This window comes from Xanthomonas vasicola pv. musacearum NCPPB 4379 (assembly GCF_000277895.2).
In the GTDB taxonomy this organism is placed as follows: Bacteria; Pseudomonadota; Gammaproteobacteria; order Xanthomonadales; family Xanthomonadaceae; genus Xanthomonas; species Xanthomonas vasicola.
Map to the genome: position 1 here is coordinate 2,764,525 of NZ_CP034655.1, position 57,671 is coordinate 2,822,195.

Annotated in this window: 36 protein-coding genes, 1 tRNA gene and 3 pseudogenes (2 of these 40 only partly in view); 13 read left to right on the plus strand and 27 right to left on the minus strand. The window is 64.0% G+C overall.

The window, feature by feature from the left end:
- The 6 genes from KWO_RS12880 to KWO_RS12915 form a co-directional block, all read right to left on the minus strand.
- Nucleotides 1–1,940, minus strand: partial view of a TonB-dependent receptor domain-containing protein gene (locus tag KWO_RS12880; protein ID WP_010378142.1) — the 5' portion only. The gene continues 955 nt to the left of window position 1, outside the view; the window shows 1,940 of its 2,895 coding nt (coding positions 1–1,940); the start codon lies at nucleotides 1,938–1,940; its stop codon lies off the left edge, out of view.
- Nucleotides 1,941–2,417: 477 nt separating this feature from the next.
- Complete coding sequence (locus KWO_RS12895) at nucleotides 2,418–4,763, minus strand: S9 family peptidase (protein WP_017112183.1); 2,346 nt, start codon at nucleotides 4,761–4,763, stop codon at nucleotides 2,418–2,420.
- Between the two features lie 315 nt (nucleotides 4,764–5,078).
- Complete coding sequence (locus KWO_RS12900) at nucleotides 5,079–6,665, minus strand: family 43 glycosylhydrolase (protein ID WP_017113850.1); 1,587 nt, start codon at nucleotides 6,663–6,665, stop codon at nucleotides 5,079–5,081.
- Nucleotides 6,662–11,020, minus strand: coding sequence for an Ig-like domain-containing protein (locus KWO_RS12905; RefSeq protein WP_010378156.1), 4,359 nt, complete (start codon nucleotides 11,018–11,020; stop codon nucleotides 6,662–6,664). Before KWO_RS12905 ends, KWO_RS12900 begins: the two co-directional genes overlap by 4 nt.
- A gap of 237 nt (nucleotides 11,021–11,257) precedes the next feature.
- Nucleotides 11,258–14,074 carry a TonB-dependent receptor domain-containing protein gene (locus KWO_RS12910; RefSeq protein ID WP_026113231.1) on the minus strand — a complete coding sequence of 939 codons (2,817 nt, stop codon included), beginning with the start codon at nucleotides 14,072–14,074 and terminating at the stop codon, nucleotides 11,258–11,260.
- Between the two features lie 507 nt (nucleotides 14,075–14,581).
- A complete protein-coding gene (locus KWO_RS12915; RefSeq protein WP_010378161.1) occupies nucleotides 14,582–16,939 on the minus strand; it encodes a glucosidase family protein in 2,358 nt (785 codons plus the stop codon).
- 456 nt (nucleotides 16,940–17,395) lie between these two features.
- On the opposite strand from KWO_RS12915, the gene KWO_RS12920 reads away from it, so the two are divergent.
- Both KWO_RS12920 and KWO_RS12925 read left to right on the plus strand, forming a co-directional pair.
- Nucleotides 17,396–18,967 carry a S53 family peptidase gene (locus KWO_RS12920; RefSeq protein WP_017112187.1) on the plus strand — a complete coding sequence of 524 codons (1,572 nt, stop codon included), beginning with the start codon at nucleotides 17,396–17,398 and terminating at the stop codon, nucleotides 18,965–18,967.
- Nucleotides 18,968–19,099: 132 nt separating this feature from the next.
- A pseudogene (locus KWO_RS12925) lies at nucleotides 19,100–19,522 on the plus strand (DUF5694 domain-containing protein); the annotation flags it as partial.
- A gap of 519 nt (nucleotides 19,523–20,041) precedes the next feature.
- Here the strand turns inward: KWO_RS12925 and KWO_RS12935 are convergent.
- The 13 genes and pseudogenes from KWO_RS12935 to KWO_RS12995 all read right to left on the minus strand — a co-directional run bounded on the left by KWO_RS12935 (nucleotide 20,042) and on the right by KWO_RS12995 (nucleotide 37,532).
- Nucleotides 20,042–20,338 (minus strand): flagellar basal body rod protein FlgC, encoded by a 297-nt coding sequence (locus tag KWO_RS12935; protein ID WP_010378174.1) that lies wholly within the window; start codon nucleotides 20,336–20,338, stop codon nucleotides 20,042–20,044.
- Nucleotides 20,339–20,430: 92 nt separating this feature from the next.
- A complete protein-coding gene (locus KWO_RS12940) occupies nucleotides 20,431–22,068 on the minus strand; it encodes a DUF5597 domain-containing protein (protein ID WP_026113370.1) in 1,638 nt (545 codons plus the stop codon).
- Nucleotides 22,068–24,407, minus strand: coding sequence for a S9 family peptidase (locus tag KWO_RS12945; protein WP_026113232.1), 2,340 nt, complete (start codon nucleotides 24,405–24,407; stop codon nucleotides 22,068–22,070). Before KWO_RS12945 ends, KWO_RS12940 begins: the two co-directional genes overlap by 1 nt.
- On the minus strand, nucleotides 24,397–25,983 hold the full coding sequence (locus KWO_RS12950) for an APC family permease (protein ID WP_010363436.1): 1,587 nt from the start codon (nucleotides 25,981–25,983) through the stop codon (nucleotides 24,397–24,399). The genes KWO_RS12945 and KWO_RS12950 overlap by 11 nt, the downstream gene beginning before the upstream one ends.
- A gap of 56 nt (nucleotides 25,984–26,039) precedes the next feature.
- Nucleotides 26,040–27,904: pseudogene (locus KWO_RS12955) on the minus strand (DUF885 domain-containing protein).
- On the minus strand, nucleotides 27,901–29,724 hold the full coding sequence (locus KWO_RS12960; protein WP_010378184.1) for a DUF885 domain-containing protein: 1,824 nt from the start codon (nucleotides 29,722–29,724) through the stop codon (nucleotides 27,901–27,903). The pseudogene KWO_RS12955 and the gene KWO_RS12960 overlap by 4 nt, the downstream one beginning before the upstream one ends.
- A gap of 116 nt (nucleotides 29,725–29,840) precedes the next feature.
- Nucleotides 29,841–31,040 (minus strand): M24 family metallopeptidase, encoded by a 1,200-nt coding sequence (locus KWO_RS12965; protein ID WP_017112192.1) that lies wholly within the window; start codon nucleotides 31,038–31,040, stop codon nucleotides 29,841–29,843.
- Nucleotides 31,037–32,653 (minus strand): aldehyde dehydrogenase family protein, encoded by a 1,617-nt coding sequence (locus tag KWO_RS12970; protein WP_010378196.1) that lies wholly within the window; start codon nucleotides 32,651–32,653, stop codon nucleotides 31,037–31,039. Before KWO_RS12970 ends, KWO_RS12965 begins: the two co-directional genes overlap by 4 nt.
- A 210-nt stretch (nucleotides 32,654–32,863) precedes the next feature.
- A complete protein-coding gene (locus tag KWO_RS12975; protein ID WP_010363448.1) occupies nucleotides 32,864–33,772 on the minus strand; it encodes a dihydrodipicolinate synthase family protein in 909 nt (302 codons plus the stop codon).
- Nucleotides 33,769–35,082 carry an NAD(P)/FAD-dependent oxidoreductase gene (locus KWO_RS12980; RefSeq protein ID WP_017112193.1) on the minus strand — a complete coding sequence of 438 codons (1,314 nt, stop codon included), beginning with the start codon at nucleotides 35,080–35,082 and terminating at the stop codon, nucleotides 33,769–33,771. Before KWO_RS12980 ends, KWO_RS12975 begins: the two co-directional genes overlap by 4 nt.
- A complete protein-coding gene (locus KWO_RS12985; RefSeq protein WP_010378203.1) occupies nucleotides 35,075–35,320 on the minus strand; it encodes a 2Fe-2S iron-sulfur cluster-binding protein in 246 nt (81 codons plus the stop codon). The genes KWO_RS12980 and KWO_RS12985 overlap by 8 nt, the downstream gene beginning before the upstream one ends.
- Complete coding sequence (locus tag KWO_RS12990; protein WP_010363454.1) at nucleotides 35,317–36,594, minus strand: NAD(P)/FAD-dependent oxidoreductase; 1,278 nt, start codon at nucleotides 36,592–36,594, stop codon at nucleotides 35,317–35,319. Before KWO_RS12990 ends, KWO_RS12985 begins: the two co-directional genes overlap by 4 nt.
- Entirely contained in the window at nucleotides 36,594–37,532 is a 939-nt protein-coding gene (locus KWO_RS12995; protein ID WP_010378205.1) for a proline racemase family protein, read from the minus strand. The genes KWO_RS12990 and KWO_RS12995 overlap by 1 nt, the downstream gene beginning before the upstream one ends.
- Before the next feature lie 160 nt (nucleotides 37,533–37,692).
- Here KWO_RS12995 and KWO_RS13000 point away from each other — a divergent pair, with 160 nt between their 5' ends.
- The 4 genes from KWO_RS13000 (at nucleotide 37,693) to KWO_RS13020 (ending at nucleotide 41,982) form a co-directional block, all read left to right on the plus strand.
- On the plus strand, nucleotides 37,693–38,409 hold the full coding sequence (locus KWO_RS13000) for an AraC family transcriptional regulator (protein WP_007965956.1): 717 nt from the start codon (nucleotides 37,693–37,695) through the stop codon (nucleotides 38,407–38,409).
- A gap of 205 nt (nucleotides 38,410–38,614) precedes the next feature.
- Entirely contained in the window at nucleotides 38,615–40,270 is a 1,656-nt protein-coding gene (gene ftsY, locus KWO_RS13005) for a signal recognition particle-docking protein FtsY (protein WP_010378207.1), read from the plus strand.
- 334 nt (nucleotides 40,271–40,604) lie between these two features.
- Nucleotides 40,605–41,678 carry an A/G-specific adenine glycosylase gene (mutY, locus tag KWO_RS13015; RefSeq protein ID WP_010378210.1) on the plus strand — a complete coding sequence of 358 codons (1,074 nt, stop codon included), beginning with the start codon at nucleotides 40,605–40,607 and terminating at the stop codon, nucleotides 41,676–41,678.
- Between the two features lie 25 nt (nucleotides 41,679–41,703).
- Nucleotides 41,704–41,982: an oxidative damage protection protein gene (locus KWO_RS13020; RefSeq protein ID WP_010363477.1), complete on the plus strand. Its 279-nt coding sequence runs from the start codon at nucleotides 41,704–41,706 to the stop codon at nucleotides 41,980–41,982.
- A 427-nt stretch (nucleotides 41,983–42,409) separates the two neighbouring features.
- Here the strand turns inward: KWO_RS13020 and KWO_RS13025 are convergent, their stop codons facing one another.
- Nucleotides 42,410–44,035, minus strand: a complete 1,626-nt coding sequence (locus KWO_RS13025; RefSeq protein WP_010378213.1) for a hybrid sensor histidine kinase/response regulator — start codon at nucleotides 44,033–44,035, stop codon at nucleotides 42,410–42,412.
- A gap of 424 nt (nucleotides 44,036–44,459) precedes the next feature.
- Between KWO_RS13025 and KWO_RS13035 the strand changes: the two genes are divergently transcribed.
- Nucleotides 44,460–45,134, plus strand: coding sequence for a class I SAM-dependent methyltransferase (locus tag KWO_RS13035; protein ID WP_010378215.1), 675 nt, complete (start codon nucleotides 44,460–44,462; stop codon nucleotides 45,132–45,134).
- A 16-nt stretch (nucleotides 45,135–45,150) separates the two neighbouring features.
- Here KWO_RS13035 and KWO_RS13040 read toward each other — a convergent pair.
- Nucleotides 45,151–45,668 (minus strand): annotated as a pseudogene (locus KWO_RS13040) (hypothetical protein).
- Between the two features lie 390 nt (nucleotides 45,669–46,058).
- Here KWO_RS13040 and KWO_RS13045 point away from each other — a divergent pair.
- Nucleotides 46,059–46,259: a KGG domain-containing protein gene (locus KWO_RS13045; RefSeq protein WP_010363489.1), complete on the plus strand. Its 201-nt coding sequence runs from the start codon at nucleotides 46,059–46,061 to the stop codon at nucleotides 46,257–46,259.
- A gap of 323 nt (nucleotides 46,260–46,582) precedes the next feature.
- Here KWO_RS13045 and KWO_RS13050 read toward each other — a convergent pair whose 3' ends face one another.
- Nucleotides 46,583–46,858 carry a hypothetical protein gene (locus tag KWO_RS13050; protein WP_010363490.1) on the minus strand — a complete coding sequence of 92 codons (276 nt, stop codon included), beginning with the start codon at nucleotides 46,856–46,858 and terminating at the stop codon, nucleotides 46,583–46,585.
- A gap of 463 nt (nucleotides 46,859–47,321) precedes the next feature.
- Nucleotides 47,322–47,397, minus strand: a tRNA-Phe gene (locus tag KWO_RS13055).
- Between the two features lie 181 nt (nucleotides 47,398–47,578).
- Here KWO_RS13055 and KWO_RS13060 point away from each other — a divergent pair.
- From KWO_RS13060 to dxs, 5 genes are all read left to right on the plus strand, one after another.
- A complete protein-coding gene (locus KWO_RS13060) occupies nucleotides 47,579–48,115 on the plus strand; it encodes a lipocalin family protein (RefSeq protein WP_017112195.1) in 537 nt (178 codons plus the stop codon).
- A 115-nt stretch (nucleotides 48,116–48,230) separates the two neighbouring features.
- Nucleotides 48,231–48,707 carry an LEA/WHy family protein gene (locus KWO_RS13065; protein WP_010363493.1) on the plus strand — a complete coding sequence of 159 codons (477 nt, stop codon included), beginning with the start codon at nucleotides 48,231–48,233 and terminating at the stop codon, nucleotides 48,705–48,707.
- Between the two features lie 37 nt (nucleotides 48,708–48,744).
- On the plus strand, nucleotides 48,745–50,538 hold the full coding sequence (locus tag KWO_RS13070; protein WP_010378222.1) for an acyl-CoA dehydrogenase C-terminal domain-containing protein: 1,794 nt from the start codon (nucleotides 48,745–48,747) through the stop codon (nucleotides 50,536–50,538).
- 259 nt (nucleotides 50,539–50,797) lie between these two features.
- On the plus strand, nucleotides 50,798–51,454 hold the full coding sequence (locus KWO_RS13075; RefSeq protein ID WP_017112196.1) for an HNH endonuclease: 657 nt from the start codon (nucleotides 50,798–50,800) through the stop codon (nucleotides 51,452–51,454).
- Nucleotides 51,455–51,869: 415 nt separating this feature from the next.
- Nucleotides 51,870–53,786, plus strand: a complete 1,917-nt coding sequence (dxs, locus tag KWO_RS13080) for a 1-deoxy-D-xylulose-5-phosphate synthase (RefSeq protein WP_010378226.1) — start codon at nucleotides 51,870–51,872, stop codon at nucleotides 53,784–53,786.
- A 34-nt stretch (nucleotides 53,787–53,820) separates the two neighbouring features.
- Here dxs and KWO_RS13085 read toward each other — a convergent pair whose 3' ends face one another.
- The 4 genes in view from KWO_RS13085 to KWO_RS13100 are tightly spaced (each overlapping or abutting the next) and all read right to left on the minus strand, a layout consistent with a single transcriptional unit that may run on beyond the window.
- On the minus strand, nucleotides 53,821–55,077 hold the full coding sequence (locus KWO_RS13085; RefSeq protein WP_010378228.1) for a glycosyltransferase: 1,257 nt from the start codon (nucleotides 55,075–55,077) through the stop codon (nucleotides 53,821–53,823).
- Entirely contained in the window at nucleotides 55,067–55,666 is a 600-nt protein-coding gene (locus KWO_RS13090; RefSeq protein ID WP_017112198.1) for a hypothetical protein, read from the minus strand. The genes KWO_RS13085 and KWO_RS13090 overlap by 11 nt, the downstream gene beginning before the upstream one ends.
- Nucleotides 55,656–56,810, minus strand: coding sequence for a glycosyltransferase family 2 protein (locus tag KWO_RS13095; RefSeq protein WP_010378234.1), 1,155 nt, complete (start codon nucleotides 56,808–56,810; stop codon nucleotides 55,656–55,658). Before KWO_RS13095 ends, KWO_RS13090 begins: the two co-directional genes overlap by 11 nt.
- Nucleotides 56,801–57,671: the 3' portion of an NAD-dependent epimerase/dehydratase family protein gene (locus tag KWO_RS13100; RefSeq protein WP_010378236.1), read on the minus strand. Its footprint extends 89 nt past the window's final position; the window shows 871 of its 960 coding nt (coding positions 90–960); the start codon falls outside the window, past its right edge; the stop codon is at nucleotides 56,801–56,803. Before KWO_RS13100 ends, KWO_RS13095 begins: the two co-directional genes overlap by 10 nt.

Below are 57,671 nucleotides of genomic sequence, written 5' to 3' on the forward strand. Positions count from 1 at the left end.
TCGTTGATATTGGGTGCGCGAAACACCTGCGAGACGGTGCCGCGCAGCAGCAGGTTTTCGATGGGGCGATATTCCAGCGACAGCTTGCTATTGGTCTTGCTGCCCACCGAGCTGTAATCGGAAAACCGCGTGCCCACGGTGACGTTCAGCGCATTGATGCCGGGCAGATCCTTGAGCAGCGGGAACAGTGCTTCGGCATAGGCTTCCTTGACGTCGAAACTGCCGCTCAAGGTGGACGAGCAGAATTCGATCACGCCGCACAGGCCATTTTCATCGCCGGTCCATAGCGGGTCCGAGGTGGTGGTGGAGCGTTCCTTGCGATACGAAATCCCGGCCGCCAGACTGGCCGCACCGGCCGGCAACTCGAACAGCGTGCCGTTGGCATTGGCCTCGAATTGCTTGACCGTGTACACGCTGGTGACGATGGGATTGACCACCATGCCCTGCAACGTCGCCAGGTTGGAACTGTCGTTGAGGTTGAAGAAATTCAACGGCGTGCAGCCGGCAATCGCCGCGCCCGCGCTCCCGCACTTGACGGTGCCGTCGCTGTCCAGGAACGACGGGCCGATGGCTTGATTGAACGCGGCATAGTCGAGAAAGCCGTTGTTGATCGACTTCTGCTTGACCTTGCCATAGTTGAAGGTGGCATCCCATTGCCAGGAACTGTCGCCGAAGCGGCCGCGCAGGCCCGGGCTGATCTGGAAGTTGTAGGTGTTGTACTGGTAGCTGCGATTGCCCAGCACGGTGGCCCGTGTATTGAGGTCGTTGTAGGAGGTGCCAGTGGTGCGATCGGTACCGAAATTGACGCCAAACGGATTGTAGTAACTCTGTGCCGACACCAGGATGTTGTCGCCATTGGAGAAGATCGGAATTGGCGCAATGATCGAAGCCGATTCGGTTTTACTAAACCAGGTATTGACGTAACCCTCGACGCTGTCGCTGAAGCGATAGGTGCCCAGCAAGAAGGCATTGGTGCGCTTTTGCGGGGTCTGCAACAGGTTGAACGGCTGGTAGTTGTAGGAGTCTGCGCTGGCGCTGTAACAGTGGAAATCGTTCGGGCCGGCGCGCCCGCTGACGCCGCTGTTGAGGGTGACGCGCCCGCAGCCATTGGACTGCGCGAGCAGCTGCGATTGATCCGACCCATCGTTGAAATTGACCGTGCCGGTGGGCGTGGCAGAGGAGCCCTGCTTCACCGGTTGGCCATTGGTCAGCGCGAGCGCGTCCTTGGAGTAATCGCGCGCCGCTGCAGACACTGGGTCGATGTTGTGATACGACAGGCCGCCGATCAGGCTGCCGCGCTCCCAGGTCTTGCCGGTGGTCAGGGTAAAGTTGCGACGGTTGCCATCGCCCTCGCTACTGGTGCCGAAGTCGCTGCTGAACTGCACGCCATCAAAGCGCGAGCGCAGGATGAAGTTGACCACGCCGCCGATTGCATCGGAGCCGTACACCGCAGAAGCGCCGTCGCTGAGCACTTCGATGCGTTCGATCATGCTGGAAGGAATGGCGTTGACGTCGTTGTAGGCCAGCCGGATGCCGTTGACCAGCACCAGCGTGCGTTTGTCGCCCAAGCCACGCAACGAGATCGCCGAAGCGCCGGTGCCGCCACCGTTGTTGGTGTAAGGATTGGTGGCGTTGCCGGCGATGGATGGCAGTTCCTGCAATAAATCGCCCACGGTCGCTTTGCCGGTGGCAGCGATCTGTTCCTGGCTAACGGTGACCACCGGGTTGGCGGTTTCGGTGTCCACGCGGCGCAAGCGCGAGCCGGTGACGACCACGCTGTCCAGGGTCTGCGTTGCATCGCCGCCGGTGGCCTGTTGCGCAGACACCGGCGCTGCCGCACCTGCCGATAGCGCCAGCAACAGCGCGGTAGTAAGCATGCTCGGCAACGGCCGCGTGATCGCGCCGGTGTTACGGGAGAGAGGCAACAGCAACATCGGCATGCAAGGCTCCTGAGTGGTAAGACAGACAAACGATGGGCAACACACGCCCGTGCCGGCAGACAGCGGCGCAGGTCGACGTAGATGGCGGACGCATGCTGCAGCCAACCGCTGGCCGCGGCCGTGGTGCAGACACGCAGACAAGGAGCGACGCAGGCGACCGAACGGCCACGTAGCAACGCGCATTGTCAGAAAGACTGTGCATTTCGCACTGGATGCGCCCATGCGCTCCAGTTTCAGCAGTTGGTCACAATGTGCCTGTGCGTAGACGCTACGTCTTGTCGCATTTGGCGACAGCGCATGCGGAAAACAGCATGTTTCGCAACTGAACGATCATGCGTCGTGGCATGACTGCGGTCGAGCTCGCGCGCATGCGCACTGCTGTGCGGTGATTGTGGGTGCAGATGAAGATGGCAAGAATCGGCGCGCAGACCGGCGCATCGTGCTCAGGCCAATGCGCGCGCCCCCAGCGCGCACGCATCACCGCGCCGTTGCCCCCGGCGCTGCTGTGGTGCGATTCCACTCCGGCGTTGGCGTTTGCTGCATCCAGCGCACGAAAAAATCCAGCAAACGGCGCCTGCCGTAATCACCGCCGGCACCATGATCACCGCCGGGCACGACCAGCAAATCGAAATCCTTGCCGGCCTTGATCAAGCGGTCGGCCACCTGGAAGGTGCTGGCCGGGTCGACATTCATGTCCATGTCGCCGGTGACCAGCAACAGATGCCCCTGCAGGCGCGCGGCATTCTCCACGTTCGACGATTCGGCGTACCACGGGCCCACCGGCCAGCCCATCCACTGTTCGTTCCACCAGATCTTGTCCATGCGGTTGTCGTGACAACCGGAATTGGCCACGCCCGCCACATAGAATTCCGGATGAAACAGCAGCGCCCCCAATGCGTTCTGCCCGCCTGCCGAGGTGCCGTACACACCAACACCGCCGTCGATGTCGTACCACGGGTAGCGCGCGGCGGCGGCCTTGTGCCAGGCAATACGATCCGGCAACCCGGCGTCCTTGAGATTGCGCCAGGCCACATCATGGAAGGCGCGCGAGCGGTTGTTGGTACCCATGCCATCGATGGACGCCACCGCAAACCCCAGACCGGTGAGTGACGGTGTGGCGGTGCTGAAACTCTTGGGGACGAATGAGCCCTGCGGGCCGGCATAGATGTCTTCGATGACGCGGTAGTGCTGCTGCGGGTCGAGCCGCTGCGGGCGATAGATGACGCCCCAGATCTCGGTCTTGTCATCGCGCCCGGTGGTGTGGAACGGCAGCGGCGCTTGCCACCCGGCCGCCAGCAGGCGACTCAGATCCGTGTGCTCCACGGTGCGTGCCAGGCTGCCATCTACGCTGCGCCGCAACTCCAGTACCGGGCCCAGGTCCACCCGCGAATACAGGTCCAGCATCCATTTGCCATCCGGCGAATAACGCACCTCATGATCGGCCGCAACCGGCGTTAAAGCGGTGAACCCGCTGCCATCCAGGCCGATGCGATAGGCGTGGCGGTAATACGGGTCTTCGCCGGGCTGCATGCCGGAGGCAGTGAAGTACACCTGCCCTGCGGCTTCGTCGATGCGATCGAGCTTGCGTACCACCCAGTTGCCACGGGTGATCTGGCGGATCACCTCGCCGCTGTGGCCGTCGTACAGATACAGATGCTCCCAGCCATCGCGCTCGGATGCCCACACGATCTGCGCGCCATCGTCCAGATCTTGGCGCGCGTGCTTGCCACCGCTTTCATGCTCGCCACTGAGCTCGGAGTATTCGATGAAGGTGGGCGATGTTTCTTCGACCAGCGTGCGCGCGGCGGCCGTGCGTGCGTCCACTTCAATCACCCGGTACAGCTGGTGACCGCGTGCGTTGTATTCGAAGGTGAGCCCGCGGCTGTCCTTCCACCAGACCATCTCGCTCAAGGTGAAGGCATTGGGCAGCAAGGTCATCGCCACCGGATGCGCCGCGTGCGTGGCGACGTCGAACAACACTGGTTGCATCACCGGCAACACATCGCCCGGCTTGGGGTAGACCTGTTGATGCAACTTCGGCTGCAGCTGATCGGCGGGCGCCGATTCGATGTAATACACCATGCGCGGCGGTGGCGCCCTGACCCGATACGCCGCCAGATGCTGCGAATCCGGCGACCACACCACGCTGTCGAGTGCGTAGTAATCTTCTGCGCTGCCATCGTGGCTGAGCACGCTGCGCTCGTGACTGCCGACCGGCGCGATGACCAGATTGGCCTGCTCCACCCAGGCGCGCCAGCGACCATCCGGCGACAATTTGGCCTGGCGTTCGCCCTGCTTGAGCGGCAGGCGCATGTCCATCGATTCGGACGGCACGTCGCGTTCGGGCAGATGCGCACAGCGATAGCGCTGCAGATCGCATTGCCAGCCCAGCTTCGCCAACTGGAAGCTCAGGCGCTGCTGTTCCAGGGTGGGCTCCTCAAGCTGCAGTTGCGTTGCATCGACCGCCTTGGCACCGGCCTGCGTCAATGCTGTGGCCAGCCGCGCATGGTCGAAGGCCAATGCGTTGCGGCCGCTCGCGGCATCCACCAAGCGGTATTCGATCGCCGGCAGCTGGTTGCTGCGCGCCACGCCACGCCGATACAGGAAATGCCCGGCATCCACCCACACCGGCGCCGTGGGCTGCCGGTCCACCAGCGCGGCGTAATGATCGGACAAGCCCATCGCCTGCGCGTACTGCGCTGGCGTAGGCGCGGCCAAGGGCGCTGCAGTCGCTGGCAGGAGCGGCATGAGTGCGAGAGCGACGCACCACGCTGCGATGGCGCTTAAGCGCGTGGCGGGGAAATTTGGCAACTGCGACCTCATGGAATATGTGGAATGACAGCGTGGCGTTGAAGGACGACGGCCGAGCCGGTGACTGCAATCGCTGCGGCAAACACACTCGATGTCCGTTGCAGCAGGTCGCTAGTGAGTGCTGGTGCGCCGGCTACCTGCGTCCGGAACCTCTGCTGATTATGTTGTGTAAAGCGCATAAGCGCGCCTGAAAAACCTGGTGCGCGCTCATCAGGCACGTCCGTTCGGCACATGGACTCCGAATCGTCATCCACCGCCAGTGCACTCCGCCGCCTGTGCACCATCAGCACCCGCTCGACTGCCGCACGCGGAAATTTGTCCGTTGCTTCACGGCGCATCGCAACGCTTGCTGTCGGCGGCAGTAGCGTGTGGCAGGCGTTGTGGCTGTGGGGCCAGCACTTCCCACTCCTGCACCGCCAGCGCAGCGTAGCTGGCAGCGTTGCCAGAGGCATCCATCACCACACGCACGCAACGCGTTGTTACCGGCGCGAACGACACCGCTTCATCGTGATCGGTGCGCGTGCCATAGCCATCGCTCGGCTGCACCGGCTGCCATCGCCCCGCGTGCCGGTATTCCAGATGCCAGCGCGCTGGCGGCGCCACGCCGACGTCGGCACCTGCCGGATGATCGGCCCAGAACACGATGCGCGTGCGATTCACGGTGATCGGTTGCGCCCAACTGTATTGCAGCCATTGCTGCGGTGGGTTGTTGTCCGTCCAGCTGGCCCACATCTCCGGCGGCAATGGGTTGGCTTTGACGATGCCGTCGTTGAGTGCGGCGATCCAGTACTGCACGGGAATATCCGGGCCATTGGACGCAGTTGCATAGGCCGACGGCGCTTGATTGCGCATGGGCGGCACCGGCGGCATGGGGCGCCGCGTCGGCACAACGGTGCGGATGCTGGCCGGTTGCGTGCTGTCGACCCATTGCAGCCGGTCGATCGCCACGCTGCGGCGGAAATGCCCGCCGCCCTGCGCGTCGGCAGTGTGATACACCAGATACCACTGGCCTTGAAATTCAACGATGCCCGGATGCGAGGTGGTGGAGGACACCGGCGGCAACACGATGCCGCGGTACGTCCACGGGCCGAGCGGTGTTGGCGCGCTCGCATAGGCGATGCACGCGTGATACAGCGTGGGCGTGCATGGCGAAAGACGTCCGGCATTATTGGCCGCATACGCCAGGTAGTAGGTGCCGTTGCGCTTGAACAACCAGGGTGCTTCGAAATAGCCGTCCAGCGTGTCCACCAGGACTGGCGTGCCCTTGAAGGTGACCATGTCGCGCTGCAGCTCCACGCCGTACAACGCGCCGAAGGTGCCCCAATACAGATACCCCCGTCCGTCGTCGTCCACCATCACGGTCGGGTCGATGTTCTGTATGTCGTTGCGGCCCGGCACCGACTGCGAGACCACCGGACCTTGCGGGTGTGCACCGGTCCACGGGCCGAGTGGACTGTCGGCCACGGCCACGCCGATTGCGAAAGGATCGTCGTTGGGCGAATCGCGCTGCTGCACCGGCGCATACAGGTAATAGCGCCCATCTGGGCCCTGCACGATCTGGGACGCGTAGGCATACCGCTTGTCTGCCCAGGCAAAGACTTGCTGGGGCCGTAGCAAATCGCGGTAGTGGGTCCACTCGCCGCTGGCCGGATCGCTGCTGACGAATAGTTGCCAGCCAGGCATGACGAAGGCATTGAGATTGGGAGCAGCAGTATCGCGGCCGGCAATGATGTACAGCTTGCCATCGGCTACCAGCGGCGCAGGGTCAGCGGAATATTCGCTGCCGTCGGCGAGGATGGGGTTGCCGGGTGCGTGCAGCTGCGTTCCCTGCGGCGGCTGCATGGCGCAGGCCGGAGCGCTGGCCAGCGAAACCCCGCAGGCCAGCACGACCACGCGGAAGAACGCACGCATCATGGCGTCACCGCCTTGATCTGCAACACCAGCGGCACCGACACTTTTCCAATGGGTGCACGCCCTTGCGCGGTGCCGGTGAGTTGGATCTCGCCAGGCTGTGCGTAACGTGCGGCCTGCAGCGTGGGCCATTGCACCGGCAGGCGTTCACGCGAGCCATCGTTGTATTGCACCGTGACAAAACCCGGTAGCGTCGGCGCATGCCCGACCACCGCAGTCACCGTCGGCAGCGGCTGCACGGTGTTGATCTGCCCGGGCGGCGTTGCGCGTATCCAGATAGTGGCCTTGATGGGAATCGCGCCTTCGACCAGGCCTTGCAGTTCCACCGTACCTTCGTGGCCCAGGCGGCTGGCGGTCAGCTCGGACCATTGCACCGCCACCGGCAGCACACTGCCATCGGCAAAGAACGCGGTGATCTCCTGTGGCAGCGTCGGTAGCTGCCCAGGGGCTGTGCGTAGATCGATCGCCTCCATCTGTTTGGGCAACTCCGACAGCGCCTGCCATTCGTCCACACCAATGGCGGCATGTCCGTTGGCCGTGGTCTGAGTCGTCAACACCACGCGCAGCGCGGTGGTCACCACCGGCGCAAAGCTGGCGGTGCTTGCGGCGCCGGTGGCTGCTGCCGCAATCGGGTACCCGCTGGTGCTGACGATGTCCTGCCAACGTCCATCCTGCAACATCTGCAACTTCCAGCCGGCAGGCGCGGCCACACCGCCGTTGGGCTGGTCGTTCCACAGATAGAGCGCACTGGACGACAGCCGCACCGGGCGTGGCCATTGATACTGCAGCCACACCGTGGCTGGCTGGTCGAGCCCATAGCTGCCCCAGCGCAGGTTGCCACTGGGAAAGCTGCCTGCCTGTGGGATAAACCCATCGTTCAAGGACTGCACGCGGTACTGCATGCCGGTGAGTTGCGCACTGACACTGGCCATGGCCTGTAACGGAATACGCTGTAGCGGGCGAGAGGCAGGTGCATTGACCTGCACATCGGCATGCCCCATCAGCGCCCCATCGTTGGCAACCAGGCGCAAGGTGTACTGCCCGGCACGGGTGAAGCGCACCGAGGTCTGCAGCGCAGCTGCGTCGGCAAACACCGCATCGCCGCCTTCCGGTGCCTGCTGCACGCGCCAGCGCGCCTGCAGCGTGCCATTGGGCAAGCCGTCATCGCCAACGCGTGCCTGCAGCACCACCGCGCCGTCGGCGCCGGGCGTGTCCAACTGCCATGCCTGCACCTGCGGCGGGGTATTGCCGGCAAATGCCGGCGCCGGCAAGCCGCTATCGAACACCTGGATTTCCTTGATGCCGGTACGCGCGGCACCGGCATGGGTGACTACCACGCGCAGCGCAGCGGTATGGATCGCCGGAAAGCGCACCCGATTGCGATTGCCTTCGGCCATCGTGGTATCGCGCACCTGCCCGGGAACGGTCTTCCACGTCCCGCTGCCGTCCTGATATTGCACGGTGTAAATCCACGGTGCCGCGTAGCCAGGCTGCGTTCCGGACGGAAAGCCATTCTGATCGCCGCCCGGCGACGAGCTGCGATAGAGGTACAGCACCACTTGATCCAGCGTCCGCATACCGCCCAGGTCCAGTGCAATCCAGTCGCTGGCCGACGGCGAGCCTGCGGTGCCCCAGAACGGCGTACTGGCAGTACTACCGTCCACTGCCGCCGTTGCTGGCAAACCAGCAGCAGCAAAACTGGCGCTGACACGCGCGCCCTGCGCCAGGTTCCGGCTATGCGCTGGCGGCAACGTCAGATCCACACCGGCCTTGGCCAGCATTTGCGCGATCCGCGTGCCGTCAGCGAACGACACCTGTGTCATCGACGCCACTGACGCAGGATGCGATTCAAGCACGTGCGCTGCGCCATTGCGATTGACTGCATCCGGCGCGGCACTCACCTGCCCGCTGGTCGGGTCGTAGATCACGTGTGCCAGCCGATCCACGCGAAATGCCAAGCGGCCATCCAGATAGACGCTGTAGCCCTTCGGGATGCGCCCGCCGTAGTGGCTGCCATCGCGATCCCAGACAATGCTCAGATTGCGGTCGCGATAGCGCAGATTATCGGCGCCAAAATGATCCCAACCGATATCGATCGGATACAACTCGATCTTGCCGTCGCTGCGCGGGCGAAAGCCCATCGCATCCTCGATCATGGTGAAATTGGTTGCGCCCAGCTGGGTGTGGTGGATCCATGAGCGATAGCCGATCTTGCCGCCGGTCCTGGCACTGCCCTTGGCCCAGAATTCGTTCTGGTCCGGATAGCGGTTGTCGCCATTGATGAAGGGCGCCCACGCGTTCCAGTACAGCAATTTGCGATAGCTCTGCGCGTTCAAATACGGGCTGGGGTAATCGCGCAAGACAGAGCCGAACAAACGGAACGCCACGGTCGCATTGATGGTGGAGAAATTATTGCTGCCCACATCGGGGCCGCTGCCACGCGCGTGCATGTCCACCTGGTTGGCGGTGTAGAACGGAAATAGCGGATATTGCGCTGCGTCGGCGAACAGCCGCAGCGCGCGCACATACTTGGGGTCGTAGTCAGTATCGCCCTGCTTGGGCATCAAGCCCACGCTGAAGGGATAGTAGTTGTTGGTTTCCTTCCAATCGACCGCCAACCGCGGCCCGTCGGCCTGGCGATGCTTGAGCAGATCGCCATACAGGCCGACCGAATCGGGCGTGTCGCTGTGATCCTGCCACAACACCTCCAGCGCGGCCTTGCGAATGCGGCGTGCGGTGGCCTGCATGCGCTGCGCAGTCGCCGTATCGCCGGCGAGTGTCGCCGCCTGCGCCGCCGCCTGTGCATTGGCGTAGACGTAGGCGCTTTCGGTACGGTCCATGCGAATCTGGCCATGCTGGTCGGCCCAATCGAACGACACCGCATCGGCGTCGTTCCCGGTCATCGCCGCCCAGTCGTATTCGATCAAGCCGTTGTGATTGAGATCGTAGGCGGCCAACACACCATCCACGTCACCGCTGCCATAACGTGCCAGCTTGCCCGCCAGTGCCGCCGGCCCGCCGTGGATCTGCATCGACCGCCATGCTGCGGCTGTGATGTATTGCGCGTAGGAATTGGACCAGTTCTCCGGCGAGCCCGGGTTGTCGGTGTACTTGCCACCGCCCGCGGTTTCGCCCGCGCTGAGCCAGGTGCCATAGGCGTACAGCGGATTGCGCAGGTATTTCAGATCGTCCAGGAACATCCCGGCCGTCAACACGATGGCATTGTCGTAGCCAAGCACGCCCTCGATGGCGACCGGAAACTGGTAGTCGTTGCCGGGGACGTTGGCATCGAGAAAGTTGAAGCGCAGCACCCACCAACGGTAGAACAGGCTCTTGCTGATGTTCTCGTTGGGCGTGTCCAGGTACGGCAGGTTGTCCACCCACCAGTGGTTATAGCTGGCCACATGCTGCTGGTAGGCCTGCTGCGGCGTTTGCGCGGCAATGCGCGTGTACTCGGCGCGCGCTTCGGGCAACTCGTGGGTGAGCATGCCAAGCTGCAACTTGATTGCTGCGGTTTCGCCGCTGGCGGGAATGTCCACCTCGCGAACCAGGCGTTGCCCCTCGACATGGAATCCATCGCCGGATAGACGCGGAAATACCGTTGTGATGTGGTTGTAGGCGTCGAATGCGCCGGTCAGCTCCTTGCCATCGGCACGCTGGGTAATCGGGGAGACTGCTTGCAGCGATACCGAATGCGCCGCGCCATCCAGACTGGATAGCACGACGCTGGCAACCGCCACGTTCTGCTCGGTGATGTACTTGACCAACTGCATGCGCACGCCCGCGCCGGCATCTTCGAACACTGTCGTGAAATAACTCGGCGTCTGCCGCCGCAGCTGCGAACGCTCCTTCCATTCGACACGACGCTTGCCCAGCGCGGTGTAGATGTGAAACAGCGCGTCGTAATCGGTGGAATGCCAGTACGCTACCTGCCCGACGAATCCCGGCGCATCAGGCGCGTGATACGTCAAATATGCGGCACGCCCACGGGTAAACAGCCAGTCGTTGCGATCGTCGAAGCCACCGCCGGTTCCTTCACGCGCCAGCATGCGGTCGATCCAGAAATCATTGCCCGGCGCCTGCCCTGCCCCATGCGCAACATCGGCAGCATAAATCCGCGCCAGTTGCCCGCCCGGTGCAAACGGCACGGCACTGTCGGGCATCGGGTGGTCCAGGCCGCGGAACAGCGGCTCGCCGAGCATCGCGTTGGGCTGGGCGATCGGGGCTTGCTGTGCGACTGCAAGTGGCCAGCCAAACATGATGCATGTCCATAACAGCGCAGCGGCGCCGGCGCGCCGGGTCAAGCGCAACCAGCGCCGGTGCCGAGCCAGAAACGACGTCCAACGTAACTCCTTCATCCATCCATCCCATTAGCGTGCAGACAGCGCGGTCGATGCGGCGGCTGGCACGCATCGGACGATAGACAACTGCAGTACTCCCCACTACATGGCACCCCATGTAACGCAGCGTTGCTCACCATAGTTATTCGTGCTGGCAACACATGCCTCAACACGAAATACGGAGACGCAAAGCGAACATCTCTGCGTGCCGTCCACGCCCGCCCGACGACTGCTCGCGAAGTTTTACTCGCCGATCTAAAACTCTACTCGTAGCCGGCTCCAGAAATACCGCCCTAAGGTGTCATACGTGCTCGCTTCGGTATTGGCCGCATTGGAGTAGCTGTAGAACCGTGGTGGCTGACGGTCGCCCAGATTGTCGACGCCCACCGCAAGCGTGCCATGCAGCGATGTAATCTTCCGGCTCAACGAGGCGTCGTGATACACCACCGAGCCGATCCGGAAATAGGCGCAACTGCCGTCGGCATTGGTGTCGGCGCAGAAATTTTCGTACTGGCTGCCGTTGACGGTACGACCCAGGTAACGTGTATTCCAGCTCGCATGCCACGGGCCTTTGTCCCAGGCCAGATTGGCCACTGCGCGCCAGCGCGGCATGTTGCCCCAGCTGGAATTTTCGCCAACGTAGTTATGCGTATCGCCCGCAAAGCGGTAGCTGGAAAAGAACGTGGCATCCACCCCCGCCGCAAACGCGCCCCAGGCGGTATCGGCCAACGTGTAATGGATGCCGCCGTCATAGCCGCGAATATCGACCTTGCCGCTGTTGTACGCGAACGGCACCGACACGCGCGTCAGCTGGCCCGCGGCATCGCGTTGAATCAGCGGGCAGAACGCGGCTTCGCTGCCGTCGAAGCAATCATTGACCACTTGTTGTAAGCCCACGCCGCTCAGCATGTCGTCCAGCACGACTCGCCAGCTGTCCACGTTGAGCGATAACCCTCGTACCTGATCCGGGTCATAGACCAAGCCAACATTGTAGGAACGGCCACGCTCGGGCTTGAGTTTGAAGCCCACATTGTTGGCGCCGGAGGTCACCACGTTGAACTGCGCGGTGTTGGTGAAGCTGCCGTCGTTGGGCACATTTGCGCAGGCTGGATTTGGCGCACCGGTGAAGCCCGTGCACGGGTCCTGAAAGTCGCCGGTATTGTCGATCACCCTGTTGTAGGGCGAGCCATACAAATCGCCCAACGCTGGCGCGCGGAAGACCTGCGAGCCGGTGGCGCGCACCAATAGATTCCCAATCGGCCGCCACTCGATCGCGACCTTGCTGTTGGTGGTGCTGCCCAAAGCGTCGTACTTGGAATAGCGCGAGCCGAGATTCAGATTCAACTCGTTTGCGAGCGGCGCATCCTTCAGCAGCGGCACCAGCAATTCTGCATAGGCCTCTCTCACCGACTCGTCGCGCCCCTGCTTGAGGATGCAGCCGTCGTTGTAGTCGCAATTGCCATCGGCATCGGCAGCGGCCACATCACTTGTCGTGCCCTGCGCGAACTTATTGGTGCGATACACCAGGCCGACCGCGGCCTGCACCGCGCCGGCTGGCAGTGTGAACAGATCGCCGTTGGCGCTGATATCGACAAAGCGCATCTGGCTCTTGTCGATTAGATCCACCGCCAGCTGGGTGTCTCGCAATGCGGCGATGGTGGCCGGATCGTTGGGATTGAAGACGTTGATCGGCGTGCAGCCGGCAATCACCGCACCGGGCGCGCCGCACTTGACCGCTCCATCGCTGTCCAGGAACGAGGCGCCAACCGCGTTGTTCAATTTGGATGTCACCGAGAATCCGTTACGTACCAAGGTGTCCTTGTAGTTCGCATAGCCGGCCGCCGCATCCCACTGCCAGCTGCTGTCGGCGACGCGCCCACGCAGGCCGGCAACGATATTGGTCTGGAACATGGTGGAGGTGTAGACGCGGGTATTGGCCTGCGGGGAGCGCACATAGTAGCCGTCCAGTTGATCGCCGAACGGGTTGTAGTAGTTGTCCACTGCGTCCTGCATTTCCAGGCCATAGGCATCCAGCCGCGAGACCGTCTTGCTGCGCGTCCAGAAGACGTCGATGTAGCCCTGCACGCTCGAAGTGAAGTCGAAACTGCCGTGCAGCGAGGCGTTGGTGCGCTCGATTGGGGTGATCAGGTACTGCGTGTCGTAGACGTTGTAGCTGTCGGTGGCCCGATTGTAGGGGCGGAAGGCATCTTCGCCGACCGGACCCGGCGCAACGCCACTCACCGGTGTCAGCACGCGCCCGTCGGTCAGGAAGGCACGGGTATTGCCACCGCGGATCTCGCTGACCTGCCCATCGAGATATTCCACCGCCTTGGCCGCGTAACTGCGGTCGCGATTGAACACCGGATTCATCGAGTTGCGACTAAGCCCCAGGATCAGCCCGCCGCGCTCCCAGCTCTTGCCCCATTCCAGCCCGAGCGTGCGCCGGTTGGCATCGCCATGCGTGCTCTGCGCGTAGTCCACGGTGGCTGCAAAACCGTCGTATTTGTCCTTGAGAATGACATTGACCACGCCGCCGATTGCGTCGGAGCCATACACCGACGAGGCGCCGTCGGTGAGTACTTCCACCCGCTCCACCATCGCCGCGGGGATGGCATTGACGTCCACGCCCGGTGCCGATGCCACGCTGCTGGCAGGCCCCGCCATGCGATGGCCGTTGACCAGCACCAGCGTGCGTTTGGGCCCAAGATTACGGAGCGATACCAGCGCGCGGCCGTGACTGAAGCTGGAATTAAGCGCAGGCCCGGTCTGGAAGCCGGCCATCATGGGCAAGCGCTGCAGCAGTTGTCCCAGCGTGCTCTGCCCGCTGTCTTCGATGCGCTGGCGGTCGATCACCACCACCGGGCTGGCGGTTTCGGCATCGACGCGGCGCAGATGGGTGCCAGTGACGTTGACCTTATCCAAGGTCTGGGTGTCATCGTCTGCGCCATCGCTGCGCTGCTGCGCGGCAGCTGGCACGGCGGTGGCCGCCAGCACGAACATCAACGCGCTAGCGAGCGTGGTGGTCTGCAAAGCAAGTCGTTTGGGAAGAACAGCAGCGCGGCTGGGCGACATCTGAAATCCTTGTGCTGACACAGGGAATGGCCCACCTTCGTGCGCGACCGCGCACGGCCAAGCCGCACCGGAACAGCGCACAGATGGGAAATCGATCACGACAGAAACTGCACCGGCCTGCCGGCTCAACGGCAGGTATCTACGAATGCAAAGGACTGCAACTGCAACTGCAACGACACTGCTCTCCCCTGAGAGCTGGTGCTTTGGCATACACGCGTTACGTTAAAAACATCTTGCGGCAACACAGCCGCGCCGTCTTGACGAATTTAGTCGGGCCGCGTGCGGAAAATCGCGTGCTTGCGCCCGTTTCCGGGCATACCTTTATTGCCTAAGCATCAACACGCCGGTGCGGCCATCCGATGTGCCCTGGTCTCTTGCGATCGACAACAGCACTTGTGCGCGGACGGTGTTGGGCACTGTGGTGGGCTTCGTCTGCAGCACCACAGCCACTGAATCTTTTGCGAGGCAGCCGCGGGTCAGCGACGCTTGCTCGTCGCGCGGCTGCGATCACACGTACCACGCCTGCACTTTCACCAACGCAGCAGTGCCGGGCAAGGCGACGCGATCTGCATGCGGGCCCTGCGGCCGCACCGGCTTGCCATCGACCAGCACACGTTGCAGGCGCGTGCCTGCGGGTGCGCGCAGGGTCAGCCAGGTGCGTTTGGTCGCACGCTCCAGCAGCTGCACATCGGCACTGATGCAACGCGCCGCAGCATCGTTGCGCAACATCAGCGTAACCGTGCCCCAGCGCGTGGGCGCAGCGGTGATGCCCACTGGCGCACCGCTGCCCAACCATGCGCGCGGTACCGCGCGGGCAAGAAACAGCTGTTCGCCCAGGCTGTCGTCGCTGACCAACATCCAGCGCAGCAGCAGCGGGATGGTCATTTGCGCGGGGATGCAGAACAACGGCATGCCACCGGTGATGCCACTGACTTCGCCGGCCGTCCAGCTGCCACGCGTGTGCACCTGATAGCGATGCGCGTAAACGAACAGCAGATATTCTTCGATGCGATCCAGCCGCAGCAGCTGTTGCGCATACCCATAGGAAATGAAACCGAGCAGATCGCGGCTGCCTGGCTCCGGCGGCGCGATATTGGCGACCACGCCGATACTTGTGCCGCCATGGCCGCGCACGCAATCGATCACCAGATTGGCCAGGTCGTCCGGCAATACATCGGCCTGCAGCAGTTCGGCATAGGCACGGTGCGGCCATTGCTGTTCGCTGGGTTTTTCCTGCAGCAGCGATTGGCGGAAGGTCAGTTTGGTGCCGGGCAGCGGGCCCACATACGGCGGCGAGAGGTCGCGACGCACGTTGGCACGCAGGCTGGCTTCCAGCCGTGCACGCAGCTGCTTCGCGCGGCGCTGCCACTGCGTGGCCTGGCCTGCATCGCCGCCGAGCGTGCTCCACACCTGTGCGATGTCTTCCCAGCCGCGAATAGTCAATGCGCTGTTGGCGTAATAAGGCTTCCACCACAGCGATGGATCGGGAAACAGGCAGGCATCGGATTCGTTCCAACCGTGCAGCAGGCCATGGCCATGTGCGCTGCGCGGCAACGCCAGCGCCTGGTCGTGCAAGGCGCATAACACCTGCGCGGTAGCGGCGATCTTGGGCAACAAGCGACGCAGCCGTGGCGCATCGCCGGTGTAACGCAGGTACCGCGCCAGCAACGACAAGGTCAGCCCGAATTGCCCTACCTCCGGCCCGCGCATATTCGGCAAGCCATCGTCCTGCACGAAGTCATCGAAGTAATTGTCGAGTACCGCAGCAGCTTGTGCGAAGCGGCCCCACTCCAGATTGGCGTAGAGCGAACTGGTGAACGTGTCCTGGAAGCCGTCGTATTCGTTGCCGTAGTAATCGCGCTCCACCGCGCCGTACTTGGGGTAATCGCCGCCGGGGCGTACCACCAACTCGCGCGCGAACGCGAACTGCGCCATGTCGTTCCAGCTGGCATCGGGAAGCTTCGCCTGCACGGTGCCGTCCAGCGCCTGCTGCCAGTACGCAGCGAAATCGATCAACGCCGCATAGAACTGTTCGGCCGTGGCGGCGCTACGTGATGGCGCAAATTCGGGGTAGCTGTGTGTGTAGTGCACCGCGACGATGGCGCCTGCCTGTACCTTCATCGTGCGATGCCAGGTCTGCACCACAAAGCGATCGCGTGCACGCACATCGGCAAACACCAGCACGTCGTACCAGCTGTCCGGTTCGCCCTTGCGGCGCATCACCTTGCGCACTGCCGGCATCCAGCCACCGAGCATGCCTTCTTCGCGGCGTCTGATCAGCGCCTCCTCACCCAACTCCTTGAAGGCATGCTCCGGTCGCGAGGTGCGGCTGCGCCCGTTGGGCAGGATCGGCATAGTGTCCAGGCTTTCACGTGTGCCGACGAAAGTGGTCCACGGCCAACGGCCGCCGTTATCTTTGGGGTCGAGCAAGGACCCCGGCGGCGGCGCCACATCGCGCACCTGTGCCTCGTCCGGGTCGCCATCGCGCAGCAGACGGTCGGCCAGCAGGTCGGCTTCGGCCATCGCCACTTCGGCTAGCGGCAACCCGAAGTACGGCTTGCCCTCGGCCGGATAGGCCGGCTCGGTGCGCTTGTCCAGCCGCAGCATGCCGCTGTCGCTCCACAATGTGAGCTGTCCTTGCGGATCGTCCAGATGCTCGTATACGGTCCAGTGCTGTTGCAGGTGGGTAAAGCTGCACAGCGTGCTGCCGACATGCGCCGCCGAAGGCAACGGTTCCAGGCGGGGAAGCGCTGGCGCCGGCGCGGTGGTTGCCATTGCTGCCGTGGCAGGTAGTGCCAGCGCAGCACCTGTACCCACGGCCGCAGTCGCCGCCATGCCCTGACGCAGAAAGGTTCTACGGTCCATCGTTGCGCCCTCGAATGATCGTGGCCCATCGTGCGCGCCTTCACGCGTCACGTCTTGTGACAGCGGTCAGACACCCGTGCGGAAATCTGCACACCGCCACGGTGTGTGGGCCGATTACCGTCGTATTCGCAGTGGCCCTGGATGCACCAGGTCGCCGGCCCTGCAAACCACGCGGCGCGCTGTCGCTGCATCTGAGGCGCATGCCGGTGACATGACCGTTTTGCACCTCCCTGCCGTCGCTAGCAGCCGACCAGGACATCTAACGATCAACAGGTCAACACGTTGTGTCGCGATCAATCGAACGTGGCAGCAGCCGCACATACACCCAAGGCATCGCATTGCATGCAGAATGCAGTGATGTCTGCGGTAGCGCTTGCTTCGGTATTCCTGCAGCGGGGTACCTCCGCTTCTGCACCAACCACTATCGGCTCACCCACCTACATGGACTTCCCCTGCATGCACACGATTCTCACTGGCAGTGAGCGCCACACCGCACCCTTCACCACGGAGGCTGGACAACCGCCCCAGGACGAACGCCTGCGCGTGCTGCTCGCGGTGCGCATGCCGGCACTGAATGCCGCCGCCGATGTGCTCTTGCAACTGCAAGCCAACACGCTGCCGGTTGCGTTCACGCGCGCGGAGTTCAGCGAACGCTTCGCCGCCAGTGCCGCAGATCTGCAGGCCGTTGCCGACTTTGCCGCCAGCTATGGGTTGACCGTCGAGCGCACGCACGCAGACAGCGGCAACATGATTCTTGAAGGCACCGTGCAGCAATGCGAAGCCGCGTTCCAGGTCTGCCTGCGCGAATACGTGCACGGCACATTGCGCTATCGCGGCCGCACCGGCCCTGTGTCGATTCCACAGGCATTAACCGGCATCGTCACCGCGGTGCTGGGGCTGGATGCGCGCCAGCAGGCACAGACACTGCCCAGCGCGCCTGACGCAACCGCATCCCTGCCAACCGCGACGCGGCCACCCACGCCGGTAGCAAAGGAAGATGGCCCCATCATGCAGTACACGCCCCCGCAGCTGGCGCAGTTGTACGGCTTTCCCGAGCACGACGGTCGCGGGCAGTGCATCGGCATCATCGCGCTGGGCGGTGGCTATGCAGGCGAGCAGATGGCCGCTTATTTTGCGCAGCTACAAGTCCCCATGCCGACGTTGGTGGATGTGCTGTTACCCGGCGCCACCAATACCGTCAGTCACGGCACCGCAAATGCCGATGTCGAAGCGCAAATGGATATCCAGATCGCCGGCACACTCGTGCCGGGTGCCAAACTGGTGGTGTATTTCGCGCCCAACACCGACAACGGCTTTCTGGAAGCGATCAACGCCGCCATCCACGATGCCGAGCACTCTCCCGGCATCATCGCCATCAGCTGGGGCTTCACCGAATCGCAATGGACGCCGCAATCGCGCCAGGCCTACGACTGTGCGTTTCGGGCCGCTGCATTGATGGGCATCACCGTGTGCATCGCCGCAGGCGACGATGGCGCCAGCAACGGGCAGCCGGGTTTGAATGTCTGCTTCCCCGCATCCAGCCCGTTCGTACTCGCCTGCGGCGGCACCCGGCTACAGGTGACGGCAGACAGCGCTAACGAGCAGGCATGGGCGAACGGTGGCGGCGGAGAAAGCAGGTTCTTTGCACGACCAGCCTGGCAGAAGGATCTGCGTCTCACCGATCTGCAGCAACAGTCACGCCAATTGAGCATGCGCGGCGTCCCTGATGTGGCGGCCAACGCCGATGCACAGACCGGCTACTACCTGTCGATCAACGGGCAGCCGGCGGTGATGGGCGGCACCAGCGCGGCCGCACCGTTATGGGCGGCCCTACTTGCGCGCATCTACGGCGCAAACCGCATGCAGCCTCACTTCGTGCTACCGCGCCTGTACGGCCAACCGGATGCCTTCCGCGACATCGTTGCTGGCAACAACGGCGGCTTCCGCGCATCCACCGGTTGGGATGCAAACACTGGGCTTGGAGTTCCATACGGCGCGCGGTTGACGGCGTTGCTGCAGCCTGAGTGAGACGTGCTGAGCGCTAGTCGCTTGATGCCGGGTTGTGGGCAGTTGTCAGTTAGGGGTCGGCAGCATCGCCTTCCGAGTGCGCGCCGTAGGCAGCGCATTGGCGATCCTGGCGTGATCGAAGGCATCGTCGCCATCGATCTGGGCGATCCGGCGGCCTATGGCAAGGCGATTCAGGCGGCCTGGGACAAGGCCGGGCCACGTGCACGTGCCATGCGTGAGCATGAAGGCCAGCTGGCTGGCGAAGGCAAACTGCTGGAGCTGTACCGCGCGATCAATCTACCGGCCAGCCAGCAACTGGCCATTAGCGTGGATTTTCGCGCGGCGCTGAGCGAAGGCTCGCAGGAGCACTACGGCTATCGCTACGTGTCTGGTTGGGAAATCCGCAACCTGCGCATGGTGTCTAACGTGCATGCCAGCTTTGCCGACCAACCCGGCGCAAGGGTATTGGCGGTGGTCGGCGCGATGCACAAACCCTGGTTCGACAACTGGCTGGGACAGCTGCAGGGCGTGGATATCGTGGATGCGGCACAGGTGCTGGGCGATGATGGGCAATGAGGCTGTGAGTACAGCGATTTCAGTATGACGCTCCAGATCAACGCCTGATTATTTGAATGCGTGCTGCCCGCATCGCGTCTGCGTTGCAAGGAGATCGACACGTCGAGTGCGCAGTGCCCTCGCCGCTTGCGGGACACGCAGTAACCCGTCCATGGGGCTCGATGGTGGCATCCATGCCGTCAACGGTCCCGCAAGCAGTGACGACACACACCAGACAGTTGGCTGGTGGTTTTTTTGAAAGCGAAGGAAAAGGGCAAAGCCGTCTGCCGGTTGCTTTGCCGAACCATGCGCACCGACCATCGCGACTGGTCCTTGCCCGCTCACGGTCGCAGGACCCTTGGCGGCATGGATGCCGCCCCGGAGCTTACAGGGACGTACTTGCAGCGTGTCCTGCGATGGTGGGCAGGCAAGGATCCTGCAGACTCGAAGCGTGGAGGGCGCGGTGCCCTCGCCCCTCGCGAGACACGCCTTGCACCCGATGCAACAGGTCGACGACCGTCGTCGTGTAGGCCAAACCGCTTAGGTCAACACATCCAACAAGCTACCCAGCATCTCGTCGGAACGCCGCAACACGTTGGCATTGGCCTGAAAATCGTTGCGGGCCGCTAGACCTTCGACCAGATCGCTGGCCGGCGCAGACGGGTCAGCACTGGCATTGACCACGTTGGCAGCCACGCCGCCATTCGCCTGCGTACTAGCCGCGACAGACTGGCGCGGGCTGCCGTCCACCGGCTGACGGGCGACATTGCTGGCCGCCACCTGCTGACGCAGTGCGGCGACCTGCATTCCGGAACTTGCGATGCTGCTGATGCTCATGGTGGCTCCGGTGTGGCGGTGAGTGAATTCGAACAAGGCCCAACCCATTGCAGACATCAGGCGGGAGGCGGCAACGACACGATCAGCAAGGCTCAGTAAGTACCTACCCACACCCGCAACACCACAGGCACGTTGCCGTCCGCATCCACACGCCCGAAGTTGAGGCCGTAGTCGGTCTGGTCGCCGTTAAGCTGCTTTTCCATCTGCCAGCGCCCATCGACATACCGCCCCTGCTCTACCCGCAACAGTTGTCCATGACGGGTATCGGCTGCATCGCGGAAAAATTCAATGCGTGCGGCCATACCGGTCACCAGAAACTCCTCCGGCCCCAGTTGGGCCACCAGCAGCCGGCCTGCGTGGTCGTCGTTGCCGGGCAGGATGGCCGGCGCATCGCCCCACATGGGCGCACCAAACGAAACCTTGGCCTCCCACTCGCCGAAGCGCAGCGTGCGCTGCGGTGCGCCGGGTTGCTCAGCCACAGCCTGCAGCCGGCCGTCGAAAGCGGCCTGCGCCAGAACCCGTTGCATCGGCGCCAGCAATTTGAAGTTGGCAGCATGCGCTGCCACCGCGGCGCGGTTGGCTTCGCTATCAAGATTGCCATCCATGCCGAAAACCGAAAAGCCGACGCCTCCCTGCCCCAGCACATGAAACAGATACGGTGCGGTGGCAGCCTCGAAGCCGGTTTCCGAGACCCAGGCCGGATTGTCGGGCCGCGCGTACTGGCCGATGACCTTGGTGTATTCGTTGTAATCGTTGGTGTAGATGTCGGTGCCGATGAAATCGATCGACGGCGTGGCCGCGCGCCACAGCGCGAACACGTTCACCGTGGCACCGCCAGAGGGATAGTCCATGCCTGGATAGCGCTTGCCCTTGTAGCGCAGCCAGGTGTTGACGTAGAACGGCAGCGGATACGCACGCTTGCCGGCGGCGGCCACTTGCTCGATGTACGTGGCGGTTGCATAGGCGTTGAAGGCTTCCGCAGCCTCGGCGCCGAACAACTGCTGCCAGCTGCCCTGCGGTTTGCCCAAGGCGCGCGCAATCGCGGCCGGGACCGGTTGCGCGAATGCGGCCTCCCCTGCCGGGCCATGGTCGCGCACCGTGCCAATTGCGCCCGGCTCGTTTTCAACCTGCACCAGAATCACGGTGTGGCGGTCGCCATCCACTTTGCGTAGGTGCTGCATCAATGCAGTGAATGCACGCGCGTCGGCCTGCATGTTGGCGGCCACATGTGGCGACAACACATCCACCGGCTCGCCATTGGCATCGCGCATGCGCGGGTACGTTGCCGTGTCGCGCTTGATCCATTCCGGCACGTAATGCATCTGGCCATTCTTCCAGCTGCCGAACCACAGCAAGGCCACACGCAGGCCACGCTTGCGGGTGCCGGCAATCAGCGCGTCCACATTAGTGCTGTCAAATCGGCCCTGCGCCGGCTCGAACTGCTCCCAATACACCGGTGCTTCCACCGTATTGGCATGCAGCGCCACCACCTCGTCCAGGGCTTGCGGCAATACCGCCGGCCACGCGCTGGAGTTATGCAGTTGCGCGGCCAGGATGGTGTACGGCGCACCATCGACAAACACCGCATGGCGGCCGTCTTTGGTGAAGAACCGTGGCAGTTCTTCGGCGGCGGCAAGCAGCGGCATGCTGCCCGCCAGCAACGCGATGAACCACAAAAGAGCGGCAACCTGGCCGCGCCGTTGTGGCTTGAATCGAGCAAACAAACGCATCATTGCGCCTCCGATGGCAGCGAATTCCAGTGCGGCGTGGGTTCGTTGCGCAGGTGGCGCACGAAGAAGTCGTACTGGCGGCGTTGCACGTAATCGATCCGCCCGCTGGAGCGGCCTACCGAGTGCTCGCCACCGGGCACATTGAGCAGGTCGAACTCTTTGCCGGCCTTGATCAAGGCATCGACCACCTGCGCGGTGGACGCCGGATCCACATTGCTGTCCTGCTCGCCCACGATCAGCAACAGGTCGCCCTGCAGCTTGCTTGCATTGACCACGCCAGACGCGTCAGCGTAGCTCGCATCCACCGGCCAGCCCATCCACTGCTCATTCCAGCTGATCTTGTCCATGCGGTTGTCGTAGCAGCCAGCGAAGGCCACGCCCACCTTGTAAAACTCTGGGTGACGTTCCAGCGCACCCAGCGTGCTCTGCCCGCCCGCCGAGGCGCCGTAGATACCAACGCGACTGATGTCGTAAGACGGATCCTTGGCGGCCAGTGCGCGATGCCAGGCGATGCGATCGGCAAAGCCGGAATCGCCCAGGTTTTTCCACGCCACATCGTGAAACGCCTTGGAGCGATTGGCGGTGCCCATGCCATCGATCATCACCACGATGAAACCCAGATCGGCCTGCGCCTGCATGCCGATCTGCTTGTCGCCGCCGGAGTGATAACCGAAAGGCCAGAACGTCTTGGGCACGAACGCATCATGCGGCCCGGCGTAGATGTTTTCGATCACCGGGTAGCGTTTGCGCGGGTCGTAATCGCGCGGGCGTACCACCATGCCCCAAATGTCGGTCCTGCCGTCGCGCCCCTTGGCAACGAAGGTTTCCGGGGCGCGCCAGCCGGCGGCCTGCAGCGTGTCGATCGTGCCGCGCTCCACGGTGTGCAGCAGTTGCCCATCGATGGCGTGCAGCTCCATCACCGGCGGCAGGTTCGGACGCGAATAGACGTCGACGTAATGCAGGCCATCATCGGCAATCGCTACATCATGGTCGGCATCAGCGTGAGTCAGGCGCGTCAACCGACGGCCGTCGAAGTCCACGCTGTACAGTTGCCGATAGTACGGATCTTTGCCCGCATCCATGCCGCTGGCGGTGAACCAGACGCGGCGCTGCGTATCGTCCACGCGCAATACATCGCGCACCACCCACAGCCCGCGGGTGAGCTGGCGTTTCAGCTTGCCGTTACGCCCATCGAACAGATACAGGTGCCGCCAACCGTCACGTTCGGAAATCCACAGCACCTCATCGCCGCGCCCATCGACATCGTGGCGAAAGCTGCGGTCGGCATACACGAAGGTGGGGGCGTCTTCACCAACGGCCACATGCGCGCGCGCAGTGCGGGCATCCACTGCGATCACGCGCATGCGTTGAAAACCACGCTGCACGTATTCGAACGCCACACTGCGCCCATCGCTGCGCCACTGCAGCGGCGACAGCGAATACGGGTTATCGAACAAGCCCGTCTCCACATTGCGCAGTGTGCCGTCGAGCGCGAACAGCACCGGCCGCTCCACATCCACCGCATCGCCCGGCTTGGGGTACAGCTGGGTGTGCACCAGCGGTTGCCCGCCACCGGCAGGCGCAGCCTCTACACGGGTGACACGACGGGCAAGCCCGGGACGCACGCGATAGACCGCCAATTGCTGCGAATCCGGCGACCAGGCAACACTCTCCAGATCGAAATAATCATCGGCGCGGCCGTCGCTGCTGAGCCGGGTTACCTGCCCATCGGCGACACGGCGCAGCATCAGGTTCCAGCCATCGGCCAGTACCTCCCAGTTGGCATCCGGCGAACGACGCGGCGTGGCGTCGGCCGGCACGAGTGGGTCGCGTACCACGCCGAAGCCGCGTGGACGTGACTGTTGCTGCGGACGTGCATCGGGCGCGCAGTGGTAGGTGGTCAGCGTGCAGCGCCAGGCTTCGTCTTCAAGTGCGAAGACAATGGCGCCATCGCTACGCGCGCCCTCTTTCGAAAAGAAAAACCGCTCGAACGGCAGACGCAACGGCACATAGGTTTTGCCGGTTGCCGCAGTCAGGCCCTGCGCCACGCGCGCCTGATCGAAGGCCGGCTGCTTCTGCAGCGTGGCCACATCGGCACTGACGAACGCGAAGCCACCCGGCACCGTCTTGCGATAATAAAACCTGCCATCGTCCTGCCACTGCGCCGGCCAGGCGATATTCTCTGTCAGCGTCATCCACTGCTCGCGTAGACCCAGCGAGCGTTGGTAGTCGGCAACGCTGGGGGCAGCCTGCGCAGCACCCGACACCACCATCACGCACGCGGCCAACACACGCCACCCACACAAACCACACGCGCTGCGGCGTGCATCACTCCCCATCGTCTTCCTCCAGCGCCAGTTCGTCACTGCGCAAACCACTGCGTGCGCCCCAGTGGTAGATGAAGAACGCCATAACCGCCACGCTCAGCGTATCGAACGGATGCGCGATCCAGCCATGTCCCCCGAACGTACCGGCCCACGACACCAGCATCACCAGCACGAAGAACACGATCAGCCACAACGATGCGCGTACCTGCCGCAACAAGCGCGTGCGCCCCTCACGCGAAGGCAAGCGATACAGCACGTACAGCGCGAATGCGAGCACCTGCAAGCCGAGCAGCCACGACAGGGTTGGCCAGGTGGACCAGTACACAATCAACGCCGCCACCATGAACGACAGCGGCCCCAGCACCGTCAGGCCGCGCACGAAAAATGGGCGCGGCAAGTCCGGTGCGCTACGGCGCAAGGCTGCCACGGTGACCGGCGCCACCGCGTAGCTCAGCACCAAGGCGGCCGATACCACGCCGATCAGCGTTTCCCACGAAGGGAAAGGCAGCGTCCAGAAGATCGATAAGCCCAGAGTCAACCACAACGCCGGACGCGGGATGCCGGACACCGGGTCCACCCGCGTCAGCACCGGCAAGAATCCCCCGCTCCGCGCCCAGCCATACACCACGCGCGGCGTGGCATTCATGTAGATGTTGCCGGTACCGCTGGGCGACACCATCGCATCGCAGATCACCAGCGCAGCCAGCCACGCCATGCCCAAGACCAGTGCGATGTCGTGGTACGGCAGCGAGAAGGCCTTGTCGATGCCCGCCCAGCCTTGTGCGAGTTGCGCGGCCGGAATGCCGCCCAGAAACGCCAGCTGCAGCAGCACGTAAATCACGGTGGATAACGCCACCGACAGGATCAGCGCAATCGGAATATTGCGCTGCGGGTCGCGCACCTCGCTGGCCACCGATACGATCGGGGTCAGCCCCAGATACGCGAAGATAATCCCGCCGGCCGAGATCGCCGCTTCCACCCCGGAGATGCCCGAGGGTGCGAACCCATGCACGGTGAGATTGTCTGCATTGAAATCCTTCATCAGCAGCACGATCACCAGGATCGGCACCAGAAACTTGAAGATGCTGACGATGTTGTTGGCCAGCGCAAAGGTCTTGACGCTGAAATAGTTGAGCAGGAAAAACAGCACCAGCAAGGCCAGCTGCACCAGCCAGCCCCAGATGCTGGGATGCGTACTGTTCGGCTGACTTAGCCACGGGAACCACGCTGCTGCGTATTGCCGCGCGGCTTCCACTTCGATCGCAATCAAGCTGGAAAATGCGATCAAGGTGATGAAGCCGGTCAACGAGCCGAGCAAGGCACCATGCGAATACTCCGGGTAGCGCACCACCCCGCCCGCGCGCGGCAAGGCCGCACCGAGCTCGCAATACACCAGCCCGAGCAGCAGCACCGCGAGGCCGCCCAAAATCCACGACACGATGCCGGCTGGTCCTGCAATCGAGGAGACATGGCTGGCCGAAAATAACCACCCGGAGCCGAAGATCGAACCCAGCCCGATAAAGGTCAGGTCGGTCAGGCTAAGCCGCTTGTGGAACTTGCCTTGTGTAGTCGCACCGTGTGTGGTCATACGTCGCCCCGAAGTGAGGAAAGCGCGGTTATTTCAATAAAGGCGTGGCGCACGCATTAGTCGCTGGCAGACGTTTTGGCCTCTGCCGAGACGTCTGCAGCGTCGTCGGCTGGATATGGCGACACGCCACCATCGGCGATGAAGCGGTCGATGCGTGCTTCCAGCACCGGCAATGGCACCGAACCGGTCTGCAGCAGCGCATCGTGGAAGTTGCGCAGGTCGAACTTCTCGCCGAGTGCAGCTTCTGCCTTGTGGCGCAGTTCCAGCATCTCCAACTCGCCCAGGTAGTACGACAGCGCCTGTCCCGGCCAGGCGATGTAGCGGTCCACCTCGGTGGTCACTTCGTGCTCACTCAGCGCGGTGTTGTCGCGCAGGTAGGCCTGCGCTTGTTCGCGCGTCCAGCCCTTGTGATGGATGCCGGTATCGATCACCAAGCGGCAGGCGCGCCACATCTGGTAGGTCAGATACCCGAAGCGGTCATAGGGCGTGTCGTACATGCCCATTTCCTGGCCCAGATACTCCGAATACAGCGCCCAACCCTCGCCGTAGGCAGAGATGTAGCCGTAACGCCGGAACTCCGGCAAGCCCTGCGCCTCTGCCGCCAGCGGCATCTGCAGTGCGTGGCCCGGCGAGGACTCATGCAGCGTGAGCGCGGTCAGGTTGTACAGCGGCCGCGACGGCAGGTTGTAGGTGTTGACCAAATAAATGCCCGGCCCCCCGCGGCCACCGGTGTAAAACGGCGCAAGCTCCGGCGGCACCGGCTCGATCGCAAACCGCCGGCGCGGCAGCCGGCCGATGTAATCGCCCACCTTGGCGTCCACGCGCTTGGCGATCCACGCCGCCTGCTTGAGCAACTCTTCCGGGGTCTTGGCGTAGAACTGCGGGTCAGTACGCAGGAAGTGCAGAAACGCGGGAAAAACCGCCTGCCCGGCCGGCGGCTTGAAGCCGCTGGAGGCGATGGTCTGGTCCATCTGGGTGCGCAGCTTGGCCACTTCCTGCAAGCCGATCTGATGGATTTGATCGGGGCTCAAATCCAGCGTGGTGAACTCGCGAATCTGCGCGCGGTAATACGCCTGCCCGTCCGGCAAAGCTTCGGCGGCCAGCGTGGGGCGTGCGCGCGGCTGGTACTCATTGCGAATGAAGTCCAGCAACTTGGCGTACGCCGGCACCACCTGCGTATCGATGGCCTTGACCGCTTGCAGGCGCAGCTGCGCCTGCACATCGGCCGGCAGCGTTGCCGGCATTTGCTTGAACGGTGCGTAGAACGGATTGGCCTCACCTTTGGCCTGCGCCACATCGGCGATGGATTGGTCGCGACCGGTCATCGTGACCTGGGGCTGGCTGAAACCACGCGCCAGCCCCGCGCGCATATTGTCGGTGTGCTCGGCGAAATAGCGCGGAATATCGGCCAGCATCTTCAGATAACGCTGGTAATCCTCGCGCGTGCGCAGCTTGGCTTCGGCGCTGAATCCTAGATCGCTCCAGAATGCGGAGTCGCTGTTGAACGGCATTTCCCAGGCGCGAAAATGCTGCTGGTCCAGCAACACCTGCAACTGCTGCCGGTACACCTGGTAACTCACCTGATCTTCGGCCGACAACTGCGCCTGCGGAATGGCATCCAGTTCCTTCAACGCTTGTTGCCAATACGCCGTGCGCAGGTTCTGCGTGGCGACATCGACCTTGGGCAGATGATCGGATTGCTGCTCCTGCGTGGCCTGGTTGTCCTCATCCACCGCGCCGGACGCCTGGGCCTGCCGCCAGCGCCATTCGCGCGTGTACAAGGCCTTGAAGCGTGCCGCTGCGGTGTTCTGCGTGGCCGCAGCAACAGCGTCGGCGCCTGCGCCGGCAGCGCAACGCCGCTCAAACTGGCTGCAATCAATAGGCTCATTGCGCTCGCGCGGAATACGCTGCCCGTCGTCATTTTTTTTTTTTTGCCTCCGGTGCTACCTTGGCCTGCGCAATCCACTGCCGCACACGTTGCTGCAGCATCGCCAGCGGCATCGCACCGCCGCCGAGCACCGCATCATGGAAGGCGCGTACATCGAAGCGTTCGCCGAGTTCTTTTTCCGCTTCCGCACGCAATGCCAGGATCTGCAGCTGACCGAGCTTGTAGCCCAGCGCCTGGCCCGGCCACACGATGTAGCGATCGGTTTCGGACTGGATGCTGGGCTCGTCATCGGACGGATGCGCGTGGAAGAAATCCACCATCTGCTGGCGATTCCAGTGTTTGTAGTGCACACCGGTATCGAGCACCAAACGGTTTGCGCGCAATAACTCGCCGGACAGACGCCCGTAATCGTTGTACGGGTCCTTGAAGAAACCGATCTCCTTGCCCAGGCGCTCGGCATACAGCGCCCAGCCTTCGATATAGGCGTTGTAGCCGGCCTGCTGGCGGAACGGCGGCAACGGCAGCGTCTGCGCAAGCGAGATCTGCAGGTGATGGCCCGGCACGCCTTCGTGATAGGCGGTGGTTTCGATATTGATCAGCGTGCGGCTGGCGAAGTCGCTGGTGTTGACCTTCACGATCGCCGGCTTGGTGCCTTCCGGATTGCTTTGCCAGTATTCGGCACCAGGCGCAGTACGCCGGAAGGCCGGCATCGCCTGCACTTCCAGCGGCGTCTTGGGCAGATGGCCGAACAACTTGGGCAGCTCCGGCTCCATCGCCGCGATGTATTGGCGGTACTGCTGCAGAATCTGCTCACCCGAGGTCGCAAAGTGGCGCTTATCGGTCTCCACTGACTTGCGGAAGCTGGCCAGGTCGGCAAAACCCTGTGCCTTGGCGATCACCGTCATCTCGCCTTCGATGCGCGCGACCTCCTTCAAACCGATCTGGTGGATGTCCTCCGGCGCCATGTCGGTGGTGGTCTGGGTATGGATGGCATAGCGATAACGGCGCTCACCATCGGGTAGCGACCATAAGCCCTCCTGCGCGCGCCCTTGCGCAGCGTATTCGTCGCGCACGAACGCGGCCAATTTGCTGTACGCCGGGCGCACCTGCTGGTCGATCGCTGCAAGCAGTTGTTTGCGCAAGGCCTCGCGTTGATCGGCCGGTACGGCAGCGTCGAGCTTTTTCAACGGCGAGGCGAATGGGCTCTGTTCGCCGGTCAACGCGGCGATCTTGTCGATCTGCTCGGGCATGCGCTCCAGCAAATAACGCGGTTGAGTGAGGCCATCTTTTGCCCCCTGGCGCGACACCGCAATGACCTGCTCGATCACCGTCGGGAGTGTCTGCAAGCGCTTGATGTAATCCTGGTAGTCCTTGGCGTTTTCAAACGGGAATGCATCGCCGTACCCGGCCAGCGCCAGCTGTATGCCGCCAATCGGCTCCAGCGGCATCGCATAGGTCTTCAGATCGATGCCTTCCAGCTTGTCGCGCAACTGTCCCAGCATCATCTGCAGGCTGAGCTGGCGTTGCGCGTCCAGCGTCTTGGCATCCACTGCTTCGAACTGCTTGAGCAGGTCGGCGGTTGCGGTGCGGTCTGCCTGCACGGCCTCCAGCGAGTAATCACTCCAGCGATCATTATAGCGCTTGTCGCCAATGATGCTGGCGAACTCCGGGGTGTGCTGCAGCTGGTATTGCCACTGCTTGTCCAGCAGCGCATCGAAGGCCTTGGCAGCCTGCTCGCTGGTTGAGGCGGAAGCAGGCGTCGCCACCTGCTCCGCTGCGGGCGGCGCCGGCTTGCAAGCGGTGAACAACGCGGCTGCAAGCAGGCCGATAGCGACAGGACGCAGGTGCTTCATGCAGTTACTCCAAGATGCGATGGCGGCCGTAGGAGCGCGCTTGCGCGCGATGGGCGTTACCGAGAAAGCCATTCGCGCGCAAGCGCGCTCCTACGGGTGCGTGAGCCTGGGCAGGCTCACGCAAACGGTTGATCGATTGCTATCGACGGCGGCGTGAACCACTGCGCGCCTTCGTCGGTAACGTAGAAATGGTCTTCCAAGCGCACGCCGAACTGCTCCGGCACCACAATCATCGGCTCGTTGCTGGCGCACATGCCCGGCTGCAGCGGCAGTGCATTGCCGCGCACCAGATACGGCGCCTCATGAATCGCTAAACCGCAGCCGTGACCGGTGCGATGCGGCAGGCCGGGCAGCCGATAGTCGGGCCCGAGCCCGGCAGCTTCCAATACGGTACGTGCCGCCTGGTCCACCGCCCCGCACGCCACGCCGGGGCGAATTGCCGCAAACGCCGCCGCCTGCGCGGCCTGTTCCAGGCCCCAGATGCGCTGCTGCGCAGCGTTGGGGGCGCCATAGATCCAGGTGCGGGTGATGTCGGAGTGGTAGCCCTGCACGGTACAGCCGGTGTCGATCAACACCAGTTCGCCTTCGCGCAGGTGCTGCACACCGGGAATGCCGTGCGGAAACGCGGTGGCATGGCCATATTGCACGATGCAGAAGGTCGAACCGTTATCCGCGCCCAGCGCACGATGCGCCTCATCGATGAAGCGCACCAATTGATCGGTGCCGATGCCCTCGTGCGCGATGCCGGCGGCCAACCGCTGCACCAACAAGGTCATGTCGCAGGCCTGCTGCATCAATGCCAACTCGGCCGGCGACTTGCACATGCGGCAGCCATCGATGATGGAGCCGGCATCGCGAATTGCCTTGCCCAGATGCGCACGCAGACCGGTGTGCACGGCGAATGCAATGCCCGGGTCCAGCGCCAAGGCATGCGCATGGCGCTCATCCATGGCCTGCACCACCAGCGCATACGGGTCGTCGTGTTCCTCCCACAGGTATTTGGCCACCGGGATCTTCAGAACCGCATCCAGCGAGCCTTCTTCGAATGCGGGGCAGATCAACACCGGGTCGCCGTCCAGCATCAGCAGCAACGCGACCAGACGTTCGCTCGCGCCCCACGGCACGCCGGTGAAGTAGCGCAGCGAGGTGCCGGCGCCGATCAACAGCGCATCCACGCCATGCGAACGCATCAAGCCACGTGCGCGCTCGATGCGGCACTCGTATTCGTCTGTGGCGATCGGCGCGGCGCGTTGGGTCCACGGTGCCAGTTGCGCGCGCGCCTGCTCCAGCGACAGCCCGCCGATCTGGCTGCTCATGCGCCCGCTCCAAGATCGGCGGTGCTCCAGTGCCCATCAACCAGACGCTGCACACCGCCCGGATTGCGTTGACGCAATTCGGCAGGCAGCAGCGCATCTGGCACTGCGTCGTAGCTATGCAAGGCGGCAAAACGGCGGATGGCGCCGGGCATGCCCACCGCAGTGAATCCCGGATGCCCGGTGCTCGGAAACGGGCCGCCATGATTCTGCGCTGCGCTCACCGCCACGCCGGTCGGCATCTTGCTGTTGATCAAGCGCCCTACACGCGCGCGCAGCACCGGGGCGATGGCCTGCCAAGCCGCATCGTCGGTGCCGTCGGCGGCGCGGTACAGCGTACCGGTGAGATTGCCTTCGAACGCAGCAGCAACCTGGGCCATTTGCGCCACATCGGCTGCGCGCACCAACAGGCTCACCGGGCCGAAGGCTTCGGCCTGCAGCGCATGCGGCTTGGCAATGAAGGCCTGCGCACCCACGCTCAACAAGGTGGGTGCATAGCGGTAGCCATCCTCGCCGGTGTGACCGCCGGCCAGCATGCTGGCACCGGCAGCACGCAGGTCCGCCACGCCACGTTGCACACCGTGGACGCCGGAGGCGGAGAACAGCACCATCGGCATGGCCGCTTCGAAATGCGCCTTGGTGGCTGCCACGAATGCATCGCCCGCCGCACCGTGCGGCACAACCACCACGCCGGGATTGGTGCAGAACTGGCCGCTGCCAAGCGTGCAGGATGCGAAGAATTCCTGCGCAAGCGCATCGCCGCGTTCGGCCAGCGCGCCGGGCAACAGGAACACCGGGTTGACGCTGGACAGCTCGGCATAGAACGGCACGCCCGCTGCGTCTGCGGCTGCCTTCAGCGCCAGCCCACCGGCACGGCTGCCGGTAAAGCCAATCGCGCCCAGTCGCGCATCACCTGCTAAACGCACACCGATGGCATTGTCGAAGTGATACAGCAGCTGCACGGCCGCCGCAGGAAGACCGGCCGCGACCAGCGCCTGATGCGCCAGCTGCGCCATGCGCTGGCTGGTGGCCGGATGCAGCGGATGCGCCTTGGCGATGACCGGGTTGCGCGCGGCAATCGCCGAGGCGAAGTCGCTGCCGGCAATTGCATTGAACGCGAACGGGAAATTGTTTGGGCCGAATACCAACACCGGCTTGCCCAGCGGCGCCAGGTGCGAACGCAGATCTGCCGCGCTGTCGATGATGGGCTGGGTCCAGCTGTAACTACGTACCGCGTTTGCGGCCTGACGTAATTGCCCGCTGGTGCGCGGCAGTTCGTTGCCGCGCAGGCGGGTGGGCGCCGGCAACGCCGTCTCGGCATGCGCCAGTGCAACCAAGGTGTCGGCATCGGCATCCAGTGCGTCAGCGTAGCGGTCCAGAAAGGCCGCGATGCGCTCGACCGGCGCGGCCGCGAGTTCCGCTGTCACTGCCTGCGCCGCAACGACGGCCGCTTCCACATCGTCCGCACCACTGATCGGAAAATGCGGCCCGATCGGCTCACCGGTGGCCGGGTTGGCGGCGCGGAAGCGGCCGGTGGGGGCACGGCTGGGTTGCCATTGGCCACCCAGCAGAATCTCTGCTGTGGTCGCGGGAGTGGAGTGGTTCGTGTCGTTCATTGCGGCACCTTCGATGACAGGGATGCAGGGCCTGCGCACTGTGCGCCAGCGGCCGACCAAAAAGGTGATACGGATGCAGCACTGGGTGCCACATCCGCAGCGGCGGACGCATCGCACCACGCATAGGTACGGCGCGTGGTGCGAATCGGCACAGGCCGCATCCTGCGCTCACCCGCAGGCACAGCGTGCGATGACAGCGTCATTGCGCCATCAAGACAACTTGGGCGCAGTGGCGATGGCATGGTCAATCACCTTCAACGCAGCATCGCGCTCGGCGCCAGCCACCACCAGGCGCGGTGCACGCACCTGCTCGCTGCCCATGCCTACTTTTGCCTGCACCAATTTGATCAGCTGCACGAAGGTGGGCACGGTATCCAGACGCAGCAGCGGCAGGAACCAGTGGTAAAGCTCCTTGGCCGCCGGGTAACCGCCATCGCGGGCGAGTTCGAACAGGCGTACCGATTCTTTTGGATACGCATTGACCAGGCCGGCAATCCAGCCCTTGGCGCCCATGCTCAGACCCTCGACGATGGCATCGTCCATGCCGACCAGCAGCGCCAGGCGATCGCCCAGCAATTCCTGCAGCGCGGCGAAACGGCGCACGTCGCCGGAGGACTCCTTCACTGCCTGCAGGTTCGGGAATTCGGCAGCCAGCTCGGCGATCTGCGCCGGGCCGAAATCGGTCTTGTAGGCGACCGGATTGTTGTACAGGATCACCGGCAGATCGGTTGCGGCGATCACCGCGCGCACATGCGCGCCCATCTCGCGCCAATCGGTGGAATACACGTACGGCGGCAGCACCATCAAGCCGCCGCAGCCGATGTCCTTGGCCGCTTTGGCTAGCGCGACTGCTTCTCCGGTGGCAAGGCTGGCGATACCCGGCACCACCGGCACGCGGCCGTTCAAGGCGGTCACCAGCGTGCGCAGGATCGCCAGCTTGTCTTCCACGCTCAAGGTGGCCGCTTCGCCCAACGAGCCCAGCGGCACGATTGCGGTGCAACCGGCATCCACCAACTGGTTGGCGTGCTTGCCGAGGAAGTCGTGGTCGATGTCGCCGTTAGCGGTGAACGGGGTGGTGATGGCTGGCAACACGCCGTGCCAGAACGCAGCAATGCTCATGGATGATTCCCTTGCGAGTCGGAAGTGAACGAATCGGCCAGCGCCGCGAGGCGGACCGGGAACAACGGCGGCCGGCGGCCGGCGTCGGTGGAAAGATCGGGCGGGCAACGGCCCAGTTCGGCCAGCGCAGTCCCGCAGATGCGACCCTGGCAGGCGCCCATGCCGCAGCGCGACGCGAGCTTGGCATCGCGTGCATCGTTGAAGCTGTCCAGCGCGCCCAGCGGCACGTCTTCGCAGCGGCAGATCAGCGTGTCCGGTTGTGCCAGCGTGCGGATGCGTGGATCCAGCGCGAATTGCTGCTGCAGCAGATCGGCAAACGCACGCGCCGCATGACGCCTTGGTTGCAGGCGCAGCGCAGCGTCCGGGGCATCGGCGGCCATATACCCGGCCATCGCACCCTCAATCAATGCGCAATCGCGCCCGCCGATGCCGCAGGCTTCGCCGGCGGCAAATATCTGGGTGACGCTGGTACGCAGCAACGCATCTACCTGCACCTGCTGGTGCGCGCCGTATGCCTGCAGCTGGCAACCCAGCAATTGCGCAAGCTCGGTGTTGGGCACCAGGCCATAGCCCACCGCCAATTGATCGCAGGCAACACGCGTGCGGCCGGTGGGCCCTTCGAGTTCGACTTCGCGCAGCTGCGTGTCGCCATGCGCGGCAACCACAACGCTGCCGGCGCGATACGCCACTGCATGCAGCTGCAGGCGCAACGCCGCGGCCTGCGCGGCTTTACCCGGCCAGCGCCACAATTGCAGCGCGAACTTGCGCAACGCCGCTGCCGAGGTTTGTTCGTGGATGCCGAGCACCTGCGCGCCATGCCGTTGCAACGTGGCCGCACTGGCCAACAGCAAGGGGCCGCTCCCAGCCACCAGCACACGCTTGCCGGCAAGCGGCCAACCCTGCTTGGCCAGCGCCTGCGCCGCGCCGGCACCGGTGACGCCGGGCAGAGTCCAGCCTGGAAACGGCAGCAGCAATTCGCGCGCACCGGTGGCCAGCACCAACGCGGCGTAGTGCAGTTGCAGCGTGCCGTCCGGGCCATCGGCCAATAGCCAGCCCGGTTGCGCCAGCAAAATTTGCGTGCGCGTCAGCACCGTAATTGCTGCATTGCCCGCCACTTGCTGCAGCAGTGCGCGCGCATCAGCCGGCGCGCCATGGTGCACGTCGCGGCGCCATACCTGCCCGCCAGCACGCGGCTGCATGTCCACCACGCCCACGCGCACGCCTTGGCTGGCCGCCGCCTGCGCCGCCGCCAGCCCGGCGGGGCCGGCGCCGATCACCAACACGTCGAAATGCAGCACACGCTCAGCCACCGGTTCGCACCTGCATGCCATCGCGCGCATCCACCAGGCACGCGCGTTGCTGACCGACGCCATCAATGCGCACGCGACATTCGAAACACACGCCCATGCCGCATAACGGCGCGCGCGGTTGCCCGCCGCTGGATTCGCGGAACCGCAGCGTAGCCTGCGCCACAGCAGCCGCCACGCTGGCACCGGCCGGCACTGCGACCAACTGCGCATCCACATGCAGACGCACGGTCGCGCTCATGCGGGCGCACCTTGCACGGCACGCGCCGGTGCATACGGCGCCGGGTCGATGGCCGGGGTCCGCCCAAGCAGACTATCCACGATCACCCGTGCGCTCCCCAGCGCCGTGGTGACCCCTAGCCCCTCGTGGCCGGCGGCCACCCACACATCGCGCCGGCCGGGCACAGCCCCTAAATACGGGCGCCCGTCCGGCGTGGCGGGACGCAACCCGGTCCACACGCGGATCGCCTGCAGCTCGCGCAGCACCGGCAAATACACGAACGCGCGTTGCAACATCTGCTGCAGCACCGGCATCGACAGTGCACGATCGTGTTCGCCGAACTGGCGCGACGAGCCGATCAGAATCTGCCCGGTTGGCCGCGGCTGCACATTGAAGGCCACGCTGGTGTCGTCGGCACCATGCGCCGAATCGGCGTAACCGAGTTCCAGTAGCTGATGCTGGATCAACCCCGGGTGCCGGTCGGTGATGACTAAGTGGCCTTTGCGCGGGCGTAATGCCAGCTCAGGCAGCAACTGCGGCAAGGCCACACCGCTGGCGACCAACACCGGGCCCGAGAGCACCTGCCCATCGTCCAGGCGCACCGCATGCGCCTGCAACTGCGCCACGCGACGCCCGGCAAACAGCCGGGCGCCGGACTTACAGGCCAAACTCACCAAATGGCGCGCCACCCGCGGTGGATACACCACAGCTTCATCAGGCACGCGCATGCCGCCAGCCAAGCCTAGTACCAACTGTGGTTCCAGCGCATACAGCTGCGCTGCATCGATCGCTTCGGCATGCAGGCCGGCGGTTGCCAGGCGCGCGATCTTGGCCGGCACCGCCGCCAATTCCCGCGCGTCGCGGGCCACCCACAGCGTGCCGCAGCGGCTGAATTCGGCTTCGCTCAGCGTGGCGAAGCGCTCCCACAACCGCAGCGAATACGCCGACAACGCCAGCTCGACCGGGTCGTCGTCCATTGCCACCAGGTGCCCCATCGCCGCTGCGGTGGAGCCGCCGCCGATCGGTCCCGGCTCGACGATCGCCACGCGCAATCCCTCGCCCGCCGCGGCTTCGGCGCAGGCGGCGCCCACGATGCCGGCGCCGATCACGATCAGGTCGTAACTGCGCCGCGTGGAAGCAGCAGACGTTGCCGAAACGGTTTCGCAGTCGCCGCCCAGTCCAGGTGCCGATGTCGACGCAGACAGCGCCGCAGACGTCTCCGCTATTGCAGCAGACACCGCATCGGCCGACGACGTGGCCGACGCAACCACCGGCGCTGGCCGCACGACATCCATCAGGCCACGATGCCCCAGGCGAACGGATCGGCCGGGTCGATCACCAATTGCGAGCGCGCAGTGATGAAGGCCTGCCCGCTGATGCGCGGCGCGATGCCGCGCCCGCTCACGCGATAACTGCCTTCGAAGGCGCTGCCCAGAATCCCCTGCTGCACCCAGCGCTCGCCTTCGGCCAGCTTGCCGTCGGCCGCCAGACACGCCAGCTTGGCGCTGGTGCCAGTACCGCACGGCGAGCGGTCGTAGGCCAAGCCAGGGCACAGCACGAAATTGCGCGCCACACCGCTGCCATCGGGCGCGGCGCTATTGACTTCGATATGGTCGATCTCGCCACCGGCTTCGCCCGTGATACCGGCCGCTTCCAGGGCCAGCCGAATCGCTTCGGTGTAGGTAGTCAACTCGCGTTGATGCGCCAGATCCAGTGCACATGGCGCCTGCTCGGTGATGAAGAACCAGTTGCCGCCCCAGGCCACGTCGCCACGCACCTGACCATGCCCCGGCACCTCGACCTCCACGCCGCTGGCAAAGCGATAGTTCTCGACATTGTCCACCGACACCGTGCCGTCGTCGGCCAGCTCCACGCCCACCGTGCCCACCGGCGTCTCGATCCGGTGCTGGCCCGGCGCGATGCGCCCCAGTTCGGCAAGCGTGCGTACCACGCCGATGGTGCCGTGCCCGCACATGCCCAGGTAGCCCACGTTATTGAAGAAGATCGCCCCGGTGCAGGCACCCGGCTCGCGCGGCGGCAGCAACAGGGCGCCCACCATGGTGTCCGACCCACGCGGTTCGCAGGCGATGGCGCTGCGCCACTGGTCGAACTCGCTGCGGAAACGCTCGCGGCATTGCGCCAGGTCGCCATCGCCCAGATCGGGGAAACCGGAAAGGACCACGCGGGTGGGCTCGCCGGCCGTATGGGAGTCGATGACGTCGATGGTGTGCATGGCTCATGCTCCCACTGCCAGCCTGCGGACGACTAGCGCCCAATGCGAAGTGAAAATGCGGAAATCTGCACAATCGCCAACCCCAATCACAGCCGCGCGTTTGCGCTAGGATCATTGCTGGGTTGCACATTCGTGCAACCGTCTAATCGTGACCGCTACCATGACCCTGATGGATCTCAACCTACCCGCCCTGGAAATGCAGACGCTGTTCGATGCACTGCCGGATGTGGTGTTCTTCATCAAGGACAGTGAGGGCCGCTACACCCACTGCAACCTGACCCTGGTGCGCCGGCTGGGACGTAAGCTGCGCAGCGAGATCATCGGCCGTTCACCGCTGGAAGTCTTCCCCTTGCCGCTGGGCGGCAGCTACATGATGCAGGACCGCCGCGTGCTGTGTGGCGAGCTCATCGACAACCAACTCGAGGTGCATCTGTACCCCAATCGCCTGCCGGGCTGGTGCCTGACGTTCAAACGCCCGCTGTGCGAGGCCAATGAGGTGATCGGCGTGGTTGGTATCTCGCGCGATCTGGGCCAGCCCGATAGCCGTCACTCCGCTTACGAACGCTTGAGCCAGGTGATGGAACACATGCAGGCCAACTTCGGCGACAACCTGCGCGTGCAAAGCCTTGCAGACCTGGCCGGGCTGTCGGTGGCGCAGTTGGAACGCCACTTCCGCCGCGTCTTTCAGGTCACCCCGCAGCAACTGTTGACCAAGTTGCGTATCGAATCAGCGATGCGGCTGTTATACGGCGACGACAGCATCGCCAGCATCGGGCAACGCTGCGGCTTTGCCGACCAGAGCGCCTTTGCGCGTCAGTTCAAGGCCACCGTCGGCATGACGCCACGCGATTACCGTGCACTGAAAGGTCAGTTATAAGACAGAAGTTCGCATTGACACATAGCCGGCACAAATGCCGAATTCAGCAGGATTTGCCTCGTGTTGGCGAGCGCAGCTGAGTCGCCACACAAGCGGCCGTCGCGGTACATGCGATGCGCTTACATAGCGTGTTGCGCTGAAGGGCGCGTCAAGGCGCCACAAGGCCCGGATGATAGAATTTCGGGTTTCCCCTACTGCGTTGCCAATGGCCAGCTTTTTTCGCCGTAACAAGCCAACCACGCCCGACAGCTCGCGTACCTCGCGCTACAGCCTGGAAGAACTGGCAGCTGCATTTCCCACCGCGCCGTCTGCCGCCACGCCGGCCTCGCCGGTCGAGGCGATGCCGAATGCCCAACCAGCGATAGACACAGCCGCAGCGCCGGTTATCGCTCCAGCCACTCTTGCAGCGCCGCGTACCGAACCTGCAGCCCCTGTCGCTGCGCCGCCGCCTGCCGCCACGCCCGCCGACCAGCTTGCGCAGGAGATCGCTGCACGCACTGGTCAAGCGCAGAGCATTGCGGCCGTTCCGAGCACCCCTGCGGCCCCGGCGGCGCCTGCGCCGACCGCATTGCAGGCACTGCCAGATCCGATTCCCGCTAGTGCGCCAAGCACGCCAGTCACCGTCGTGGTGCCACCGGGGGTGATGCAGCCGCAGACCACACCGACGCCACCTGACGCTGCGCCCGAGCAACCGGCAACGCCGCCGCAAAGCGCAGCGCCTGCCGTGGTCGCAGCGCCGGTTGCTACGCCGCCAGTCGTCGCTCCCGCGGTTGCAGCGCCTGCACCTATCGCTCCACCAGTTGCCGCAGTTCCCATTGCTGCAACTCCGGCAACTGCTGCGCCGACAGTCACCGCGCCGGCCATCGTCAGCGCACCGCTGCCGACCACGCAGGACAGCGACAGCATCGTCGGCCAGCGCGACGCCCTCCCTGCTGCGCCGGCAGGCAAAACCGGCTGGCGCGAGCGCCTGCGCAACAGCACCTTTGCACGCAGCTTCGGCGGCCTGTTCTCGCGCAACCCCAAGCTCGACGACGATCTGCTGGATGAAATCGAAACTGCGCTGATCACCGCCGACGTCGGCATCGGCGCTACCACCGCATTGATCGAAGGCCTGCGCAAGCGCATGAAGTCGCGCGAATTCGTCGATGCGCAGGCAATGTTCAAGGCACTGCGCGCCGATCTCATCGCACTGCTGCAGCCTGTCTCCAAGCCACTGGTCATCGACCGCTCGGTGAAGCCGTTCGTGGTGCTCACCGTCGGCGTCAACGGCGTTGGCAAGACCACCACCATCGGCAAGCTCGCCAAGCGTTTCAAGGACGAAGGCAACAGCCTGATGCTAGCCGCCGGCGACACCTTCCGTGCCGCTGCCGTGGCGCAGTTGCAGGCTTGGGGTGATCGCAACGGCGTGTCCGTGATCGCGCAAGGGCAGAACGCCGATGCTGCGTCGGTGGCGTTCGACGCGTTGCAGGCAGCCAAGGCACGCGGCACCGATGTGTTGATCGCCGACACCGCCGGGCGCCTGCACACCCAGACCGGGCTGATGAACGAGCTGGGCAAGATCCGCCGCGTGCTTGGCAAGATCGATGCCGCCGCGCCGCACGAAGTGTTGATGGTCATCGACGGCACCACCGGCCAGAACGCCATTTCCCAGCTGCGCCAGTTCCATGCTGCAGTTGGTGTCACCGGTCTGGTCGTGACCAAGCTCGATGGCACCGCCAAGGGCGGCGTGGTGTTCGCACTGGCGCGCGAGTTCAATATTCCGATCCGCTTTGCCGGCATTGGCGAGCGCCCGGAAGATCTGCGCGTATTCGACCCGGTCGCCTTCGTCGACGCGCTGCTGCCGGAAGCATTGGGCGGTTGATTGGAAGATGCCTGCACGCACCTGCAGCCGCTATGCGCGCAGGCGCGACGGGCAGGTTGCACGGTGCGGCAAGTGTCGCACACTTGGTCGCAGGCAAGACGCGTGCTGGAGTTTGCTCACCCCATGCCTGCAGCATTACCAAAGCAGTCCCGCGCAGATGCTGCGGTGGTTTACCACCACGCGCCGGCCGTACCGCATTGGCCTGGCGATGAAGGATTTTTCTGCGAACGTTGCCTGGTCGGCCTTATGTTCCCGCTGCGGTGAATAAACGCCATGCAGGACCCGCGCAACACCTCTGCGTCCCGCAGCCACGCCCCAACGCCAGCAGAGCTTCATGCCAGCCAACCGCACCACACCGTCCGCTGAGGCCTTCGTCGACCGTCTGCTGCACTGGTTCGACGACCACGGCCGTCACGATCTGCCCTGGCAGCACCCGCGCGCGCCGTATCGGGTGTGGCTGTCGGAAATCATGCTGCAACAGACCCAGGTTGCGGTGGTCATTCCATACTTCAACAAGTTTGTGGCGCGCTTCCCTGCGCTGGCGGATCTGGCGGCAGCCGACAACGACACCGTGATGGCGCACTGGGCCGGGCTGGGCTACTACGCCCGCGCACGCAATCTGCATGCCGCTGCCAAACAATGTGTCACCCTGCATGGTGGCGAATTGCCACGCGACTTCGATGCATTGCTCGCGCTGCCAGGCATCGGACGCAGCACTGCGGGCGCCATCCTGAGCCAGGCCTGGAATGATCCCTTTGCCATCATGGACGGCAACGTCAAACGCGTGCTCACGCGCTTCCACGACATCGCCGGCTATCCCGGCCTGCCGGTGATCGAAAAACAGCTATGGCAACTGGCCACCACGCATGTCGCGCATGTCCCGGCTGGCCGCTTGGCCGACTACACCCAGGCGCAAATGGATTTTGGCGCCACCCTGTGCACGCGCGCCAAACCCGCATGCGTGTTGTGCCCACTGCAGAACGATTGCAGCGCACGCCGCGATGGCCTGGTCGAAGCACTGCCTACGCCCAAACCTGGCAAGCAGTTGCCCGAACGCGAAGCCATCGCGCTGCTGCTGCAGAATGCCCAGGGCCATATCTTGCTGCAGCGTCGCCCGCCGACCGGCATCTGGGCCTCGCTATGGACGCTGCCGCAGGCCGAGACCGATAGCGGCATGCGCGCCTGGTTCGCGGCGCATATCGACGGCGACTACGAACGTGCCGACGAGATGTCGTTGATCGTGCACACCTTCAGCCATTACCGCCTGCATCTGCAGCCCTTGCGCCTGCGTAAGGTCGCGCTGCGTGCCACGGTACGCGACAATGACGATCTACGCTGGGTGGCGCCTGCCGATCTCGCATCGCTGGGCCTGCCGGCGCCGATCCGCAAGTTGCTCGACGCGTTATAGAGCGCGTCTCCCATAAGGAATCCGCATGTCCCGTACCGTGTTCTGCCAATACCAGCAAAGCGATGCCGAAGGGCTGGATTTCGTGCCGTATCCAGGCGAACTCGGCCAGCGCATCTTTGCGCAGATCGGCAAGACCGCCTGGCAAGCGTGGCTGGCACATCAGACCATGCTGATCAACGAAAACCGGCTGTCGCCACGCGACCCCAAACACCGCGCGTTTCTCGAAGCCGAGCTGCAGAAGTTTCTGTTCGAGCGCAATGCCGACAAGCCCGAGGGGTATGTGGCACCGCTTGGCGAGGAGTAGGTTGAGGTCCGGGATTCGGGATTGGGGAGTTGAGATTTGCATCTATAGCTTGCGGCCCAGACGCTTTTTGCGCATGAGGAGCTAACCAGCAGTTCCTGCAACCCGTCGCGCGGATGACCTGCCATGGTCAGACCGTCGAACGCCGTATTGGAGTCATCATCGGCACGATGGCCGCTTGGCTTTGATTGCTTTGGTGGCTTTGCCAACGCGCCGGGCATTGGTATGTGATCCATCGGACGGCGAATACGCGGCGGCCTCCACTGCCTGGCGCATCGGGGGCGCTGACGATGTCGCCGCGATCACATCCTTACACTGCCTATTGCTGATGCATACGCTGAGTTGGCGCACTGAAACAATCTAAAAATCCAACACCAGTCGCCATGCGATGCCGCCTGCAGCAGCGGCATCGCAGTCTTATCCCAACGTATCAGCCCACGCCCGTCGGCCCATCCAGCAGCATGCGGATGCGCTTGAGCAATTCCTTCTGCGTGTAGGGCTTGTTGACCACATCGAACTCGGCGCCGCCCACATCGGTGCGCTGGATACTGGCGTCGGCATAGCCGGTGGTGAGCAGGATCTTGATCTTCGGCAACATGCGGCGTGCTTCACGGGCGAGCATCACACCGTTCATGCCGCCGGGCATGATCAGGTCGGTGAACAGCGCATCCACCTCCGGGTTCTTTTCCAATACCTCGACCGCCTCGCGTCCGCTCGACGCCGACAAGATGCGATAACCGGCATTTTCCAGAAACATCCGCGCCACCACCGCCACGTCCTGCTTGTCTTCCACCACCAGGATGGTTTCGTTGCCGCCCTTGTCGATCGAGCGGCTTTTGGCTGCCTGCAAGTCGTTTTCGAATTCGCTGGATGCGGGGAAATACAGCCGCACCGTGGTGCCCTCGCCCACCTCGCTATAGATGCGCACGGTACCCCCAGACTGCTTGACGAAGCCGTACACCATGGACAAACCCAGGCCGGTGCCCTGCCCTTCGTCCTTGGTAGTGAAGAACGGCTCCATCACCCGGCTGACCACTTCCGGCGGCATGCCCGAGCCGGTGTCGCTCACCGCAATGCTGACATAACGGCCGGGCGCCAACTGGTGATACATCGCCAGATCGTGACTGGTGACCTCCACGTTCTGGGTCTGCACGGTCACTTCCTTGCGCTCGGCATGCGCCATCGCGTCGCGTGCGTTGATCAACACGTTCAACAGCGCCACTTCGGCCTGGGTGGTATCGATCTGGCAATTCCACAGCCCGTCTTCCAGCGACTGGCGCAAGGTAATGCCGCCGCCCAGCGCGCGCTCGGCCATATTGTTCATGCCGGCGACCAACCCGTTGAGGTTGACCACCCGCCCGCGCAATTTTTGCTTGCGCGAAAACGCCAGCAATTGCTGGGTCAAGGTCGCCGCTTTTGCAGCGGCCGCCGCCGCATGTTCGGCACTGAAGGCGATGCGCTCGGCTTTGTTGCCGCCGCCGGCGCTGGCCATCATCTGAATCACTTCCAGATGCCCGGACATCACCTGCAGCAAATTATTGAAATCGTGCGCAATGCCGCCAGTGAGCTGGCCCAGCGCTTCCATTTTCTGCGCTTGACGCAACGCATCTTCGGCATCGCGGCGTCGGCTCACATCCAGCTGCGAACCGAAGTAATACACCAGGTTGCCCTTGTCATCGAACACCGGCGAGACGAACAAGGCATTCCAGAACGACGAGCCATCCTTACGGTAATTGAGAACCTCGGTGGCGAATTCGCTGCGGGCTTCGATGGATTCGCGCACATCGCTGATACTGGCCGGGTCGGTCTCCGGCCCCTGCAGGAAGCGGCAGTTGTTGCCGATGACTTCATCGGCCGAATAGCCGGTCATCTCCAGGAACGCGCGGTTGGCGAACACGATGGGGTTATCCGGAAGATGCGGGTCGGTCACCGTCATCGGCATACGCGTGGTTTCCACCGCGGCAAAAAAGATGTCAGAGCGATGCTTCTCGACAGGCAGGCTGCGAGATTCGCTGAGGTGAGGCGCCCGTAGCTCGCCGTGACCGGGATCGTTCAAGTGATGTTCTCCGCAGGGCCATTCCCGTAGCCACAGTCTAGTTGGGTCCGGTGATGCGATTCGTCACATCCATGAGCCTTTCCCGTACGGGAGCGCTCGCTAGTCCAACCCAAATTGGCTGCTAGGACATAGTTCGCTGCTGACTGCCCCGGCAAGGCCGCGTCAGATGCATGTGCGCTTGCCCAACATCGGCGCCACAGGTGCGGATCCCTTCTGAGCTGCAGGCCCGCAGCGTCGCGCCATCGCCCTGAAATGCGTGCTGAAAGCCACGCGCGCGCTGCGTGCGCAAGCGTGCATGCACCTGGTTTTGCCGTAGCATGCGCGGGCAGTAAGCAGCTCTTGCGCTTGACGGTCGGTTCCGGCTGAGCCAGCGCGCGTTCTTTTCACGCCAGCGCCTGTCGTCTGGCGACAATGCGATGTCACCATGCCGGGCTACCAAACCCAGATCCACGAGCTGACTTTCGGGCAGCTGACCTACGTCATCCGGGCGCTGGCCGACAAACAGCAATACGCCGACCCTGACGAGACCGCCGCCAAAGCCGGCATCTCATCCGCGCAATGGAGCCTGTTCGGCCAAGTCTGGCCCGCTGGCCAGCTGTTGGCTGAGGCCATGGCCACGCGCCCGATCGAGGGCAAGCGCATTCTTGAGCTTGGTTGCGGCCTGGGCCTGGCGAGCCTGGTGTTGCGCAGACGCGGCGCCGATGTGGTGGCCAGCGACCACCACCCGTTGGCAGAAGTGTTCCTGGCCTACAACGCTGCGCTCAATGCGCTGGAATCGGTGCCGTATCGCCGTCTCGACTGGGACGCCGGCGCGCCGAACATGGGCCAGTTCGACATGATCATCGCCAGCGACGTGCTCTACGAAACACGCCACGCCACCATGCTGGCCAAGTTGATCCCAGCGCTGGCCAAACCGTCCTGCGAGATCGTCATCAGCGACCCCGGCCGCGGTAACGCCAACGCGCTGTCGCGCATGCTGGCCGACATCGGCTTCTCGTTGACCGCCGGCGAACGCCAGGGCTCGGCGCAGGTGGCCAAGGCACCGCGCCTGTTCATCTACCGGCGCAACATGGACAACTGGTGGCCGGCAGGCAGCTGATCGCGCAGCGGCGTCATCATGGCGCAGGCGTGTAGGCAGACAGCAGTACCGGCTTGCGCGGATCGCGTGTCCTGGGTGTTCATTTCCCATGCTTCGATCACACGCTTGTGGAACACGAACGCGCGGCGGCTGCGGTCGTAGCGAAAGGTGATGTAGTCGGTCCAGTGCTGGCCGCATGCCACGCCATTTTGCACGGTGAAATAGGCATCCTTCGCGACTAGGCCTTGGTCGCCATCCGAAAAACGGATCGCACTGACCGCCCTCGTCGGCCTTGAAGATCACCTGCGTATTCCGCCCGGCTTCGACAAAGCCGCCATCTGCATTGGCGACCAACACCAGCAAGGTGCGTGCAGGTGCAGCGCGCCCGCTGGACCGCAGCGCCTCAGATGTACTTTCGTCAGCTGCGCGCAACGCAACCACGTAATCCTGCCGACCATCGCCTGTTAGATCTGCGCTGGCGATACTCATCACCGACTGCCCGGCAGGCAGTAATTTGGCGGCGCCGGCAGGCAACGTGGTGGCGCCAGCTGGCATAGCCACGGCTGCCGCAAGGCCATCGCTGTTGCCCACCTACCGCATCGTGTCGTCATCACCATGCCCTGTTCTGCGTTGAGCCTGCCAGCATAGCCAGCCTTACTGCAGCGGTGCGACGGCATGCGCCTGCAACGTGCAGGGCGTGTCATCGCGCCATCGCCGCGCGCCCTACAGCACACACGCTTGGATGCATCCACATACTGTCGAGCGTTTGCAGCATTCCTTCGCGGCAACACGTTTTTTGACGGTGAAGACCGATCGTCAAGCCCGCTTGCCGGCTCACACGTGGCTGCCGAAATGCCCACGTCCGATTGATGCGTCTACGGCGATGCTGGCCTCGCACCACGGCGTCCAATGGTGCATTCCCCAACAAACAAAATGAGATCTGCAATGGCAAATCAAAACGACAATAAGAGTGGCACCAGCAACCGCGGCTTTGCTTCGATGGACGAAGACAAGCAGCGCGAAATCGCCTCCAAGGGCGGCAAGGCAGCTCACGAAAGCGGCAACGCCCACGAGTTCAGCTCGGAAGAAGCCCGCGAAGCCGGCAAGAAAGGCGGCCAGGCAAGCGGTGGCGGCAACAACCGCTGAGCAGCGCAACGCTGCAACTACCACAGCGCTTCCGGGAGCTTCCACTCTTCCGGAGGCGTTTTTTAAACGCCACACGAAAACTGAAGACCGCGCCCGGCAACGTCGTGCATGATGACAACAGGACGTGTGCAAGCGTCTGGAAACACATCCGCGCAAGCTATTGTCGCTGAGGCCACGCACAAGAGTGCATCCGGCATCTCGCCCAGTGCAGCGCATGCATTGCATCGTAGGTCGCCAGAAATTGCGAGGCGGCCGACGCTCGCGCCGTCATCTTCCACTGCCATTTAGCTACGTCATTGCAGCAGCGTAAAGCTAGCGAGTCGTCAACTGCGTTTCAGCTCGCAGCTGCGGTATTCCTTGGGGTCCAGAAACTCAGCTAAACAGGAGCCCACGCGTAGCGCCTGCTCGCGTGCATCGCCGCGGTATTCGCCCTGCCCCGCGCCCTCGATCGTGGCGACGGGTGCGGCGCGGTCGCGGTGGTAGACGAACGCGGTCGAGAGCCACTGTGTCGCGCCAGGCGCCTGGCTTTCCAGGGTCTCCACGCGAAATTCACCGCAGTAGCCGTGGATCAAGGTGCGTCGGAGTGTCTTGTGCGTCATGCGCGCAGTATCGCCACGTGCATTTGAAGACTGCGTGGAAATCGATTGCATCGCCTAAACGAGCACGCGCACCCAGACACCTAGGCATGCCTGATGCCCCACTCACCCGCCAGTTAGCGGCTGCGCGATGGGTGAGTCACCTCATGGGCACGGACCATTACGCGTAGCTGATCGTTGCGCTGGGCGGTCTCTGTTTCTTGGGCCGTGATGATGACGCCAGCTACGCGAACTTCAAGTACTCGTACGTTACGGTCTTGAGAGACGGTCACCCTTACGTGCTTGGCGGCCACGGCAGCGGTGACCATCAGCTCCGACAACCGCTTTGTCGCCGGAACACCAGGCGATAGACGCAGTCAGGCCACCAAGTTTCGCAACTTGTGCAACATCGGATTGAATCAGTTGAAGGCGTTGGGATCGGCAGCGCGCAGAAGTGGCGAAATGCCTGCGCTGCACTACTTCGATATGGTGGCCGAGGACGGAATCGAACCGCCGACACGGGGATTTTCAATCCCCTGCTCTACCAACTGAGCTACTCGGCCACTTACCTGCAACACGGTGCCTGCGTTGCGAGGACGCGCACTATAGCGAGCAGGCGCAGTTTGGGCAAGCGCTCTGACCAAGTTTGTTGCCTGCCGCTGTCGGCGCCGGCGTTTCTTGCACCGGTTCACGCCGCGCGGCCGGGTGCATGGCCTAGCCTGCACGCGTCCACCGGAGACTGTCATGCGCCTGCCCCGCCTGCTGTTGTCGTTCGTCGCCCTGCTGCCGCTGACAGCGTTTGCGCAACAGCCGGTGCGTGCGGTGCCGCAACTGGACATCTCGCGCTACGCCGGCCAGTGGCACGAGATTGCGCACCTGCCAGTGTCGTTCCAGAAGAAATGCCGCAGCGACATCACCGCCAGCTATACATTGCGCGACGATGGCTTGATCGGCGTGCGTAACGGCTGCCGCACCGCCGATGGCAGCCTGACCCAGGCCGACGGCGTGGCGCGCCCGGTCCAGGGCCAGTCCGGGCAGTTGCAGGTGCGCTTCGCCCCGGAATGGCTGGGCTGGTTGCCGCTGGTGTGGGCCGACTACTGGGTGATCGCGCTCGACCCGGATTACCAATGGGCGGTGGTCGGCGAGCCGGATCGCAAGTACCTGTGGATCCTGTCGCGCTCGCCACAGATGCAGCGCGCGCAGTTCGAACGGCTCAAGGCGCAGGCCACCAAAATGGGCTACGACCTGTCGCCGTTGATCGTGGCCGCGCCGTTGTTGTGAGGCTCGCCCGCGACCCAGCCCGCTGCGCCGCCACCGACGCCGCGCGCGCTCAGCAGCAGCGACCGTACTGCGTAGTATTCTTGGCGCCGCCTCATTCCGCCAAGGACCCGAGTACATGCGTCGTGCCTATCGCCTTCTTCTTGTGTCGCTGGCCTGCGGGCTGCTGCTGAGCGCCTGCAGCGGCGCGGTGCGCCGGGTGTCCGAGCCGGCTGCCAGCATCCAGCAACTGACCGTGCGTGCCGACGGCTCCTGGTCGGTGGACCTGCGCCTGCAGAACTACAGCAGCATCCCGATGCAATTTGAACGCGTGGCGCTGGAAATCTCTGCCGGCGATCAGTTGGCCGGCAAGCTCGATCAGACCGTCGGCATGTCGATCGGCCCGGAAACCGCCGACGTGGTCACCGTCACCGTCCAACCCACCTCGCTGGGCCGCATCACCGTGGCCGATGTGTTGGCTGGCGGCCGCTCGTTTCCGTACATGCTCAAGGGCACCGTCTGGGCGACCCCGCAAGACAAAAAACAGCGCGATTTCACTGTGGAATCGCGCAACACGCTCAGCCCGGCCCCCGGCCTCAACGGCGTGCTGCGCTGACGCGCACGCCTTCCCGCACCCGCTTCAAGGATCCCGCATGAGCAGCTATACCGCCCCGCTGACCGATTTCCGCTTCGCCCTGCACGACGTGCTCGGCGCGCAAGCCTTGTTCGCCCGGCTCGGCTATGCCGATGCCAGCACCGACATCATCGATGCCGTGCTCGAAGAAGCTGGCCGCTTCACCTCGCAGGTGCTGGCGCCGCTCAACAGCGTGGGCGACGAGATCGGCTGCGCATTCGACAAGAGCACCCATGCAGTCACCACCCCGCCCGGCTTCCGCGCTGCCTACGACCAGTTCGTGGAAGGCGGCTGGAACGGGCTCACCGCCGAGCCGCGATTCGGCGGCCAGGGCATGCCGCACACACTGGGCGTGCCGCTGAGCGAGATGATCAATGCCGCCAATCTGGCCTGGGGCAACTTCCCGCTGCTCTCGCATGGCGCGATGGAAGCGCTGCGTCAGCACGGTGAAGCCTGGCAGCAGGACGTCTTCCTCAAGCCGCTGATCGACGGCCGCTGGACCGGCACCATGTGCCTGACCGAACCGCATTGCGGCACCGACCTGGGCCTGCTCAAGACCCGCGCCGAACCCAATGCCGATGGCAGCTATGCCATCACCGGCACCAAGATCTTCATCACCGCCGGCGAGCACGACCTCACCGAAAACATCGTGCACCTGGTGCTGGCCAAGCTGCCGGACGCACCGGCCGGCGCCAAGGGCATCTCGTTGTTCGTCACCCCCAAGTTCAAGGTGGACCGCGACGGCACCGTGGGCGAACGCAACGCGCTGCATTGCGGCTCCGTCGAGCACAAGATGGGCATCAAGGGTTCGGTGACCTGCGTGATGAATTTCGAGGGTGCGCAAGGCTATCTGGTGGGTCAGCCGCACAAGGGCCTGCAGGCCATGTTTACGATGATGAATACCGCACGCCTGGGCGTGGGCTTGCAAGGCATCGGGCTGTCTGAGCGCGCCTATCAGAATGCGCTGCGCTACAGCCGCGAACGCCTGCAGTCGCGCGCACTCAGCGGCGCCAAGTTCCCGGACAAGCCGGCCGACCCGATCATCGTGCACCCGGACGTGCGCCGCATGCTGCTGACCATCAAGTCGCTGACCGAAGGCAGCCGCCTGCTGGCGCTGCACGCGGCCAGCCTGGTGGACGTGGCTCACCGCGGCGGAACCGAACAAGAACGCACCGATGCCGAGACGCTGGTGAGCTTCCTCACCCCGATCTCCAAGGCCTGCCAGACAGAGTGGTCGATCGAGAACACCTACCACGCGCTGCAGTGCTTCGGCGGCCACGGCTACATCCGCGAATACGGCATGGAGCAATTGGCCCGCGATGCGCGCATCACCACCATCTACGAAGGCACCACCGGCATCCAGGCGCTGGACCTGATCGGCCGCAAGACCGCCGCCAGCCAGGCCGCCGGGCTGAAGCTGTTCCTGGCCGATGTGGAAACCTTCGCCAAGGCACAGGACGGCAACGCGGCGCTGGCCGAGTTCATCAAGCCGCTGCGCGACAAGTGCAGCGAGTGGGCGATGCTGACCCGCGATGTGCTCGACCGCGCCGCGCGCAACCCGGACGAACTCGGCGCTGCGAGCTACGACTACCTGTTTTATTCGGGCTATGTAGTGCTGGCGTACTGGTGGGCACGCAGCGTGGCCGCGGCCGATGCGTCGGCGCATGGCGAGGACTTCAAGCGTGCCAAGCGCGAGACCGCACGCTTCTACTTCGCCCGCATCCTGCCGCGCACGCTGACGCATGCAGCCACCATCCGCAGCGGCGCCGCACCGTTGATGACGCTGGAAGCGGAATTGTTCGGCGAAGGCTGAGGCTCTCTGCGAGCCACGAACCTTGGCCTTGTAGGAGCGCGCTTGCGCGCGATCAGGCGTTACCGATAACGCCTGATCGCGCGCAAGCGCACTTCTACACAGCATGCGAGGCGCGTCATGCGAGGCGATGGGCCGGATCGATGCCGGCCATGTGAGGACGCCCTCTTAAGCTCCACCTTACCTGAGCACACACGCTTCAGCGCCGTCCGTTCGCTGCGATACACAAACTGTCAACGATCGGGTATAAGCTGTTCTTCCGATGGAGACAGACACGCACATTCGTGATGTGATCGTCCCCGGAGGCAGCTCTGCCCCGGACGCGGGCAGCGCTGTCACTGCGATCCAACGACTCCCCACGCTTCGCCTACTGTCTCTCGATGCGCACGGCCGCGTGCTGGACTGGATCAACTGGCAAGACGCTGCCTGCCTGTACGCCCGCGATGCGGTGTCGTGGACGCTGGGCGAGCCCTGCATGCAGATCCACGGTGGCATCTCGCGCCTGACTGGCGAGCGCAGCACGCTGGAATTGCACCCCATCATCGCCGCACGCGGGCATGCCCGTTCGCGCGCGCTGGACCCGACCCCCACCCTCAGCAACACCGCGCTGTTCGCACGCGATTCGCAGTTGTGCATGTACTGCGGCCAGCATTTCAGCCGCCCGCACCTGACCCGCGATCATGTCATGCCGGTTTCCAAGGGCGGCCGCGACAGTTGGGAAAACGTGGTGACCGCCTGCTTCCAATGCAACTCGCGCAAGGCCAACCGCACTCCGCAGCAGGCGCATATGCCGCTGCTGGCGGTGCCGTACCGGCCGAGCTGGATCGAGCATCTGATCCTGTCCAACCGCAACATCCTGTCCGATCAGATGGCGTTCCTGCGTGCGCAGCTGCCCAAGCGCTCCAAGCTGTCGTTGTAGGCCGGCGCGCCCCGCGTCGCGGCGCGTGGCTGCTCAGCGGCCTGCGTAAGCTTCCAATGAGCGTCAACACATCCACGGGGGTGGAGCTGCTGTTGCGCCATTAGCGGGAGCCTTGGCGCCTTCACCACGCACCGCGTATTCGACGTGACGCCGGACCCGGCAACACAACGCAAGATCCCTGAAGTCGGCGCCTTTCCGTCCCCCACACATGCACGCGGGCCCCGACTGTCCAAGCAAACACGGCGCATATCGGCACATCCCCAGGTGCGGCAGTTTGCCGCAGGCACGCGTGAGCGTTACGCGCCTCAGGCGTGACGGCGCGCGCGCGCATCACTTCCCGCTGACAGCTGAACCGGTTTGCTTGCCGGGCCTTCGCATGGGGAGGACAATACGCCTTCAGAATATTGACACGATGATGATCGACACCACCCGCTATCCGTGCCTGTCCCGCATCCAGACTCCCGACGATCTGCGCCGCTTCGATGAAGCCGAGCTCACCGCGATCGCCGAAGAACTGCGTTCCTACCTGATCGAATCGGTGGGCAAGAGCGGCGGACACTTCGCAGCCGGCCTGGGCGTGATCGAACTCACCGTGGCCCTGCACTACCTGTATCAGACCCCGGTCGATCAGCTGGTGTGGGATGTCGGGCATCAGACCTACCCGCACAAGATCCTCACCGGCCGGCGCGACCAGATCCACACGGTCAAGCAAAAGGACGGCGTGGCACCGTTTCCCAAGCGCGAAGAGAGCATCTACGACACCTTCGGTGTGGGCCATTCGTCGACCTCGATCTCGGCCGCGCTCGGCATGGCCATCGCCGCGCAGCGCAATGGCGACGACCGCAAGGTGGTCGCGGTGATCGGCGACGGCGCGATGACGGCCGGCATGGTCTACGAGGCGCTCAACCACGCCGGTGGCATGGACCCGGAACCGAACCTGCTGGTGATCCTCAACGACAACCGCATGTCGATCTCCGAAGCGGTGGGCGGGCTGACCAAGATGCTGGTCCGCGCCAGCGGTAGCCGCACGCTCAATGCCATCCGCGAAGGCGGCAAGAAGATCCTCGGCGACAAGAAGAACAACCCCACTGCGCGCTTCGTGCGGCGCTGGGAAGAACATTGGAAAGGCATGTTCGTGCCGTCCACCTTGTTCGAGGAAATGGGCTTCCATTACACCGGTCCGATCGATGGCCACGACCTGCCCAGCCTGGTCGGCGCGCTGAAGACCCTGCAAACGCTCAAGGGCCCACAGCTGCTGCATGTCATCACCACCAAGGGCAAGGGTTACGAGTTGGCCGAAGGCGACCAGATCGGTTACCACGCGGTCGCTCCTTTCGATCCGAGCAAGGGCCTGGTGGCCAAGGCCGGCGTCAAGAAGCCGACCTATACCGATGTGTTCAGCGACTGGGTCTGCGACATGGCCGCCGCCGAACCCAAGCTGCTGGTGATCACCCCGGCAATGCGCGAAGGCTCGGGCCTGGTGCGTTTCAGCAAGGAATATCCGCAGCGCTATTTCGATGTGGCGATTGCCGAGCAGCATGCGGTGACGCTGGCCGCCGGCATGGCGACCCAGGGCGCCAAACCAGTCGTGGCGATCTATTCCACCTTCCTGCAGCGCGGTTACGACCAACTGGTGCACGACGTGGCGGTACAGCAGCTGGATGTGCTGTTTGCGATCGATCGCGGCGGCGTGGTCGGCCCGGATGGCGCCACCCATGCCGGCAATCTGGACCTGAGCTTCCTGCGCTGCGTGCCGCACATGGTGGTGATGGCGCCGGCGGACGAGGCCGAATGCCGTCAGATGCTGAGTACCGGCGTGCAGTACCAAGGCCCGGCTGCGGTGCGCTACCCGCGCGGCACAGGCCCGGGCGCAGCATTGGATAGCTCGCTTGCCACCCTGCCGATTGGCAAGGCGCAGCTGCGCCACAGCGGCACCCGCATCGCCCTGCTCGGCTTCGGCGCGACGGTGGATGCGGCCGAGGCAGTGGGCCGCGCGCTGGGCCTGACTGTCGTCAACATGCGCTTCGTCAAACCGCTCGATAAGGCAATGCTGCTGGAGCTCGCAAAAACCCACGACGGCTTCGTCACCATCGAAGACAACGTGGTTGCCGGCGGCGCCGGTTCTGGCGTGTCGGAACTGCTCAATGCCGAAGCCATTACCTTGCCGATGCTGCACCTGGGCCTGCCGGACAGTTTCCAGCATCACGCCAGCCGCGAAGATCTGCTTGCGGAAGCCGGCATCGATCAAGCAGGCATTCGCGCCGCCGTGCTCAAGCGCTGGCCGCAGCTGATGACAAGCAAGACGCCTGCGTTGAATGCTGCGGCGGGCTGAGAACGCTTGATGGACTTCGTCGCGCGGTGCCGCTTTATCTCGGCGGCACCGCGCCAGTGTGTGCAAACTCATCCACCAACTGCACGATGCGCGCTTGCGACTGGATTGTCTGTAGCTCTACCTGCAGGTGACGCACGCCGGGTGGCACCTCATCGGCGCTGAGCGCCTCGCGCAACAGCGCAGGCAAGCCATCCAGATCGCGCAACCACCAGGCAGCACCTGCCACCTGCAGGCGCGCAGCGTGGTCGAACTGGTCGTAATCCAGCGGGTAGACGATCGCCGGCAATCCTGCGGCCAGGCAGGCATACAGAATGCCGGCACCGCCGTGGTGAATGACTAGCGCGTAGCGCTGCAAGTACTGCGCGTAATCCACGTACGGCAGCCGTTGGTAATTGCCCTGCCCTGGCTGCAGCGGCGCTGCGGTGTCGCCATCGCTGAAATGAAAGATCACCTCGGGGAATTGCGGCGCCAGCGCACGCAACACGCTATCCAGACGCTGCTTCACCCATTGCAGATGGGTACCCAGCGTCACCAGCACATGCCGGCGACCGTCAACAAAGCTGGGTGCCGTCACCGCGCTGGTCGGCGTGCACAGTTGCGGACCGACGAAGCGCACTGCAGCAGGCCAACGCTGCGCCAGCTCGAACGATGGCACGCCCAAGGCCAGGATGCAGTGCGGCGAATACACTGCCTCGCTGCGATCGCGGCGATAGATTGCCGGCAACCCGCAGGCGCGCATCTTGCGCCGATAGCAGAGGTGCAAGGTCTGTTTGAAGCCGCGCGTGAGCCGGCGCGCCACTGCATGCCAGATCCGCTGCAATTGCGTGGTGGCAGGCAGCAATCCACCGAAGTACGCGGGCGGCCCGTCAGTGGTTTCGATCACGCACGGCGACGGCATGCTGGTCCACCACGCGATGCCCAGCGTCTGTGCGGCCAGTCCTGCACTGGGCAAGGTGAAATCGACGATCACCAGATCCGGCCGCCGCGCGCGCCAGCGCTGCTGTAGCGCTTGGCCGAGCTGCGCCATCAGCCCGAGTGCGCTGTGCAACTGCCGACGCAGACGCAAGGGATTGTGGCCCACGGCGTGCGGCGGGTTGGCGATGGCGAGCAGCACGCGATCGGCGTGCGCATCCAGCACGCTGTCAGCGGTGAGCCCGCACGCACGGATGCGCGCCTGCGCGGCCGGCGTGCTGATGATGCGCACGTCATGCTGCGCGGCGAGTTGTTGCGCAATCGCCAGGATGGGATGCAGATGGCCGCTGTACGGCGGTGCGATGAGATCAATGCGCATGCGTTGTGTTCCATCGCGTCCGTTCGAGTTGGGCGAGAAAGCGCTGGCACTCGGCAAGCACCTCGGCGTTGCGCAGGTACGCCATATGTCCGCATGCAGGCCTTAGATCGATGTGCCCATCGAACAGCGCACGCGAGATCCAATCGCTACGCCCTTGCACCACTCGCAGCTCGCCAAACGCTGCAGGCGCACCACACACCGGGCCGTACGCAAACACGGCCAGACGTGCGCGCAACGCATCCGGCAACTGCAATGCGGTCAACAACTGCAGCCCGCAGCTACCCGCCAGCAGCAACGTCATCGGCGCCTGCTCGAGCAACGCGTGCACGCGCGCGCGATCGGCATGGGTAACGCGGGCGTTGCGGCCGGCAAGATATTGCCGCGCATTGGCTATGCTGCCCCGCCACAGCGGTATCCGCCGGTGCGGCGCGCTGTTGCGGTGGTACGGATAATTGCAATCCACCAGCTGCCGGCCTGTGCCCTGCAGCTGCTCCAGCAACGCCACCTGTTCCGCACTCAAGGCGCAGCTTGCCGGATCGCTCTGTCCGGTGAGGAAGGCGATCTGCAGCGGGCCTGGCTCACTCCGCACGGAAACACCCGTTGGACAACACGCGATAACGCCGCGTGCGCCAGCGAATCGTGCGCACCAACGCTGCGTGCAGCAGATGCAGCGGCTGCAGACATTCGACAATGATCGAAAGCAACACGCGATGGCGCACTGCGCCGGCAACGCGCCATTGCACACCGCAGAGCAGCAGCGCGCGCAGTAGCAAAACGATCAACACCGAGAGTGCAGCCGGCCAGCTGTGCTGCATGCAAGCGCACATCAGCATGGTCAGCAGGAGCACCGGCGGCAGCCCCTGTAAAACGCCGATGGCGCTACGCACGCCCAGCCGCTGACGGCGCAGCAGGATCAATGCGAACAGCATCCAACGATGCATCTGCCGCACATACGCAGGCAAATCTGGTATCGCGGTGCGCATCGCGACCGGCGCGATGGATTGCCAGAGTCGTCCACCCCGTTCGCGCACCAGGGTGGCGAATGCCAGATCGTCGGTCAGCTGCGTTAGCAACGAAGAAAAACCACCCCAGCTGCGCAGCTGCTCGGTACGCACTGCGTAGCACATGCCGTTGATGGTCAACGGCGCTGCGAACAGTAGCCAGCCAAGATAGGTCAGCGCGGCATTGTTGTTGACGAACTGCGCCAACAGGCGGCCCGCCACCGTGTCGCTGTCGCAGTAATACGGAAGCGCGGTGACCACATCGGCATGGGTCAGATCCAGCAACAGCTGCGATAGCGCGCGGCCGCTGAGGTGCGCATCGTCGTCGAGAATCAGGCTGACGCGCGCAGTGATGTGCGGCAATGCGTAATCGAGTTTCCACGCTTTGGGATTGATGCCGGCAGGCGCCGGGGGCACCTGCACGCGCGCGATACGCACCTGCGGATGCTGCGCGATCACTGCATCGGCCGCGGCGTTTCCCGGGATGTCGTCGGCATCCAGCAGCCAGATGAAGTGCGCCTGCGGCAATACCTGCACATTGGCCATGAGCACCTCTTGCAGATGCGCGTCGCCACCCAGAATAGGCTGCAGAATCGCTACGTCTGCTGGCCCTGCAACGGCAGTGCGCGCTGGCCTAATGCGTTCACCCCGCATGACCCACAGCACTGCCGCCGCCTTGACCAGCAGCACGGCCAGATACAGCGTTGCCAGGGTCGGGACGATCAGGTCCATTGTGCTGCCTGCCAGCGCACGAAGGCCTCCGCGCCTTCGTCCAGACTGACACTGGGCGGGCCGAGATCGGCAAGCGTGCGGCGTGGATCAAAGGTCTTGGAATAGGCGAACACGCCGACCCCAAAACGCGTAATCGGCGGTTCGCCACGCAGACGCAGCACGCGATAGACCGCTTCCACCACGCTGGCCATGCGCAGCGCGGTGCCGATGCGTACCTCGCGCTGCGGCAACGGCAGCTGCAGGCGCGTCAGCACATCCAGCAATAGCTGCTGCAGATCCACCGGCTGTGCGTTGGTGAGGTTGTAGGCCGGCTGCAACTGCGGCGCGGTGGCCGCGCGGTAGAGGTAATCGCACAGCGCATCGATATAGATCAGGTCGCCGATCACCGGTTGGGTCTGGCCGACGAAACGTGGCAACGCGCCCTTGCGCGCAGCGGCGATCACCCGCGGAAACAGCACCGTGTCGCCGGGCCCGAACACGGCACGCGGACGCAACACGCTCTTTTCGCCGGGATAGTCATTGAGCAATGTTTCGCCAAAATATTTGGTTTCTGCGTAGGTGTTAACGAACCCTGGGCCGATCGGGCTGTCTTCATCCAGATCGTATTGATGCGCTTCGCGATAGAACACCGAACTGGACGAGACATACAGCAGGCGCGGGCAGCCGTTGCGCTTGCAGAAGTCGATGACATTGGCAGTGGCTTGCACGTTGTGCAGCTGAAACTGCGCACGCGTGCCCCACGGCGATGCCAGTGCAGCCGCATGAATCACCACATCCGGCTGCCAATCCAGCGAAAACGGTTGGCTCAGATCGATACGGTGGTAGTTGGGCAACGCGCTGGGGCGGCGGCCGATGCCGTGC

What these genes read in the sequence shown, in the direction of transcription:
- KWO_RS12920 (WP_017112187.1), top strand. Translation starts at nt 17,396, where the DNA reads ATGCACACGATTCTCACTGGCAGTGAGCGCCACACCGCACCCTTCACC.
- KWO_RS13065 (WP_010363493.1), top strand. Translation starts at nt 48,231, where the DNA reads ATGCGTCGTGCCTATCGCCTTCTTCTTGTGTCGCTGGCCTGCGGGCTG.
- dxs (WP_010378226.1), top strand. Translation starts at nt 51,870, where the DNA reads ATGATCGACACCACCCGCTATCCGTGCCTGTCCCGCATCCAGACTCCC.
- KWO_RS12975 (WP_010363448.1), bottom strand. Translation starts at nt 33,772, where the DNA reads ATGAGCATTGCTGCGTTCTGGCACGGCGTGTTGCCAGCCATCACCACC.
- KWO_RS12965 (WP_017112192.1), bottom strand. Translation starts at nt 31,040, where the DNA reads ATGAGCAGCCAGATCGGCGGGCTGTCGCTGGAGCAGGCGCGCGCGCAA.
- KWO_RS12900 (WP_017113850.1), bottom strand. Translation starts at nt 6,665, where the DNA reads ATGATGCGTGCGTTCTTCCGCGTGGTCGTGCTGGCCTGCGGGGTTTCG.
- mutY (WP_010378210.1), top strand. Translation starts at nt 40,605, where the DNA reads ATGCCAGCCAACCGCACCACACCGTCCGCTGAGGCCTTCGTCGACCGT.
- KWO_RS13045 (WP_010363489.1), top strand. Translation starts at nt 46,059, where the DNA reads ATGGCAAATCAAAACGACAATAAGAGTGGCACCAGCAACCGCGGCTTT.
- KWO_RS12935 (WP_010378174.1), bottom strand. Translation starts at nt 20,338, where the DNA reads ATGAGCATCAGCAGCATCGCAAGTTCCGGAATGCAGGTCGCCGCACTG.
- KWO_RS12940 (WP_026113370.1), bottom strand. Translation starts at nt 22,068, where the DNA reads ATGCGTTTGTTTGCTCGATTCAAGCCACAACGGCGCGGCCAGGTTGCC.
- KWO_RS12950 (WP_010363436.1), bottom strand. Translation starts at nt 25,983, where the DNA reads ATGACCACACACGGTGCGACTACACAAGGCAAGTTCCACAAGCGGCTT.
- KWO_RS13075 (WP_017112196.1), top strand. Translation starts at nt 50,798, where the DNA reads ATGGAGACAGACACGCACATTCGTGATGTGATCGTCCCCGGAGGCAGC.
- KWO_RS13035 (WP_010378215.1), top strand. Translation starts at nt 44,460, where the DNA reads ATGCCGGGCTACCAAACCCAGATCCACGAGCTGACTTTCGGGCAGCTG.
- KWO_RS12970 (WP_010378196.1), bottom strand. Translation starts at nt 32,653, where the DNA reads ATGAACGACACGAACCACTCCACTCCCGCGACCACAGCAGAGATTCTG.
- KWO_RS13020 (WP_010363477.1), top strand. Translation starts at nt 41,704, where the DNA reads ATGTCCCGTACCGTGTTCTGCCAATACCAGCAAAGCGATGCCGAAGGG.
- KWO_RS12915 (WP_010378161.1), bottom strand. Translation starts at nt 16,939, where the DNA reads ATGGACCGTAGAACCTTTCTGCGTCAGGGCATGGCGGCGACTGCGGCC.
- KWO_RS13050 (WP_010363490.1), bottom strand. Translation starts at nt 46,858, where the DNA reads ATGACGCACAAGACACTCCGACGCACCTTGATCCACGGCTACTGCGGT.
- KWO_RS13000 (WP_007965956.1), top strand. Translation starts at nt 37,693, where the DNA reads ATGACCCTGATGGATCTCAACCTACCCGCCCTGGAAATGCAGACGCTG.
- KWO_RS13060 (WP_017112195.1), top strand. Translation starts at nt 47,579, where the DNA reads ATGCGCCTGCCCCGCCTGCTGTTGTCGTTCGTCGCCCTGCTGCCGCTG.
- KWO_RS12995 (WP_010378205.1), bottom strand. Translation starts at nt 37,532, where the DNA reads ATGCACACCATCGACGTCATCGACTCCCATACGGCCGGCGAGCCCACC.
- KWO_RS12960 (WP_010378184.1), bottom strand. Translation starts at nt 29,724, where the DNA reads ATGAAGCACCTGCGTCCTGTCGCTATCGGCCTGCTTGCAGCCGCGTTG.
- KWO_RS12905 (WP_010378156.1), bottom strand. Translation starts at nt 11,020, where the DNA reads ATGAAGGAGTTACGTTGGACGTCGTTTCTGGCTCGGCACCGGCGCTGG.
- KWO_RS12985 (WP_010378203.1), bottom strand. Translation starts at nt 35,320, where the DNA reads ATGAGCGCGACCGTGCGTCTGCATGTGGATGCGCAGTTGGTCGCAGTG.
- KWO_RS12945 (WP_026113232.1), bottom strand. Translation starts at nt 24,407, where the DNA reads ATGGGGAGTGATGCACGCCGCAGCGCGTGTGGTTTGTGTGGGTGGCGT.
- KWO_RS13070 (WP_010378222.1), top strand. Translation starts at nt 48,745, where the DNA reads ATGAGCAGCTATACCGCCCCGCTGACCGATTTCCGCTTCGCCCTGCAC.
- KWO_RS12910 (WP_026113231.1), bottom strand. Translation starts at nt 14,074, where the DNA reads ATGTCGCCCAGCCGCGCTGCTGTTCTTCCCAAACGACTTGCTTTGCAG.
- KWO_RS12895 (WP_017112183.1), bottom strand. Translation starts at nt 4,763, where the DNA reads ATGAGGTCGCAGTTGCCAAATTTCCCCGCCACGCGCTTAAGCGCCATC.
- ftsY (WP_010378207.1), top strand. Translation starts at nt 38,615, where the DNA reads ATGGCCAGCTTTTTTCGCCGTAACAAGCCAACCACGCCCGACAGCTCG.
- KWO_RS13095 (WP_010378234.1), bottom strand. Translation starts at nt 56,810, where the DNA reads ATGGACCTGATCGTCCCGACCCTGGCAACGCTGTATCTGGCCGTGCTG.
- KWO_RS12990 (WP_010363454.1), bottom strand. Translation starts at nt 36,594, where the DNA reads ATGGATGTCGTGCGGCCAGCGCCGGTGGTTGCGTCGGCCACGTCGTCG.
- KWO_RS13085 (WP_010378228.1), bottom strand. Translation starts at nt 55,077, where the DNA reads ATGCGCATTGATCTCATCGCACCGCCGTACAGCGGCCATCTGCATCCC.